This is a genomic window from Mesorhizobium sp. M0088 (assembly GCF_040322895.1).
GTDB lineage: Bacteria > Pseudomonadota > Alphaproteobacteria > Rhizobiales > Rhizobiaceae > Mesorhizobium.
In genome coordinates this window covers 1-55,580 of record NZ_JAMYUI010000004.1, presented here as the reverse complement: position 1 = coordinate 55,580, position 55,580 = coordinate 1, and the positions used below count along the sequence as shown (strand labels likewise).

Annotated in this window: 55 protein-coding genes and 1 tRNA gene; 24 read left to right on the top strand and 32 right to left on the bottom strand. The window is 63.4% G+C overall.

The window, feature by feature from the left end; all coding sequences use genetic code 11:
• Positions 1 to 81 precede the first annotated feature (81 nt).
• Positions 82 to 720, bottom strand: a complete 639-nt coding sequence (locus tag NKJ67_RS06110) for a LemA family protein (RefSeq protein WP_127269647.1) — start codon at positions 718 to 720, stop codon at positions 82 to 84.
• Between the two features lie 162 nt (positions 721 to 882).
• On the opposite strand from NKJ67_RS06110, the gene NKJ67_RS06105 reads away from it, so the two are divergent.
• From NKJ67_RS06105 to NKJ67_RS06080, 6 genes are all read left to right on the top strand, one after another.
• Positions 883 to 1,134 carry a hypothetical protein gene (locus NKJ67_RS06105; protein ID WP_127269645.1) on the top strand — a complete coding sequence of 84 codons (252 nt, stop codon included), beginning with the start codon at positions 883 to 885 and terminating at the stop codon, positions 1,132 to 1,134.
• Between the two features lie 13 nt (positions 1,135 to 1,147).
• On the top strand, positions 1,148 to 2,032 hold the full coding sequence (gene pdxY / locus NKJ67_RS06100; protein ID WP_127269643.1) for a pyridoxal kinase PdxY: 885 nt from the start codon (positions 1,148 to 1,150) through the stop codon (positions 2,030 to 2,032).
• On the top strand, positions 2,029 to 2,799 hold the full coding sequence (locus NKJ67_RS06095; protein ID WP_352580816.1) for a DUF429 domain-containing protein: 771 nt from the start codon (positions 2,029 to 2,031) through the stop codon (positions 2,797 to 2,799). The genes pdxY and NKJ67_RS06095 overlap by 4 nt, the downstream gene beginning before the upstream one ends.
• A 148-nt stretch (positions 2,800 to 2,947) precedes the next feature.
• Positions 2,948 to 3,592, top strand: coding sequence for a carbonic anhydrase (locus tag NKJ67_RS06090; RefSeq protein WP_023811712.1), 645 nt, complete (start codon positions 2,948 to 2,950; stop codon positions 3,590 to 3,592).
• Positions 3,589 to 4,023, top strand: a complete 435-nt coding sequence (locus tag NKJ67_RS06085) for a nuclear transport factor 2 family protein (protein WP_127269640.1) — start codon at positions 3,589 to 3,591, stop codon at positions 4,021 to 4,023. The genes NKJ67_RS06090 and NKJ67_RS06085 overlap by 4 nt, the downstream gene beginning before the upstream one ends.
• Before the next feature lie 95 nt (positions 4,024 to 4,118).
• The gene (locus NKJ67_RS06080) at positions 4,119 to 6,173 is read left to right on the top strand and encodes a M3 family metallopeptidase (RefSeq protein ID WP_352580815.1); all 2,055 of its coding nucleotides are present in this window, start codon (positions 4,119 to 4,121) and stop codon (positions 6,171 to 6,173) included.
• Between the two features lie 146 nt (positions 6,174 to 6,319).
• Here the strand turns inward: NKJ67_RS06080 and NKJ67_RS06075 are convergent, their stop codons facing one another.
• The 4 genes from NKJ67_RS06075 to NKJ67_RS06060 all read right to left on the bottom strand — a co-directional run bounded on the left by NKJ67_RS06075 (position 6,320) and on the right by NKJ67_RS06060 (position 10,921).
• Entirely contained in the window at positions 6,320 to 7,813 is a 1,494-nt protein-coding gene (locus tag NKJ67_RS06075; RefSeq protein ID WP_352580814.1) for a M81 family metallopeptidase, read from the bottom strand.
• Positions 7,814 to 7,837: 24 nt separating this feature from the next.
• Entirely contained in the window at positions 7,838 to 8,662 is an 825-nt protein-coding gene (locus tag NKJ67_RS06070; RefSeq protein WP_013528984.1) for a carbohydrate ABC transporter permease, read from the bottom strand.
• Positions 8,659 to 9,528 carry a carbohydrate ABC transporter permease gene (locus tag NKJ67_RS06065; protein WP_023811708.1) on the bottom strand — a complete coding sequence of 290 codons (870 nt, stop codon included), beginning with the start codon at positions 9,526 to 9,528 and terminating at the stop codon, positions 8,659 to 8,661. The genes NKJ67_RS06070 and NKJ67_RS06065 overlap by 4 nt, the downstream gene beginning before the upstream one ends.
• 160 nt (positions 9,529 to 9,688) lie before the next feature.
• Positions 9,689 to 10,921, bottom strand: a complete 1,233-nt coding sequence (locus NKJ67_RS06060) for an ABC transporter substrate-binding protein (protein ID WP_127397148.1) — start codon at positions 10,919 to 10,921, stop codon at positions 9,689 to 9,691.
• 178 nt (positions 10,922 to 11,099) lie between these two features.
• Between NKJ67_RS06060 and NKJ67_RS06055 the strand changes: the two genes are divergently transcribed.
• Genes NKJ67_RS06055 through NKJ67_RS06045 form a run of 3 tightly spaced genes read left to right on the top strand, consistent with a single transcriptional unit; the run spans position 11,100 to position 13,868 of the window.
• On the top strand, positions 11,100 to 11,906 hold the full coding sequence (locus NKJ67_RS06055; protein WP_352580813.1) for an SDR family oxidoreductase: 807 nt from the start codon (positions 11,100 to 11,102) through the stop codon (positions 11,904 to 11,906).
• A gap of 2 nt (positions 11,907 to 11,908) precedes the next feature.
• The gene (locus NKJ67_RS06050) at positions 11,909 to 12,976 is read left to right on the top strand and encodes an ABC transporter ATP-binding protein (protein ID WP_127329802.1); all 1,068 of its coding nucleotides are present in this window, start codon (positions 11,909 to 11,911) and stop codon (positions 12,974 to 12,976) included.
• Between the two features lie 10 nt (positions 12,977 to 12,986).
• Entirely contained in the window at positions 12,987 to 13,868 is an 882-nt protein-coding gene (locus NKJ67_RS06045) for a MurR/RpiR family transcriptional regulator (protein WP_352580812.1), read from the top strand.
• Positions 13,869 to 13,887: 19 nt separating this feature from the next.
• On the opposite strand, the gene NKJ67_RS06040 is transcribed toward NKJ67_RS06045, so the two are convergent.
• Both NKJ67_RS06040 and NKJ67_RS06035 read right to left on the bottom strand, forming a co-directional pair.
• Positions 13,888 to 14,205 (bottom strand): DUF167 family protein, encoded by a 318-nt coding sequence (locus tag NKJ67_RS06040; RefSeq protein WP_127322139.1) that lies wholly within the window; start codon positions 14,203 to 14,205, stop codon positions 13,888 to 13,890.
• Positions 14,206 to 14,218: 13 nt separating this feature from the next.
• Positions 14,219 to 14,509 carry a YggT family protein gene (locus NKJ67_RS06035; RefSeq protein WP_023811703.1) on the bottom strand — a complete coding sequence of 97 codons (291 nt, stop codon included), beginning with the start codon at positions 14,507 to 14,509 and terminating at the stop codon, positions 14,219 to 14,221.
• A gap of 256 nt (positions 14,510 to 14,765) precedes the next feature.
• Between NKJ67_RS06035 and NKJ67_RS06030 the strand changes: the two genes are divergently transcribed.
• Together NKJ67_RS06030 and NKJ67_RS06025 are read left to right on the top strand one after the other, a co-directional pair.
• Positions 14,766 to 14,841 (top strand) — tRNA-Ala (locus tag NKJ67_RS06030).
• Between the two features lie 207 nt (positions 14,842 to 15,048).
• Positions 15,049 to 15,561, top strand: a complete 513-nt coding sequence (locus tag NKJ67_RS06025) for an SUKH-3 domain-containing protein (protein WP_352580811.1) — start codon at positions 15,049 to 15,051, stop codon at positions 15,559 to 15,561.
• Between the two features lie 606 nt (positions 15,562 to 16,167).
• On the opposite strand, the gene NKJ67_RS06020 is transcribed toward NKJ67_RS06025, so the two are convergent.
• The 8 genes from NKJ67_RS06020 to NKJ67_RS05985 form a co-directional block, all read right to left on the bottom strand.
• Positions 16,168 to 16,572 (bottom strand): hypothetical protein, encoded by a 405-nt coding sequence (locus tag NKJ67_RS06020; RefSeq protein ID WP_352580810.1) that lies wholly within the window; start codon positions 16,570 to 16,572, stop codon positions 16,168 to 16,170.
• Positions 16,573 to 16,613: 41 nt separating this feature from the next.
• Positions 16,614 to 17,096 (bottom strand): hypothetical protein, encoded by a 483-nt coding sequence (locus tag NKJ67_RS06015; protein ID WP_352580809.1) that lies wholly within the window; start codon positions 17,094 to 17,096, stop codon positions 16,614 to 16,616.
• Between the two features lie 113 nt (positions 17,097 to 17,209).
• On the bottom strand, positions 17,210 to 17,533 hold the full coding sequence (locus NKJ67_RS06010) for a hypothetical protein (RefSeq protein WP_352580808.1): 324 nt from the start codon (positions 17,531 to 17,533) through the stop codon (positions 17,210 to 17,212).
• Positions 17,530 to 18,072: a hypothetical protein gene (locus NKJ67_RS06005; RefSeq protein ID WP_352580807.1), complete on the bottom strand. Its 543-nt coding sequence runs from the start codon at positions 18,070 to 18,072 to the stop codon at positions 17,530 to 17,532. The genes NKJ67_RS06010 and NKJ67_RS06005 overlap by 4 nt, the downstream gene beginning before the upstream one ends.
• A gap of 326 nt (positions 18,073 to 18,398) precedes the next feature.
• Positions 18,399 to 19,052 carry a hypothetical protein gene (locus tag NKJ67_RS06000; RefSeq protein WP_352580806.1) on the bottom strand — a complete coding sequence of 218 codons (654 nt, stop codon included), beginning with the start codon at positions 19,050 to 19,052 and terminating at the stop codon, positions 18,399 to 18,401.
• Positions 19,053 to 19,458: 406 nt separating this feature from the next.
• Positions 19,459 to 20,118 carry a recombinase family protein gene (locus NKJ67_RS05995; RefSeq protein WP_352580805.1) on the bottom strand — a complete coding sequence of 220 codons (660 nt, stop codon included), beginning with the start codon at positions 20,116 to 20,118 and terminating at the stop codon, positions 19,459 to 19,461.
• 294 nt (positions 20,119 to 20,412) lie between these two features.
• Positions 20,413 to 21,153: a hypothetical protein gene (locus NKJ67_RS05990; RefSeq protein WP_352580804.1), complete on the bottom strand. Its 741-nt coding sequence runs from the start codon at positions 21,151 to 21,153 to the stop codon at positions 20,413 to 20,415.
• 80 nt (positions 21,154 to 21,233) lie between these two features.
• Positions 21,234 to 22,592 carry a site-specific integrase gene (locus tag NKJ67_RS05985; RefSeq protein WP_352580803.1) on the bottom strand — a complete coding sequence of 453 codons (1,359 nt, stop codon included), beginning with the start codon at positions 22,590 to 22,592 and terminating at the stop codon, positions 21,234 to 21,236.
• 465 nt (positions 22,593 to 23,057) lie between these two features.
• Between NKJ67_RS05985 and NKJ67_RS05980 the strand changes: the two genes are divergently transcribed.
• The 5 genes from NKJ67_RS05980 (at position 23,058) to NKJ67_RS05960 (ending at position 26,317) form a co-directional block, all read left to right on the top strand.
• Positions 23,058 to 23,807 carry a helix-turn-helix domain-containing protein gene (locus NKJ67_RS05980; RefSeq protein ID WP_127268065.1) on the top strand — a complete coding sequence of 250 codons (750 nt, stop codon included), beginning with the start codon at positions 23,058 to 23,060 and terminating at the stop codon, positions 23,805 to 23,807.
• 530 nt (positions 23,808 to 24,337) lie between these two features.
• Positions 24,338 to 25,300 (top strand): SagB/ThcOx family dehydrogenase, encoded by a 963-nt coding sequence (locus NKJ67_RS05975; protein ID WP_236382936.1) that lies wholly within the window; start codon positions 24,338 to 24,340, stop codon positions 25,298 to 25,300.
• Positions 25,301 to 25,368: 68 nt separating this feature from the next.
• Entirely contained in the window at positions 25,369 to 25,623 is a 255-nt protein-coding gene (locus NKJ67_RS05970; protein WP_127268063.1) for a hypothetical protein, read from the top strand.
• A gap of 4 nt (positions 25,624 to 25,627) precedes the next feature.
• Positions 25,628 to 25,888 carry a hypothetical protein gene (locus tag NKJ67_RS05965; protein WP_127329798.1) on the top strand — a complete coding sequence of 87 codons (261 nt, stop codon included), beginning with the start codon at positions 25,628 to 25,630 and terminating at the stop codon, positions 25,886 to 25,888.
• Positions 25,889 to 25,996: 108 nt separating this feature from the next.
• Complete coding sequence (locus NKJ67_RS05960; protein WP_352580802.1) at positions 25,997 to 26,317, top strand: hypothetical protein; 321 nt, start codon at positions 25,997 to 25,999, stop codon at positions 26,315 to 26,317.
• A 149-nt stretch (positions 26,318 to 26,466) separates the two neighbouring features.
• Here NKJ67_RS05960 and NKJ67_RS05955 read toward each other — a convergent pair whose 3' ends face one another.
• From NKJ67_RS05955 to NKJ67_RS05940, 4 genes are all read right to left on the bottom strand, one after another.
• On the bottom strand, positions 26,467 to 27,426 hold the full coding sequence (locus tag NKJ67_RS05955) for a TonB family protein (RefSeq protein ID WP_352580801.1): 960 nt from the start codon (positions 27,424 to 27,426) through the stop codon (positions 26,467 to 26,469).
• A complete protein-coding gene (exbD, locus tag NKJ67_RS05950; protein ID WP_352580800.1) occupies positions 27,423 to 27,890 on the bottom strand; it encodes a TonB system transport protein ExbD in 468 nt (155 codons plus the stop codon). The genes NKJ67_RS05955 and exbD overlap by 4 nt, the downstream gene beginning before the upstream one ends.
• Before the next feature lie 4 nt (positions 27,891 to 27,894).
• Complete coding sequence (gene exbB / locus NKJ67_RS05945; protein ID WP_352580798.1) at positions 27,895 to 28,866, bottom strand: tonB-system energizer ExbB; 972 nt, start codon at positions 28,864 to 28,866, stop codon at positions 27,895 to 27,897.
• A gap of 65 nt (positions 28,867 to 28,931) precedes the next feature.
• Complete coding sequence (locus NKJ67_RS05940) at positions 28,932 to 29,723, bottom strand: ATP-binding cassette domain-containing protein (RefSeq protein WP_164762277.1); 792 nt, start codon at positions 29,721 to 29,723, stop codon at positions 28,932 to 28,934.
• A 181-nt stretch (positions 29,724 to 29,904) separates the two neighbouring features.
• On the opposite strand from NKJ67_RS05940, the gene NKJ67_RS05935 reads away from it, so the two are divergent.
• The 5 genes from NKJ67_RS05935 to NKJ67_RS05915 all read left to right on the top strand — a co-directional run bounded on the left by NKJ67_RS05935 (position 29,905) and on the right by NKJ67_RS05915 (position 37,567).
• A complete protein-coding gene (locus tag NKJ67_RS05935; RefSeq protein WP_352580797.1) occupies positions 29,905 to 32,124 on the top strand; it encodes a TonB-dependent siderophore receptor in 2,220 nt (739 codons plus the stop codon).
• Between the two features lie 25 nt (positions 32,125 to 32,149).
• The gene (locus tag NKJ67_RS05930; RefSeq protein ID WP_352580796.1) at positions 32,150 to 33,010 is read left to right on the top strand and encodes an ABC transporter substrate-binding protein; all 861 of its coding nucleotides are present in this window, start codon (positions 32,150 to 32,152) and stop codon (positions 33,008 to 33,010) included.
• Positions 33,007 to 35,010: a Fe(3+)-hydroxamate ABC transporter permease FhuB gene (fhuB, locus tag NKJ67_RS05925; protein WP_352580795.1), complete on the top strand. Its 2,004-nt coding sequence runs from the start codon at positions 33,007 to 33,009 to the stop codon at positions 35,008 to 35,010. The genes NKJ67_RS05930 and fhuB overlap by 4 nt, the downstream gene beginning before the upstream one ends.
• Positions 35,011 to 35,119: 109 nt before the next feature.
• Complete coding sequence (locus NKJ67_RS05920) at positions 35,120 to 36,844, top strand: ABC transporter ATP-binding protein (RefSeq protein WP_352580794.1); 1,725 nt, start codon at positions 35,120 to 35,122, stop codon at positions 36,842 to 36,844.
• A gap of 36 nt (positions 36,845 to 36,880) precedes the next feature.
• Complete coding sequence (locus NKJ67_RS05915) at positions 36,881 to 37,567, top strand: cysteine hydrolase family protein (RefSeq protein WP_352580793.1); 687 nt, start codon at positions 36,881 to 36,883, stop codon at positions 37,565 to 37,567.
• A 6-nt stretch (positions 37,568 to 37,573) separates the two neighbouring features.
• Here the strand turns inward: NKJ67_RS05915 and NKJ67_RS05910 are convergent, their stop codons facing one another.
• Both NKJ67_RS05910 and NKJ67_RS05905 read right to left on the bottom strand, forming a co-directional pair.
• Positions 37,574 to 38,515 (bottom strand): LLM class flavin-dependent oxidoreductase, encoded by a 942-nt coding sequence (locus NKJ67_RS05910; protein WP_352580792.1) that lies wholly within the window; start codon positions 38,513 to 38,515, stop codon positions 37,574 to 37,576.
• 108 nt (positions 38,516 to 38,623) lie between these two features.
• Positions 38,624 to 38,779 carry a hypothetical protein gene (locus NKJ67_RS05905; RefSeq protein WP_127269069.1) on the bottom strand — a complete coding sequence of 52 codons (156 nt, stop codon included), beginning with the start codon at positions 38,777 to 38,779 and terminating at the stop codon, positions 38,624 to 38,626.
• A gap of 289 nt (positions 38,780 to 39,068) precedes the next feature.
• On the opposite strand from NKJ67_RS05905, the gene NKJ67_RS05900 reads away from it, so the two are divergent.
• A complete protein-coding gene (locus NKJ67_RS05900) occupies positions 39,069 to 39,836 on the top strand; it encodes an SDR family NAD(P)-dependent oxidoreductase (protein ID WP_352580791.1) in 768 nt (255 codons plus the stop codon).
• A gap of 96 nt (positions 39,837 to 39,932) precedes the next feature.
• On the opposite strand, the gene NKJ67_RS05895 is transcribed toward NKJ67_RS05900, so the two are convergent.
• The 7 genes from NKJ67_RS05895 to NKJ67_RS05865 form a co-directional block, all read right to left on the bottom strand.
• Positions 39,933 to 40,877, bottom strand: coding sequence for an ABC transporter permease (locus NKJ67_RS05895; RefSeq protein WP_128289966.1), 945 nt, complete (start codon positions 40,875 to 40,877; stop codon positions 39,933 to 39,935).
• Positions 40,874 to 41,929, bottom strand: coding sequence for an ABC transporter permease (locus NKJ67_RS05890; protein WP_127323093.1), 1,056 nt, complete (start codon positions 41,927 to 41,929; stop codon positions 40,874 to 40,876). The genes NKJ67_RS05895 and NKJ67_RS05890 overlap by 4 nt, the downstream gene beginning before the upstream one ends.
• A 224-nt stretch (positions 41,930 to 42,153) precedes the next feature.
• Positions 42,154 to 43,665 carry an ABC transporter ATP-binding protein gene (locus NKJ67_RS05885; protein WP_352580790.1) on the bottom strand — a complete coding sequence of 504 codons (1,512 nt, stop codon included), beginning with the start codon at positions 43,663 to 43,665 and terminating at the stop codon, positions 42,154 to 42,156.
• A 251-nt stretch (positions 43,666 to 43,916) separates the two neighbouring features.
• The gene (locus NKJ67_RS05880) at positions 43,917 to 44,948 is read right to left on the bottom strand and encodes a BMP family protein (protein WP_127808760.1); all 1,032 of its coding nucleotides are present in this window, start codon (positions 44,946 to 44,948) and stop codon (positions 43,917 to 43,919) included.
• A 154-nt stretch (positions 44,949 to 45,102) separates the two neighbouring features.
• Complete coding sequence (gene pcaF, locus NKJ67_RS05875; RefSeq protein WP_127808759.1) at positions 45,103 to 46,308, bottom strand: 3-oxoadipyl-CoA thiolase; 1,206 nt, start codon at positions 46,306 to 46,308, stop codon at positions 45,103 to 45,105.
• Between the two features lies 1 nt (position 46,309).
• Positions 46,310 to 47,107 (bottom strand): CoA-transferase subunit beta, encoded by a 798-nt coding sequence (locus NKJ67_RS05870; protein WP_127383211.1) that lies wholly within the window; start codon positions 47,105 to 47,107, stop codon positions 46,310 to 46,312.
• Positions 47,104 to 47,961 carry a CoA transferase subunit A gene (locus tag NKJ67_RS05865; RefSeq protein ID WP_292679956.1) on the bottom strand — a complete coding sequence of 286 codons (858 nt, stop codon included), beginning with the start codon at positions 47,959 to 47,961 and terminating at the stop codon, positions 47,104 to 47,106. The genes NKJ67_RS05870 and NKJ67_RS05865 overlap by 4 nt, the downstream gene beginning before the upstream one ends.
• A gap of 122 nt (positions 47,962 to 48,083) precedes the next feature.
• On the opposite strand from NKJ67_RS05865, the gene NKJ67_RS05860 reads away from it, so the two are divergent.
• Positions 48,084 to 48,854: an IclR family transcriptional regulator domain-containing protein gene (locus NKJ67_RS05860; protein WP_352580789.1), complete on the top strand. Its 771-nt coding sequence runs from the start codon at positions 48,084 to 48,086 to the stop codon at positions 48,852 to 48,854.
• A gap of 222 nt (positions 48,855 to 49,076) precedes the next feature.
• On the opposite strand, the gene NKJ67_RS05855 is transcribed toward NKJ67_RS05860, so the two are convergent.
• Genes NKJ67_RS05855 through NKJ67_RS05840 form a run of 4 tightly spaced genes read right to left on the bottom strand, consistent with a single transcriptional unit; the run spans position 49,077 to position 54,220 of the window.
• Entirely contained in the window at positions 49,077 to 50,378 is a 1,302-nt protein-coding gene (locus NKJ67_RS05855; protein ID WP_352580788.1) for an NAD(P)/FAD-dependent oxidoreductase, read from the bottom strand.
• A 2-nt stretch (positions 50,379 to 50,380) separates the two neighbouring features.
• Positions 50,381 to 51,760 (bottom strand): glutamine synthetase family protein, encoded by a 1,380-nt coding sequence (locus NKJ67_RS05850; protein WP_352580926.1) that lies wholly within the window; start codon positions 51,758 to 51,760, stop codon positions 50,381 to 50,383.
• Between the two features lie 5 nt (positions 51,761 to 51,765).
• Positions 51,766 to 53,049: a nucleotide disphospho-sugar-binding domain-containing protein gene (locus NKJ67_RS05845; RefSeq protein WP_352580787.1), complete on the bottom strand. Its 1,284-nt coding sequence runs from the start codon at positions 53,047 to 53,049 to the stop codon at positions 51,766 to 51,768.
• 10 nt (positions 53,050 to 53,059) lie between these two features.
• Complete coding sequence (locus tag NKJ67_RS05840) at positions 53,060 to 54,220, bottom strand: GntR family transcriptional regulator (RefSeq protein ID WP_352580786.1); 1,161 nt, start codon at positions 54,218 to 54,220, stop codon at positions 53,060 to 53,062.
• An 18-nt stretch (positions 54,221 to 54,238) separates the two neighbouring features.
• Here NKJ67_RS05840 and NKJ67_RS05835 point away from each other — a divergent pair, with 18 nt between their 5' ends.
• Positions 54,239 to 55,303, top strand: a complete 1,065-nt coding sequence (locus tag NKJ67_RS05835; protein WP_352580785.1) for a polyamine ABC transporter substrate-binding protein — start codon at positions 54,239 to 54,241, stop codon at positions 55,301 to 55,303.
• The last annotated feature ends 277 nt before the right edge of the window (positions 55,304 to 55,580 follow it).

Below are 55,580 nucleotides of genomic sequence, written 5' to 3'. Positions count from 1 at the left end.
CGGTTCCGGTAGGACAGAGGGGGGTGTTTGCACGCCAGCAGCCCGTCATTTCGCGGGATTTATTCCGATGACAGTCGACGTTCACCCGCCCTGCTTCGTGCCGAAATCGACCTTCGGCGGCTGCATCTTGTCTTCGGCGACAGTGAAATTGGCAAAGGGCTCATTGCCGCGGAACCAGAAGGTCGCCCACAGCACCGAGGGGAAGGTCCTCAGCGTCAGATTGTAGTCCCTGACCGCCTGGATGTAGTCGCGCCGCGACACCGCGATGCGGTTTTCGGTGCCTTCGAGCTGGGCTTGCAGCGCCAGGAAATTCTGATTGGCCTTGAGGTCGGGATAGGCCTCCGAGACCGCGATCAGCCGCGACAGCGCGCTGGTCAGCCCCGCCTGGGCATCCTGAAACTTCTTGAGGGCTTCGGGATCCTTCAGCGTTTCCGGTGTTACCGTGATCTGCGTTGCCTTGGCGCGCGCCTCGACCACCGCGTCGAGCGTATCCTTTTCGTGCGAGGCATAACCCTTCACCGTCTCGACCAGGTTGGGGATGAGGTCGGCGCGGCGCTGATACTGGTTCAGCACCTCGCTCCACGCCGCCCTGGCGTTTTCTTCCGCTGTGGGGATGGTGTTGTAGCCGCAGCCGGCAAGCAGCGGCAGCACGATCGCCATCATCAGGAAGGCGGGCAGCGTGCGGAAAATGGACGGCGAGGCAAGGCGCTGGGCAAACATGATGGGGTCCCTCGGTAGAAGTTGCACGCGAAGCATTACCACAATCAGCGCGCAAGAAAACCGCCCGGGCCGGCAGCCCCTCGCCTGCCATGCCCGATGCCGCTGCAAGGGTCTGTGATTGGCCGTACGAACGCGATAAGGTCCACAAAACGGGACATCATCATGGCGGAGCGCCAGGACAGCGAGAAGGAATCGCGCCGTATCCTCGAGCGCATCGCGCACGAGACGAATCCGGCGGGCGACTCGTTTGCGGGGCGGGCCGCGAAAGGCATGCGCGATCACGTCACCGCGGCCGATGCCGATCGCGCCGATCCGATCGAAGTCTGGGGCACCCGCTTTGGCCGCACGCTGGGCCTGCTGCTGGCGCTGGGCCTGATGGTCTGGCTCGTGCTTTACGTCATCCGGGGCAGTTAGGAATCAAACGAAAATGAGCGCCGAACAAACCGACGCGCCGCGTGCGGTCATCGTCATTTCCAGCCATGTCGCGCGCGGCTCGGTCGGCAACCGTGCCGCCGTCTTTGCGCTGGAGACCCTGGGGTTCCCGGTCTGGGCGGTGCCGACCGTCATCCTGCCCTGGCATCCCGGCCATGGACGGGCAACACGGATCGTACCGCCGCTCGACCAGTTCAAGGCGCTGATGGCCGATCTCGAGCGGGCGCCATGGCTGGGTGAAGTCGGCGCCGTGTTGTCCGGCTATCTCGGCGAGGCCGGCCAGGCCGAGGCCGTCGCCTCGCTGGTCGCCGCGGTGAAGGCAAGGACACCCGGCGCCGTCTATATCTGCGATCCGGTGATGGGTGATTCGGGCGGCCTCTACGTGCCCGAGCCGACAGCCATCGCCATGCGCGACCGGCTGATGCCGATCGCCGACATAGCCACCCCCAACCGCTACGAACTGGAATGGATGGCCGGCGCCGCGTTGCCCGACCTGAAATCGGCGATCGCGGCAGCGCTCCACGCCGGACCATCGACCATGCTGGTCACCTCTGCGCCGTCGATGATGACGGGCGGCACCGGCAATCTGCTGCTCGATAGCAGCCAGGCGCTGCTCGCCGAACATCGCCTGATCGACAAGCCGCCGAATGGCCTGGGCGATCTGACGGCGGCCGTCTATCTGGCACGTATCCTGTCCGGCCAGCCGCCGGTCAAGGCGCTGCAATCGACGACGGCGGCGGTCTACGAGATCCTGGCGCGCACCGCCAAGCGCGGCGGCGACGAACTGCAGCTCGAAACCGATGCGCAGAGCCTGTCGCATCCGATGGCGATGGTCCAGCTTCGCCACCTCACGCATCCGGGGCGGGGCCGCCGGGCGTGACGTCGACTGAGGCCGTGCTTGTCGGCGTCGACGGCTGCAAGGCCGGCTGGATCGCCGTCCGGTGCGCTTTTGGCATGGCACCGTCGGTCGGTGTCTTTGCAACCTTCACTGCCCTGCTCGCATCCCTTCCCGAAGACGCTGTCATCGCTGTCGACATGCCGATCGGCCTACCCGACTTTTCGGGCAAGGGCGGGCGCGGCCCCGAAGCGCTGGTGCGGCCACTGCTCGGGGCACGCCAATCCAGCGTCTTCTCGATCCCCTCCCGCGCCGCGCTCTATGCGGAGACCAATGATTTCACCACCATCGAAGCCTGGTATGCCGCGCACATCAGGGCAAGCGAGGTGGCCCTGACCACATCCGACCCGCCGCGCGGAGTCTCGATCCAGGCGTTCGGCATTTTTGCCAAGATCCGCGAGATCGACGCCCTGCTGATCGCGCGACCCGATCTGCGCGGCCGTGTGTTCGAATCGCATCCGGAAGTCGCTTTCTGCCGCCTGAACGGCGATCAGGCCATGCAACTGCCGAAGAAGATCAAGGGCAGCATCAATCCGGCCGGCATGGCGGAACGCAAGGCTCTGCTTTGCCGGCATGGCTATGACACGGCCTTTCTCGACCAGCCGCCACCGCGCGGCGCCGCCGCCGACGATTTCCTCGACGCGGCCGCGATGACGCTGATCGCCGGTCGCATCGCCAGCGGTGAGGCACGGCCGCTGCCCGACCCGCCGGGCCGCGACAGCTTTGGCATTCCTGTCGCCATCTGGGCGTAACGCTGTTGGCCAAGGTTGCGCTCGATGCATGGCATTTCTAGCCAGCCCTCATAATTCTGCATTGCTCGCGACCGGCTTTTGCCGCTAGAGCCTCTCTAGACCGCAACGAGCTGCCGCATCCAACCCGGAAAGGCTCCAGACGCCGCCCATGTCCCATCTCCCTGAACATCTTCTCGCCGGCTACCGCAATTTCATGAATGGCCGCTATCTCACAGAGAGCGGGCGCTATCGCGATCTCGCTCGGGAAGGCCAGGCGCCGGAGACGATGATCGTCGCCTGCTGCGATTCGCGTTCGGCGCCCGAGGCGATCTTCGATGCCGGGCCCGGCGAACTCTTCGTGCTGCGCAATGTCGGCAATCTGGTGCCGCCCTATGCTCCCGACGGCGAGTTCCATTCGACCTCGGCGGCGCTTGAATTCGCCGTACAGAGCCTCAAGGTCAAGAACATCGTCGTCATGGGCCATGGCCGCTGCGGCGGCATCCGTGCAGCGCTCGACACCAATTCCGCGCCGCTTTCGCCGGGCGACTTCATCGGCAAGTGGATGAGCCTGATCGCGCCGGCGGCCGAAACCGTCTCCTCCAGCACCTTCATGACCGCGTCGGAGCGCCAGACCGCGCTGGAGCGCATCTCGATCCGCTATTCCATCGCCAACCTCAGAACCTTTCCCTGCGTCTCGATTCTCGAGGGCAAGGGGCGACTGTCGCTGCATGGGGCCTGGTTCGATATCTCGACCGGCGAACTCTGGACGATGAACAAGGAAACCGGCGATTTCGAACGGCCGGAGCTGGGATGAACACAGCGGCGCGCAAGGTGGTAAACATCAGGTCGGCCGCTTTGACGGCGGCCGCGCTGCTGATAGCGATTATTGCCGCCCGCGCCGATGATCGTGCCCTCATCAGCCGCTGGTATTCGGCGCTGCTGGTCGCCGACCGCACCGAACTGTCCGACCTGCTCGCCGATGATGTCCGCATCAAGCTGGACGACCTCGGCATCGTGCAAAGCAAGCAGGAATTCATCGCCTCGATGGACGAATGGAAAGGTGCGGTTGCGGGCGCAGCGATCCGGCATCGGATCGAAAAGAGCGAAGGCGGGGTCACCACCGTGGTCGCCTGCTACGACTTTCCCAACAATGACAAGCTCATGCATGAGACTTTCGCGGTGACCGACGACCGCATCACCGCCAGTTCGCAAGCGGCAATCGCCGAGACGTGCGACGGCTTCTGACGCCATCCTGAGGGCCGAGCCGTTGCGCCTTGCGAGGCCTCGCCCTACATCGGGGACGACCAAACCTCTCCCCGTCAACGATCGAAAGACTGTCCATGCCTTCCACGAAAGCCGTCGACCTCGCCGCCCATCCGCTGACCGCGTGGCAAGGGCCGCTCGGCCTGCCCGATTTCACGCGCATTGGCGATGGCGACTTTTCCCCGGTCTTCGACGCGGCGCTGAAGGCGCACGAGGCCGAGATCGAGGCGATCGCCGGCAACAAGGATGCGCCGACCATCGAGAACACGCTTGCCGCGCTGGAACTCGGCGGCGAAGCGCTCGATCGCGTCTCGTCGATCTTCTGGTGCCGCGCCGGCGCCTACACCAACGAGACGATCCAAGCGCTGGAGCGCGACATCTCGCCGAAAATGTCCAGGCATTTCTCGGCGATTTCGATGAATGAGCGGCTGTTTGCCCGCATCGACGATCTCTACCAGCGCCGCGAGAGCCTGAAGCTCGACGCAGAGACCCTGCGGGTCCTGGAAAAGACCTGGAAGGGTTTTGTCCGCTCCGGCGCCAAACTCGATGCCGACGGCAAGAAGCGGCTGGCCAAGATCAGCGAGGAATTGTCCTCGCTCGGTACCAGCTTCGGCCAGAATGTGCTGGCCGACGAGAGCGACTGGGCACTGTTCCTCGATGAGGCCGACCTTGCCGGCCTGCCGGACTTCGTGAAAAGCTCGATGGCCGAAGCCGCCGAGATACGCGGCCAGAAGGGCCGCTACGCCGTCACCCTGTCGCGCTCGATCTACGAGCCGTTCTCGACCTTCTCCGAGCGCCGCGATCTGCGCGAGATCGCCTTCCGCGCCTTCACCATGCGCGGCCAGAATGGCGGCGCCACCGACAACACGAACGTGGTGCGCGACATGCTGCGCCTGCGCGCCGAGAAGGCAAAGCTGCTCGGCTACGCCTCCTTCGCCGCGCTGAAGCTCGACGACACCATGGCCAAGACACCGAAGGCCGTGCACGCGCTGCTCGACCCGGTGTGGGAAAAGGCGCTTGAGAAGGCAGCAAGCGACCAGATCGAATTGCAACGGTTGGCGACGGAGGCCGGCAGCAACGAAAAATTCGCTGCCTGGGACTGGCGTTTCTACCAGGAGAAACTGCGCGCGGAAAAATTCGCCTTCGACGAGGCGGAACTGAAGCCCTATTTGCAGCTCGACCGCATCATCGACGCTTGCTTCGATGTGGCGACACGGCTGTTCGGCATCACCTTCGAGGAGAAGAAGGGCATCGCTGCCTGGCACCCCGACGCCCGCGTCTTCGTGGTGAAAAATGCCGACGGCAGCGAGCGCGGCCTGTTCCTCGCCGATTATTTCGCCCGGCCCTCGAAGCGCTCCGGCGCCTGGATGAGCGCGCTGCAGTCCGGCTACAGGTTCGGCCACGGTGCGAGCCCGGTCATCTACAACATCATGAACTTCGCCAAGCCGCCGGCCGGCGAGCCCGCGCTGCTGTCGGTCGACGAGGCGAAGACGCTGTTCCACGAGTTCGGCCACGCGCTGCACGGCATGCTGACCGACGTCACCTGGCCGTCGGTAGCCGGCACCTCGGTCAGCCGCGACTTCGTCGAATTGCCCTCGCAGCTCTACGAGCACTGGCTGACCGTGCCGGCGGTGCTGGAAAAACACGCGCTGCACGTCAAGACCGGCAAGCCGATGCCCAAGGCGCTGCTCGACAAGATGCTGGCCGCGCGGACTTTTGGCGCTGGCTTTGCAACAGTAGAGTTCACCGCATCCGCGCTGATGGACATGGCTTATCACGCACGGCCGGATGCGCCTGAAGTACCACTTCGTTTCGAAACCGAAACGCTTGCAGAGCTGCACATGCCGGACACCATAGCCATGCGTCACCGCACCCCGCATTTCGGCCACGTCTTCTCCGGCGACGGCTATTCGGCCGGCTATTATTCCTACATGTGGTCGGAAGTGCTCGATGCGGACGCTTTCGCCGCCTTCGAGGAGACCGGCGACCCCTTCAACCCGGCGCTCGCCGAACGGCTGCGCAAGAACATCTACGCCGCCGGCGGTTCGAAGGATCCGGAAGAACTCTACACCGCCTTCCGCGGCAAGATGCCGTCGCCCGAAGCGATGATGGTGAAGCGGGGATTGGTGTAGCACCGGATAATCTCCCCCCTCGAGGGGAAATGGCCGCGAAGCGGCCAGAGGGGGTCGGTTCGACCGGGCTCGGCCTGTTGCGGCAGAAGAAGGTTGGCGCATTATGTCAGGCGACCCGCTCTGTCGCCTTCAGCGACATCTCCCCCTCAAGGGGGGAGATTGCCAGCATCCTTCCAAGGATCCGTCACCCTTGGCCACACCGGCCGCGTCAGCTTGGTATAATTCGTCACCGCCGGATTGCTGGGATACGAGCTCGGCGCCGAGACATAGATGATCTCGGCGGCGATCGGCTCGAAGCCGGCGTAGAAATGATTGGTCGACTTGATCAGCAGTATGTCCTTGGCCATCGGATCGACGCCGATGTTGGAAAAGATATCCGGCTCGAAGGTCTGCGTGCGATTGGTGTTGAGGATGATGTCGACCTCGGTGCCTTCGAAGCGGACCAGCGCCGTCGGCCCCAGCGTCACCCGGCTTGGCCCGAAACTCTGCCAACCCTCCGCAACCGCTTTCAGCACGCGCACGCGCGCGTCGATCGGCTCGCCGGCCTGCGGCCCGGCCTTGCCGCCGAAGCGCAGGTCGATGACCGCGCCCTCGCCCGCCGCCAGGCAGAAGGTGACCGCGATCGGATCCCAGATCGTCGCCACGGCGAACTTGTCCAGGCCACGCGCCAGCATCTGGCGCAGCACGAAGGTGCCGTCGCCGGGCACACCGCCGCCGGGATTGTCCCAGATATCGGCGATGACCACCGGCTTGCCGGGATTCTCGCCGCGCACGGCCAGCGCCCGGTCGATGCCGTTGGCGGCGCTCAGCATGGTCATCGCCGTCTTTTCGCGCAGCGCGTAGAGTTCCCGCCCCAGCCGCTCCGCCAGCGCGTCACCCTTGGCCTTGTCATTGTCGGTGACGACCAGGATGCGCGTGCCCATTTCGGCCACGTCGGCCGCCATGAAGCCATGGATGACCGAGACCGACAGCACGCCGTCCTTGCCGTGCAGAGCCTTGATGCGGTCGACGAAGGAGCGCATCGGCTCGCGGCTGGTCGGCAGCACCTGGATCATGCGGCAATCGAAACTCGAGATGACCGGCTTGATCTCGCCCCTCGCCGCCGCAAGCCCAAGCTCGACGACGTGTTCGCCGCGCTCATAGAAATCGGTGTGCGGAAATTCGAGGAAGTAGGCGAGGATGTCGGAGGCCGCCACGCGCTTCGGTGTCAGATGGCTGTGCGGATCGAGTTCCACGGCGATCACCACCTCCGGCCCGACCATTGCGCGAACCCGTTCGAGCAGGTCGCCTTCGCAGTCGTCATAGCCTTGCGCCACCATGGCGCCATGCAGGCCGAGGATGACAGCATCGACCGGCAGCGCGGCCTCGATCTGGCCAAGGATCTCGTCGCGCAGAGCCTCATAGGTCTGCCGCTGCACCAGGCCGCCCGGCTCCGCCCAGGTGGCGGTGCCCTCGATGACATCGAGGCCTTCGGCCGCTGCCCGCCGGCGCAGCGCCACCATCGGCGAGGAGCACAGCGTCGGCGTGTCCGGATGTTTGCCGGGCCCGGCATAGAAGGCCATCTCGAACGAGGCCCTATCGGTCGGCACCGGCGAGAAGGTGTTGGTTTCCGTCGCCAGCGAGGCGGTGAAAATGCGCATGAAAGCTCCGTCCGTGAATAGGCGTTATTTGACCGCCCCGAGCGCCAGCCCGCGAACGAGGTAGCGCTGCAGCCAGATGAACAGGATGGCCACCGGCAAGGTCGCCAGCAGCGTCGCGGCCATGACGTGGTGCCATTCGATGGTGTAGCGGCCGGCGACCAGCGAAAACACCTGGATCGGCAGCGTATAGCTTTCCTGGCTGCGCAGCATGGTGAGCGCCACGACGAATTCGTTCCAGGCATTGATGAAGGTGAAGATCGCGGTCACCGCGATCGCCGGCAGGCAGAGCGGCAGGAACACCTTGCGCAAGGTCAGCCAGCGGCCGGCGCCCTCCATCCAGGCGGCTTCCTCGAGATCGCGCGGAATGGTGTCGAAATAGCTCTGCAGCATCCACACCGTGAAGGCGACGTTGAAGGCCATGTAGATGAAGCCGAGCGCCGTCGTGCTCTCGACCAAGCCCCAAGCCGCCATCAGCCGGAACAGGCCAAGCACCAGCACGATCGGCGAGATCATCTGCGAAATCAGCAGGAACTGGCGCAAGGCGCCGTAGCCGGCAAAGCGGAAGCGCGACATCGCATAGGCCGCCGGAACCGAGATCAGGATGGCGCCGACGGTGGCGATCACAGACACGTAGAGCGAATTGAGCAGCGCTTGGCCAAAGCCGGTCGCCACCCACATGTCGGAAAAATTCGACCAGCGGAATTCGCTCGGCCACCAGGTCGGCGACAGCACTTCCTGCCTCGGCTTGACCGCGGTCAGGAACATCACCGCGAAGGGAAAGAGCGTCACCACGATCAGCGGCGCCAGCAGCAGCCAGGCGATGATGGAGCGTTTCAGCTTGCTCGTCATGTGCGTTGCTCCCGCATCGCCAGCCGCACATAGATCATGGTGAAGACCAGCAATATGGCGAACATCACCAGCGACACCGCCGATGCTTCGCCCAGCTTGCCGATGCGGAAGGCCAGCTTGTAGAGATGGGTGACCAGGATATCGGTCGAGTTGGCCGGGCCGCCCTGCGTCATCACCCAGATGATCGGGAAGGAATTGAAGACGTAGATGGTGTTGAGCACGATGGCGATGTTGATGAACGGTTTCAGGAGCGGAAAGGTGATTTCGCGGAACTGCTGCAGCGGCGTCGCCCCTTCGAGCGCCGCCGCCTCGTAGAGATCGTCCGGAATCGACGACAGCCCGCCGAGAAAGATCGTCGTCGTGAACGGCACCGTCACCAGGATACCGATCAGCACCTGCATCGGGAAAGCGGTCTCGGCGCTCGCCAGCCATTGGATGTTGTGATCGATGAGCCCGAGGCCGATCAGCGCCGAATTGAGCATGCCGCTTTCGCCGCTCAGCGCCCAGCGCCAGACCACCGCGGTCATGGTCAGCGACACCGCCCAGGGCAGCATGATGATGACGCGGGCGATGCCGCGGCCATAGAAATCGGTGTTGAGGATCATCGCCACCGGGATCGACAAGAGAAGCGCACCGCCGACCACCATCACCGTCCATTGGCCGGTGCGCCAGAGCGCGGCCGTGAAATCGGGATCGGCAGCGAGTGCCGCGAAATTGGCGAAGTCGTTGAAGTCGCGAAGCTGGCCGAAGCGGCTGACCTCATGCGTCGAGATCTGGATCAGGTCCCAGACCGGCCAGAAGATGACCACCGCCGCCAGAAACAGGCTGGGCAAGGTCAGGAGATAGGGCAAGAAACGATTTTGCATCTGCTGGCCTGCAACCTCGGCGTGCTGGATCAGAAGGTTCTGCTTATGCGAATTTCGGATCCGCCGCACCGGGCCGGGAACCTAGGTGTGGCGCGCCCCGCCTGAGTCTGGGGCGCGCCACGGGCGCAGGGAGATACGCCTTATTTCTTCAGCACGGCCCCTATTTCTTCAGCACGGTGTTGGCCTTGGCGGCCGCGTCCTTCAAGCCTGCCTCGGGGTCGCCGCCGAGATAGATCTTCTGCATGGCGTCCGACGTGATCTGGGCGACTTCTTCCCAGCCCGGAATGACCGGCGCGAAGCGGGCGTCGGGCAGCAGCGCGGTGAACGCCGCCAGATCGGCATTGTTGACGTAGTAGTCCATCTTGGCCTCTTCCTTGTTCACCGGCAGGAAGCCTTCGCCTTGCGTGAACTTGGCGCGCTGCTCCGTGGTGAACAGGAAATCGAGCAGCTTCCAGGCTTCGTCCTTGTTCTTGGAGTTCTTGAACATGATGATGGAATCGGTCACGCCATAGGTGCCGCGCGCGCCGGTCGGGCCGGCGGGGATGGCTGCCACGCCGTATTTCAGGTTCGGCGCCTCGTCCTTGATCTGGTTGGACAGGAAGGGTGCGGTGATCATCATGCCGACCTTGCCCTGCTTGAACAGGTTCTGCACGTCTTCGCGGTTGTTGGAGGTGACGCCGGGTTCGGTCAGGCCTTCGTCGATCATCGACTTGTAGAGCTTGGCCGCTTCAAGCGCACCTGGCGTGCTCAGGCCCGAAGTGCCGTCCTTGTTGAGGATCTCGGTGCCCTGCGACCACATCGCATAATAGTAATAGACGTCGGTCTCGATCTCCTTGCCCTGCAGGCCGAAGCCGAACGTGCCCGACCCCAGCGCCTTGATCTTGCGCGCATCTTCCTGCAGCTCGGTCCAGGTTGCCGGCGGCTTGGCGATGCCGGCTTTCTCGAACAGCTCCTTGTTGTAGTACATGGCGCGGGCCGAGGCCGCGATCGGCAGGCCATAGGTCTTGCCGTCCATGATCGAGGGCGACAGGAAGGTGTCGATGAAGCGGTCCTTGAAGTCGGGCTTGATGTAGCCGTCGAGCGGCTCGGCGACATCCTGCTGGACGAAGTCGATCAGCCAGCGCGTGCCGATGATCGACAGATCGGCATTGGTGCCGGCGGTGATGTCGGTGGTCAGCTTCTGCAGCAGCACATCCCACGGCACCACTTCGAACTTGACGGTGATGCCGGGGTTCGCCGCCTCGAATTCCTTCTTGACGTCGGCGAAATAGGGAGCAGTCTTGGCGCTGTACTCGGCCACGGTGACCCGCACCTCGCCCGCATCCGCCTGCGCCGCAATTGCCAGCATGCTCATTCCGGCCATCAGGCCGACAGTCCATTTTGCAAGGCTCATTTGATCTCTCCCATTGATTTTGCGCCTGCGCGCCTCTTCGTGCCGGAACAGAAGATTATGTGACTTTCCTACATTATCGATGATTTGAAGGCTTGCAAGCGGATTATTCTGTTGCTTAATTACATTTACAGGCCTAGGCCTTATGCGATCTGTCAGAGCTCCCGGAGGATGACGCACGGTGGTTTCGCAATCCGAGTTCGAGGGCAGGGCCGAGTTCGAAGGCAGGGCCGAGTTCGAGGGCAAGACCGTCGTGGTGACGGGGGCCGGCGGCGGCCTCGGCACGGCCATCGTGGCGCTGATGGCGCAAAGAGGCGCCAGGGTCGTCGGTTGCGATCAGTCGAGCGAGGCGCTGAACAGTCCGCACCTTGCCTCCCGCCATGTCTTCGATCTTCTCGACAAGGCATCGATAGCGACGGCGATCGGCGCGATCCTCGACCGGGATGGTGTGCCCGACATTCTCGTCAACAATGCCGGCTGGACGCGTGCCGAGACGATTTCGGCGCTCGATCCCGACAGAATAGAGCAGGAACTCGATCTCAACCTGACTGGCGTGATGAATTTCGCCGACCCGCTGGTCAAGGCCATGGCTGGCCGCGGCTCGGGCAGCGTCGTCTTCATCTCCTCGGTCAACGCCATCGCGCATTTCGGCAATCCGGCCTATGCCGCGGCCAAGGCCGGCATCAACGCCTATGCAAAGGCGATCGCCGTCGAGCTCGGCCGCAGCGGCCTGCGCGCCAATGTCGTCTGCCCCGGATCGATCCGCACCGCCGCCTGGGACCACCGCCTTGCCAAGGATCCCGAAATCCTCGGCAAATTGCAGCGGCTCTATCCGCTCGGCCGCATCGTCAACGCCGCGGAAGTGGCGGAAGCCGTCGCCTTCCTTGCGTCCGATCGCGCATCGGGAATAACAGGCGTGGTGATGCCCGTGGACGCGGGACTGACCGCCGGCTGCCTGCCCTTCATCGACGACATATTGGGAGCGTGACAATGACCGATGTCGAGTTTCGCGATCTGTCGAAATCCTTCGGCCAGCACAAGATCCTCGAGAACATCAGCCTCGATATCAAGAGCGGCGAGTTCGTCGTCCTCGTCGGCCCGTCCGGCTGCGGCAAGTCGACCTTGCTGCGCATGCTGGCCGGCCTGGAGACGATCACCTCCGGCGACCTGTTGATCGGCGGCGTGCGCGCCAACGCGCTGCCGCCGCAGCAGCGCAACATCGCCATGGTGTTCCAGTCCTATGCGCTGTTTCCGCATCTGAAGGCAGCTGACAATATCGGCTTTGGCCCGAAGATCCGCGGCGAGACGCGCACGGTGATCGATGAGAAGGTCAAGAAAGCGTCCGGCGTCCTCAATCTCTTCTCCTATCTCGACCGCTATCCCCGCCAGCTGTCGGGCGGCCAGCGCCAGCGCGTCGCCATGGGCCGCGCCATCGTGCGCGAGCCGTCGGTGTTCCTGTTCGACGAGCCGCTGTCCAACCTCGACGCGCAATTGCGCGTGCAGATGCGCGTCGAGATCAAGGCGCTGCACCAGCGGCTGAAATCGACGATCGTCTACGTCACCCACGACCAGATCGAGGCCATGACGATGGCCGACCGCATCGTCGTGATGGACCGCGGCAGAATCCAGCAGGTCGGGGCGCCGCTGGAACTCTATGACAGGCCTGCCAACAAGTTCGTCGCCTCCTTCCTCGGCTCGCCGTCGATGAGCTTTGTGTCCGGTTCGCTCAAGACGGCGCTTGAGAAAACCTGGTTCGAATCGGCCGGTGGCGGGCGGCTTGCGCTTGCCGGCAAACAGGTGCCGGCGGACAGCGCGGTGGAGGCTGGCATCCGGCCCGAGCATTTTATCGTCGGCGAAGCTGTCGACGCGATGGCGATCAGGGTGGATGTCGTCGAGCCCACCGGTTCCGAAACACATGTCTATGGCGCTATCGGTGCTGATACGGTACGCGCCGTGTTCCGCGACAGGGTGCCGGTCAGGCCGGGAGACCTGCTGCCGGTCTCGGTCGACCCCGGCAACATCCATCTGTTCGACAAGGCAACGGGCCTGCCTCTATGAGAATAGCAGCATGAAGACGCCGGCCGACATCATCACGCGCCTGCAGCTGATGTCGCAGGACGGAACGAAGTCGGATCGCAAGCTGGCCGGCTTCGTGCTGGCAGACCTCGATTTCGTTTCCAAAGCGGCGATTTCGGAAATTGCCTTGCGCGTCGGTGTCAGCGAGCCGACGGTGACGCGGTTCTGCCGCAACCTCGGCTGCGAGGGGTTGCGCGACTTCAAATTCTATCTGGCGCAAGCCATCGCCATCGGCGGCCAGTATCTGTCGCCGGAGCCGTTGAGCCGCGATGCCCGCGAACAGCGCATCGCTTCCGCCATCACCGAAGCGGCGATATCGGCCATCCAGCGCGCCAGCGAAAACCTCGACATGACGACGCTGGTCGCCATCGCCGCACGCATCGCTGTTTCCGGTAATGTGCTGTGCATCGGCTCCGGTGGCATTTCGTCCATGATGGCGACCGAAATGCAGAACCGGCTGTTCAGGCTTGGCGTGTCGGTGCTGGCGCAGATCGACGGACAGTTGCAACGCATGTACGCCGCCGTTGCCACCCCCGACACCACGCTGATCGCCTTCTCCGTCTCCGGCTATGCCAGATCGGTCATCGATGCGGTGCAGGTCGCCCAGCAATATGGCGCCACCACGATCGCCATCACCCCGCCGGACTCCGCACTCGCCAAGGTCGCCGACACGGTCATCCATTTCCAGTCGCTCGAGGACGGCAATATCTACAAGCCGACATCGTCTCGCTATGCGCTGCTGTCGATCGTCGACATGATCGTCACCTCGGTCGCCGAGACACGCGGACCAAGGGTTTTGGAGAATCTGCGCCGCATCAAGCAGAGCGTGAACACATTGAAAGTCGACGATCCGCGTTTGCCATTGGGCGATTGAGCCCCTGCGGCCAAGGACATCAGGACTGGCGGCCGAGCGCCTCGATGCTTTTCGCCAATTTCGCCGGATCGCCTTCAATGCGCACGGTCTTCAGTCGCGCGGTGCCGCCGGCGACAACCGAGACAGCGGACCCGGGCACGCCCAGAGCCTTGGCCAGCAGCTTTTCGAGCGCATGATTGGCGGCGCCGTTTTCCGGCACGGCGCGGACACGCGCTTTCAGATGGCTTCGCCCGTCCGCCGTGGTCTCGAAGCCTTCGAGCCTGTCCAGCGCAGCCTTTGGCGTCAGCCGGACAAACAGCTCGGCGCCGTTTTCGCGCAGGCGAAACGGCGTGCTCATAAGGCTATCCTGCTCACAGGATCAGAGGCGCCACCGTGGTGAGCAGAAACTGCCGCAGGAAGAACAGGATCAGAAGCAGGATGATCGGCGAGATGTCGATGCCGCCAAGGTCCGGCATGAAGCGGCGGATCGGCCGCAACGCCGGCTCGGTCAGCCGGTAGAGCATGTTGCCGATGGAACCGACGAACTGGTTCTTCGAATTGACGACGTTGAAGGCGTAGAGCCAGGAAAAGATCGCCGAGGCGATGATGATCCACCAGTAGAGGTCAAGCGCCATGACGATTGTTTGAATGAGGGCGAGCATGCCGGTCTCCAATTGTTGCCGACATGTAGCCATTGCACGCGAAACCGGCAAGGGCCGCCTTTCTGTGGAGCGCCAATACCGGCCCGGTCGGACTGTAGGGCATGTCGCCGACACCCCAACGAAGGCGCGAATACACAAAACCGGCAAGGGCCGCTTTCCGCCGGCGCCAGCTCGACGCTTGACGGCACTGGATTTCGGCAAACCTCCGCCTTGACAGGAAACCGCGGCGCCCGATAAATGCGCCCATCCGCTGGACGGGGCTGTAGCTCAGCTGGGAGAGCGCGTCGTTCGCAATGACGAGGTCAGGAGTTCGATCCTCCTCAGCTCCACCAGCGGAATTTAGAAGGCATATCTCCCAGTAAAATCAACAAGATAGCCGAAATGGCCTTTTTAGTTTGGCCCACGCGTTTGGCCCACGTTTCAGGCCACATCTCCGGTCCATCGTCGCCGGTGTGTGCCCTTCGCCATTGTTCCGATCATCCCGAACGACCAAGTTCTACCCCATTGCAGACCTTGCAACTACCAACCATAAATTCAGAATGACAACTCTACCGACCACTGTTTTGCCGATCTTTGCCGCCGCCGGATGGTTTCCTGAGCGCAAGGTGCCTGTGCCCCCAGCGGTCCCGGCTAATCATCCGGTGGCTGCCATCCTCAGCGAGTTCGATGGCCTCAATGTCGGCAAGCTCGGCCCCGGGATGGAATGCGCCCGGAGCGATGTCAGCTTTGGCTGGCCTCCAGACGAAGGCTACGACGAAATTTCCGAAATTGGAGCCCTGCTTCAGACAGAGCTGGCTTGCTTTGCCACAGCTCACAACAATCACCAAAGCCTGTATATCGATGGAAGGGGCCGAGTATTTGTGGTGTCCCCGATTATGAGCGGCATCAGCTTAATGGGACGCACTTTTGGCGAAGCGATGGAGCGCGCCCTACTAGGCCGAAAGGCGTCACCCCTGCTTCTGCCATCACATGATAGAGTATCTTGGTATGGAGAGGTGCTTCTGCGTGGAAACCCTCAAATCATGAACATTGAGGAACTGGAGACGGGATAGGACGTCCGACTGCTTCCACCCAATTCGGCCGTTGCAGCAACACCCTCAGATGGTCGCGGGGAAACCTCAGCGCCACTCAGCGCAGCCTCTACGGGGCGGGCTCAATGAACCTAACAGGCAACGTTGCGGCGATCTCCTCAGCCATCCCCGGCAAGAGCCGTTCGAGGGCCTGACGGGTCCGCAAGTAGGACTGTGGTCGCCATGATGGCTGACCGCTGCGCGTTCCTGACCTGTACTGAATGATCCATTGGATTTGGTTGCGACATTCGATGATCCGGGTCGCCTTGGCCTCGCTGAAGTCCCATCTCAGGACTACGCGGGAATAGTTGTCTGCTTCCTCGCAAGCCGGATTAAGGGCGCGTGGGGTTCTGCTTCTGCTCACTGTCTGAATTGCCTTCCTGTTGCTGTGGTGTTGATGGTTTCCGGGGCTGCCGGGGCTGCGCTGAACGCGGTGAAGCAATCCGGGCGCACAATGTGCCTCCAGACCAAAGCGCCGCTGCGCGCAGGGTGTTTGAGTGGGGTAGAGCCCGAAGGGGGCTTTGAGCTTGGGGCAATGGTTCACCGGGGATGGCGACCTGACCCCCTTCGGGAATGGTGGTCCTGCTATTATATGCCTAGGTCGAGACGCATCTTGGCAGCGGCCTGAGCATGTCGGGTGAGCAATGCCCAATCCCCACGCACAACGGCCCGCCTAAACTCTGACAACTCGGCTTCGTCGATATGTTCTGACCAGCTTTCGAGGGTCAGCCCGACCGGCGCTAGGACGCTCCGTACAAGCCGCTGGGTAAACGCGGCCTCGACCACTTGGGCCTCCAACTGGTCCACGCCCGCCGCTTCAAAGTCGATCACGCCTGTTTCCGCGAAGGTGTCCACCACGGCCTGCTGAACCTCAACCGGCTGCGCTTCCGCCCAGCGGTTCAACGCCCTGTCAGCACCATCAGAAAGCTCTTGGTGCGTTGTCTCGGCTTTCTGTTCCGGTGTCAGATCGTCATCCCCCTGCTCAACCGCCACCTCCGGGGTTTCCCCCGAAGGCTGTTCTGGGGCGACTGAGCTTACCGGAAAGACCCGTAGCCGTAGGGCGCAACGGCCAGCTCGACCGCCGCCGCATAATCCTTGGCGCTGATCTCGCCCGCCTCGACCATCTGGCGGGCCTGCTTAGGTCCAAGCTGAATGCCTCCGATGGTCACCGGAAGGCTGTCGACAAGGGCGCGGGGCGGGATGGCGAAGGCACTGTTCGACGGGTCGGCTTTGGCGTTGATCTGCTCCACCGTCGTCTTGCCGTTGCTGATCGAGACCCTCTGGCTGAGTTGGCCGCGTTGCTGGGCCTGATACCATTGGTTGCCGGCTAACGAGACCTCCGTCGCGGCAGCGACCTGGGCCTTCACGCGATCCTCTTTCTCGGTGTAGTTGGCCACCGCTGCGGCGTGGCGCATCCTGTCGATATGTTCCGCCCGCTGGGCTGGGCTCATGTTCATGATCGCCTGCTCTGCTGCGGTCGGCGCGGCTGTGGGCTTGTGGCTGGCGTTCTCGTTCATCTGGGCTTCGCTGTATCTGGACATCTGGTCGTGTGTTCCTTTCAAAGGTGATGGTTCCCACAGCGGACTGCTGCGAGGTTTGGGTGCTGGTGGTGGTGATGGTGCTGAAGGCCTCAGCGGCGCGGCTGGAGCCCGTAGCTATGGACTGGTGGTGCTGGAGTGTGGTCGGCCCCTGAAGGCGCTACGGCAGGCCTTAGGGTGGCCGTGCGGGGGCGCAAGTACAGGTCGGCCATCCGCCGCATCATGTTCCCGCCTTCAAGCTCGCGATAGCCGTAGACCGCGTAGCATCGCCCGGCGACGATCAATGCATCGGGGATGCCGCAAAGCCGGTCGAGTTCGGATGGCTCCCCTTCCTCCATCTTCTCCAAGGCTCTGATGATAGCGAGGGCCTGATCTCGGGTCGGCCAATCTGCAAGGGCAGGAAGGAACTGGCTCATTGGCCTTCCCTGTGGTGCTGGAGCCACGGCGTCTTGGCGTGAGCCTTGGCGGTCCCGAAGCGAAAGAGGTGGTTGAGGTGTTGACCCCCATCACGCTCGTCGTCGTACCGGCCAAAGTCGCGGTCAGCGTCCCACCTCGGTCCAATCCAAGCCAGTGACTTGCGGATTAGGTCGAACTGGTCACGCTTGACCTGACCCAGCCGCTTCCATGCGAACTGCGCGTAGTGGATGGCGATGCCCTTCTCACGCCGCTTCTCACGTCGATCCGCGGCCGCCTTGATGGACTGGGTGCGCGCCTGTTTGGTCCTGAGAGAGAGCTTGGTGTCGGGGACGTTGCGATAGCCGGGGGCGTTGACGAGGTGCTGTTTCCAGTCAGTGCGGTCGCCTTGGGATGCCCTGAGGGCTGTCTTGGCCTGCCGCTTGGCGGTGACGGTGGCTATGGCAAGGGCGTCGTCGGGGTCGTGGTCCTGATCGTCTGGTGTGGTCTCTCGCTCATGCAGGAATAAGGCCCTGTCGAACGGTCGTGTGTCGTCGGTCATGTCATGCAGTTTCCTCTCGGGATTGTTGTCCGGTTGTCGCTTGGAAAAGGGGAGGCTGGCAGGGTCATTTTCAGCCGATGTAACGTCATGTGTAATAGGTACCTTGTAACGACACTTAAGATTCGCCCTGAGGGTTCACCTTGAGCTGGAGACATCCTGAGACCACCAGAAGAAAGAGGCGGAAGCCTCCCCCCAGCAGCCCACCTTCAGATTGACTTCTGGCCATCGCTCTAAGGTGTCAGACCACGGAGCTGAGGTGTTAATCAGAAGGTAGCCTCAAGGCTGAGACATCAGAGGGAGGGACTTCCGTCCGCTCCTGTGTCTGATCAACACGCTATGTCGACCATATCGGGCTCATGCGACACCTTGAGGTGACCCTTAAGTGTGACCCTGATCCGAGCATGGGCTTTGCTGATCTGGCCAGTTCGATTGCCGACATAGTGAGAGACCATCCGAGTGGACGCTCCCGTGATCCTGCTCATGTCAGCCTGAGCGACATTCGGGAAATGGTCGAGAAGCCATCTGACCTGACCCTCAGGGTCTAACTTGTGTCTGCGACCGACCATGAACTCGCCAAGCGCCACCTGAGCGGCCACCGCCACCGGACTGGACGTGATGTCGGTCTTGATTGTCTGGACAGCGTCCGCCCATCGCTGGTCGATCCATGCCTGTCCCTTGGGTGATATGACATCGAATGGACGTCCGACGATGGAGAAGACACGCTTCCCCAACCCTGACCTGACTGACTTCATGGTCAGCCGCCGCCGCGTGACGTGCTTCCTTTCGGCGAAAGAGGCATGCTTGGGAGTTTGGTCTTCAGTCTCGTGCTGGAGAATGCCGAGCCGAGACAGGACATCGCGGACCTGTTTGCGGCCGACGCCTTTGGTCTCGCCGTACTCGGTGAAGGTGATCCATGAGCCTATCGGTGCCTGGACGACTTCACCGGTGGTGCTGTCGATGGTCTCTGAGGTGTACTCCAAGTGGTCCTTTCTGGGGTCGGTTCCTGTTGGCTGTCGCTTCCGCAAATTGTCCCCTCAGGCTGCCTTGCGGTGCCGTTGGGGTCGACTTGAGGTGAGGGGTTGGTGCGGCTGTCGCCACGAAAGAGGCCGACGCGCAGACGAGCGCGTGAGGATTTCGGCTTCATAGTGCTAGTGTGTACCCTATCGGGTCGCGGGCCATTTTGGCTCGGTATAGCTAGTGGTGTCCCCATGGGATTTGGGGCCGTTTCGGTTGGTAGTGCCACGGTTCTCCCCATTAGTGGTCGCTAACGGACCCGCTCTATAAAGCTGGTGGTGTCCCTATTCGGTTTCGTAGTGCTACTGTTGTCCCTATTCGGCTTCATAGTGCTAGTGCAGTCCCTATGGCTTCCTTGCGCCACTGTTCACCCTAACCGGCTGCACCCCGATCCAAAGTCCGCTTGACCTGCATGGCCGTCCAAGCACCGCCTCGGGGCGTCTTAACACCCGCATCGTGCAGCGCCGCTGCAATGTCCCTCAGCGTCTTGCCAGCGTCCCTCAGCGGCTTCACCACATCCATCACCCGCCGCGCATCGGCATCCGCAGTCGCCTTCAAAGAGGCTATGCGTCCATCCAGCGACCCTGCCCTGTATCCGCCTAGTTTGACGCCCCGCGCCTTCGCAGACGCCAGTGCTGCCTTGGTCCGCTCTGATATGAACGTCCGTTCTTGCTCTGCCAGCGCCGCATATATGTGAAGCTGGAAGGGGTCGGCGTTCGGCATAGTCGCCACCCGTATCGCTGCCCGCTTCATGGCCCCCGCGATAAACTCGACATCACGGCTAAGTCTGTCCAGCTTGGAAACCAGAACCTCAGCCCCCAGCCGCTTCGCCAGCGCCAACGCCTTCGCCAACTCGGGGCGACTGTCGACCTTCCCCGACATCACATCCATGAACTCCCCGACAATCTCCCACGGCACATCCGAGAAGGCGTTCAGGAAGATGTCGATGTCACGCCGCTGCGCCTCAAGCCCAAGGCCGCTCTTGCCCTGCTCTGCGGTGCTAACTCGGGTGTAGATGACATAGCGCTTCATGGCCGTTCCTCTTGTGTGGAACCACGTCTATGCGGCCTTGTATCACAAGTCAATGGACGTTGCGCTTGATACAGACCATGCGCCCGCCCCGTCCAATCTCATCATGGGTGAAGCCTCAGCCGCAGCACTCGAGGCGACTGGGCGCAGCCTCCACGAGGCAAAGCGGTGCCGTCCAGAAGTCCTGAAGGTCGCCTGTGGTGGAACTGAAGGGGGCACGGGGGTGATCCCGCGCTGCACTATGTCTGATGGGTCGGGCGGATTTTTCCTTCTGACATTTCCGACCTTACTGCCGCTTTAGAACGGTATCTCGTCATCCAGTTCCCTGTGCTTCCGCTCCGGGGGTAGGCCGAAATCCGGTGCGGGAAGGGCGCGAGGCTTTGGCGGCAGTGATTTTGGCTGTGGCGGGGGGCCAAGCCTCTCAGTCTCAGCGTCTTCCGCAACCCTGTCGGCACCGAGCAAGCTGGTGATCGTGGCAATTGCGTTAGGGGCGTCGGAAAGAAACGAGGTCGTTCCAAATAATGTCGCGCTGACAATAGCCAAAATGGCCATGACTTTGCCGAACCCAACGCGTGGCTGTGACAGTTCGACCGAAAGTTCATTCAACTTGTCCAGCAACCCCTTGCGCTGCCCCTCGGGCAAATCGCTGTTGACGATGATGTCGCGCAACTTCGTAATTTGCTGTTCGATGCGCCCTCGGGTCTTGTTCGCGAGACGGACAGAGTATTCATCGGGTTTGCCAGCACCCCGCAGCCGAAACCGGGTGGCCACGCCTGCCGCCTTCAGGAGGAAGCTTTGAAAGCCATCATACGGCTCATCCAAGTTCCAAGGAAACTCAAGCCCGTCAACACCACACTCTGCGGCAGCAGCAGCCACCATACTCATGTACTGAAGCCTGATTAGCTGATCAAAATTGGGCGTCGTTTCACTCGTGATGAAACTGTTGAGGTTGCGCCGGCAGATTTCCTCGAAAGCAACGAACTTCTGCCCCAACTCGACTGGAAGAGACGCGTAGTCCTCCGGCGAAACAAGGTCCAATTCAGCCTCCTACCCCAACGTCACGTATATGTATTTGCATGGTGGGCGTTATTCCAGTCCCAATCCAAACCATCGACAGCTTAAGCGCGCTTCGGCAACTTCACGGCCTCGACACAGGCCCTGTTCTGCTCCTCCGATGCACCCTTCGTATAAGTGCCGAAGGTGATGTCCTTCTCACCCGGCACATGCCCTACAATGTCCTTGATTGTCTCCTTAGCGTGGCCAGCGTGGCGTGCCTGGGTGATGAACCAGCGCCTCGCGGAATGGAAGTTCACCGCGCTTCTGCGCTTCCCGTCGCGCACGTCATCTACCTTCAGGGCCTTGCGGTAGCGATTGAAGCGCTTCCCGAAGGTGTCGCCGGGGTCCCGCTCGCCGGCCAACTCCTGGAAGAGCCAATCCTTCGGTTTCTTGTCCTTGGTGCGCCGCTCAACGATGCCCTTCAAGTCGGGGTGTATCGGGACCTTCCTGGCGGCACTCCGGGTCTTGCCCTGCTGGATGTCGAACACATCGTCGTGGGCCTCCTCAACCCACAGCGTCACGACCTCCGCAAGCCGCATCCCCGAGAGGCATGAGATGCGCAGGGCGTCCTCGATCTGCTGCCGGAACTCAGTCCCCACCTCCTGCGGATAATCGCCATAGAGGAGCGTCTGCAATTCCTGCTCGGCGAACGCCCGCTCCCCGCTGTTCCTGTCCCCGCGCTCCACCCGCCGCTTGTTGTCAGGGAGCGTCTGGCCCAGCCACGGACTATCGACCGCCTTGCCATCCATGACCTTGCCTTCAACGTGGCCGCGCAGCGTGAGGTAATCCCAATAGCCCCGGAGCGCAGTCATGTGCTTCTTCGCGGTCCTGCGGTCCATCGGCTCAATGATCGCGGTGACGTACCGACCCACGGCCCTGCGGTTGATGTCGGGCAGCTTCAGAGCCTCTTTATCGCACCACCGTGCAAACCGCCTCACCAGCCCGCGCCGCTCGCCCGTGGTCTTGTCGGCGAGCCCTATGGCCTTCAGGTACGCTTCAACATGCTCGTCAACAGGCACCTTGCCGGTGAAGGCGTCCTCAAACTCTTTCCGCTCGTTCCCGCGAAGTCGGTCGCTCTCATCCTCCGCAAGTCCCATGGCGAAGTCCAACTGGCTGTGGTCATCGGTGGCCTTGAGGTCGGCCAGAGCTTCACGCCAGACCGTGCCGCGCTCTCGTGCTGACATCGTTGCAGGGCTGATCACCTTGCCCGCTGCGATGTCCCTGAAGCGGCTACGGATGTCACGCTCCACTTGGTCCCGGCGCTCCATTGCCACCCGCATGTCGCTGGTCTGGAGGCTTTCCCGGTAATGGGTCTTGCCGCCGAAGTGGCTTCGCAGGGCCACCGGAACCCCGATCTTGAACCACCATATCCGGCGCTTCAACTCGAGATGACGTCTGGCACTATTTCGCTGTTTCGGCATAGAAAACCCCCGGTTTGGCCCACGCATTTGGCCCACGTTCCGGGGGTCTATGGCACTGATTTACAAGGATTTCAACGACATAAGTGTCGCAGGCGTCGATCCTCCTCAGCTCCACCAGCGGAATAATTCTCCACGCTCCGCGCCAGATGCCCATCTCTGCGCCGTATGCAGTCCGCGACGCTCGTCCCGGCTTGCCCCCGCGGTTGGCATTTGCTGTGCCGGCGCGCCTTAAAAGGCCGCGCTACATCGCCTATTTCGCGATATCCGGCAAAACTTTTGTCAATTGGACTTATGGCGGAAGAGCTCGCTGATTGTTTCCGTTTTTTTTGGAAACCACCCCACTAAATTGACGTTACCAAATCAGTTTTTTCTGTGCGTTGTGACCAGGGCGTTTCGGCGGGGGCGACCGGAGACGCTATATCGATTTCGAGTCGAAATGAAAAATCCGCCTGCGGAAGCAAAGACGTGTCAATTCGCGACAATCTCGCTGCAAACCTTAGACGGCTGTGCAAGGACCATGCCTCCGTAAGTGCGGTATGCCGTGAGCTGCGCATCAATCGCACGCAGTTCGAACGCTATCTGCAAGGGCAGACCGTTCCCAACAAAGCTACCGCCAAGCTGATATGCGATTACTTTCGGATCGACGAAGCCGAACTGTACCAGGATCCCGGCGCACCCGAGCCGGCGATGCGTGGCCTGCCGCCGGTTTCCGAGAGCCTGTTCAACCAGATGATCCGCCCTCCCAGTCCTTCGATCGCGGGCGGCACCTATTTCACCTATTTCTCGATCCCGGGCCGCCTCGACCTCCTGATGCGCTCGGTGACCTTCGTGCGGCGCGAAGCCGAACTGGTCACCTTCCGAAGGGTCACCGGATGGTCGGAGCGCCGGGGATCGACCTGGGCACGAGCGCGCGGCAATCACTATGGCGTGGCGATCTCGCGGCTGAACTGGATCTATTTCAGCGGCATCAATCGCCGCCAGACCGGGGAGCCGTCGCTGATCTCCGTGCAATGGGCTCCCATCTCCGAACCGGTGCTGATGGGCAAGGCCATGCTTCTGACGGAGGCCGGCCCGGCATTCGTGTCCGTCATCATGCGGCGCGACATTGCCAACATCCACCCAAGGGATGCCATCAGCATGGCGCATGTCATCAATCTCGACGATCCGGGCGTCGATCAACTGGTTGTCAGCCTCACCCGGGACGGGTTGGGCTAACCCCTCGGATCGCCGTGTCTTACGCCAAATAAGAATAAGCGTACGCCAATTAAGCGTATGCCAACGATTGTCTACTCTGTATCTGAATAAAATCGATATTTTACACTTTAATGCCAGGAAAGATAATCCACGGGTCCGTCTTAGGATCGTGGTTTTACTATAATTTTAACAAACCATTAACTCTTCCGACCTTACCTTTCTTCACGCGGATCCCGTTCCGGGGGTCTTTCAACGGATCCCAAATTGGGGTCAGGAAAGGGATGAAAATGGCCAAGAAAGTGACCAATGCTCCGAAGCTGACGATTGCCGCCGGCACGCAGACCGTCTTCTTTTCGCAGGGCATGCACTACAACAAGCGCTGAAGCCGTTCTGCGCCGACGAGCGTCTTGCTTGTCGGCGCCTCGGCTCCACAGATGGCAATCAGCTTCATGAAAATGCGCTCTTCGAAAACGCTTGTTTTCTACCCCGGACCGAACAAGGTCACGGCATGCAACTTCCTGACCAGGAGCGTGTTTGAATGCAGTCCTGAGATGGTCGGCCTTCTCGCTTCGTGGGACAAATGGGCATCGACGGCGGACATTGCCCGCGCCCATGGATGGTCGAAGTCCGAGTTGAAGGCTGTCGTTCCCCAGTTGCTCGATTTCTCCGCGCTGGTCACAGCCGGATCGCCTCTGGCCGAGCAGGAGGAACAGTTTTCAGGACAATGGAGTTGGGGGCTTCCGACGGCGCTGATGCATTTCTGTGTCCAGGACAGCGAATACATGACCATCGAGCAAGCGGAAGAGCGGCAGATAGAACGCGCCGGCCATACGCCGCAGCCGAACCTCATGCTCAAGAATTCCGCAGGCGCCATCCAGCTGCCGAATGCACTGGAAGACAATGAACTTCTCAGCTTGATGGCGCGGCGCCGCACCAACCGCACGGCGGCTCAGCCCACCATCACGGCCAAACAGCTTTCCGATTGCCTGTTCGCAGGGCTCGGCATCATCGGCGAGACCGCCAATTGCGTTGGCACCCTGCCGCTCGGCATGACCCCTTCAGGCGGCGCGCGAAATCCCTATGAGGCCTATGTGGTCGCGCTCGGCGTCGATGGCCTCGAACCCGGTGTCTATCACTATTCCGCCGCGGATCACGACCTTGGCAGGATTTCCGCAAACCATCTGCCGAAAATCTCCGAACTGGTCGGCGGACAGGAGTGGGCCGACGCCATGCCGTGCCTTGTCCTGCTTTGCGCCAAGCTAGATCGCACGATGTGGAAATATGAGGACGCCAACGCCTATCGTGTCGTGCTGATCGAGGCCGGCCATATCGGCCAGAACATCATGCTGGCAGCGACCAATCATGGCCTGTCGGCATGTCCGACAGCCGCGCTCAGCCATTCCGCCATCAAGCGGCTGCTTGGTCTCGACAGTTTCACCGACGCACCGATCTATGCCTTGACCCTCTCGACGCCGGAAAGAGATCCGTCCACGGCGGGCCAGTCCATCAATTAGCCGACCAACTATGTGCATCACAGCCAGTAACGCGTTCCCTAGGGTATAACCAGAGACAGGAGCAGCACGTGCCAAATCAATCCTTACGCCAGTCGGAAATCGATAGCCTTCAATATATTTCGTCGATGACCAATGAGCTCGTGCAGATGGCCGAAGCAAGCCGTTTTCCGATGATCTCCTATCTGCTGGGCATGGCCTATGCAGAGGCCTTCGACGTTCTTCGCGGCGCACGGCCGGCCAGGCATGCGCAGCTCAGCGGCAACCCGCTGCACCCCAAGGCGCAGGCAAAGGACACTCGGGCCGCCCAGCCACGGAGAGCGTAGCGACATGCAATCGTCAGCGGCATGCGCGGTGGCCGGCTCGACCTCCCGGCCAAACCGCTGGGAGACGCTGTGCGCGTTGCAAAGCCTGCTGCCGTTGCTGAAGAAGGCCGCGACGGACCTGCGCCGCGCCGACATGGTCTACTGGTTCGAGCAGGCCGATGCCGAGGTCGCCAACATCATCAGGGGCCACCCCTCCGATGCAACCGCAATCCCGGCCCTGATTGCATCCTGCCCGCAGGACCGGCATCCGGTCGCTCAAGCTTGATGCCAAACGCGACGCGTTCATTGGCGCCGCTGAAAATGCTCTGATCACCAGTTTTTCAATTTCAGACCGGAACCTATTGCGCGTCTGGAATGCCCAGGGGACCTGCACATGAACATGATAGCCAACATCAGAAGCGTCGATGCCAGGGAAAGCGTTTTCAGCCGGCTCGACGTCTTGATCGCCAGGCGGCCGCCATCGCCTGACGCCGCGCGGGTCGAGGCCCGCCAACTCGTCTCGATGGCGATTGCCGACAGCTGCCAGGCCGACAGTCTCTGGGGTACAGTGGACGCTTTCCACGCCCATTTCGACTTCATGATGCAGACCATCGAGATCAACGGCGCCGATGACCCAGGCCTCGGGCCCTTGCGCACGAAATGCCATTTCTATCTCGAACAGGTCGAGGCCCTGAGCCTGTCACTGACCTATTGACTGGCTGGCCGATCAAGTTCGGCTCTAGAGCAATTCCAGGAAAAGTGTGAAACGGTTTTCCCGGGAAAACGCATAGCGTTTTCCCTTGGGAATTGCGTCAAAACAAAGAGTTAGAGCAGATCGCCGTTTCCGTGAAACGGTGAAATGCTCTAGTTGCGCAGGCTGAACACGAACGGCGCTGTTCGGCTCAGACGCGAGCCGAGTTCCGGTGGCGGTTTCGGCACCGTGGCGCCTTGCAGCACGGCGAGCGCCGCACGGTCCAGATCCGCATCCCCGGAGGAACGAGAGAGCCTGGCGGACAGGACCCGGCCGGACGAGTCGACCGTGAAGGCGACATACGGCCTGCCTTCCACGCCTCGGGCCTTGGCAGAGCTGGGATAGCGCGTGTGCCGCTTGATCCAGGCGCCCAGACGGGAGTCCCATTTGCTGGAGTCGCCGGAGCGCGACGTCGATTCCGCCGCCTTCGGCGCCGCGGTCCTGGTCGCGGGCCGTGCGTCGGCGCTGGCGACGGTTGCCGTCTTCGGCGGAGCCGCCTTCTCCTTCTTAAGCCGCGGCTTGGGCTTCTCGACAGGCTTCTTCGCCTTGGCCGCGGCCGGTTTCTTGTCTTTGACAATTTCGACAGGTTTCGGCTGCGGCAAGGGAATGACGACGTCTGGCGTGACAGCCTCGACAACATCCGGGACGGCCTCATCCGGCGGCGGCTGATCGACCTGTTCGGCCGTTTCGGCCTGGGTGGGTTCGGCCTGGGTGGGTTCTGTCTCGTCGGGCGCGACCGCTTCCGGCGGCTCGACAACCGGCTCCGTCTTTTCGACCGGTTCTTCAGGTGTCGGTTCGGTCGTCGGTGTCGGTTCGGTCTGGTCTGGCGTCACCGCGTCCAGCGCGGCGACCTGTTCTTCCACGGCCGGCATCACCACCATCGGTGCCATCTCGATCATCTGCGCGGGGGGTGGACCGCCATCCGCTTCGGTGACCATTGTGAGGTTCTGCACTGCATAGGCGACCGCGACATGGGCTCCAAGGACCAGCGCGGCAGCACCGGCCCACAAGCCAAGGTCGCGCCAACCGAAGCGCGACAGCTGGACCGAGGGCACGGCGACCGCTTGCGTCATGGCGCCGCCGCACCAGTGGCTGCGGGCGCCGGGGCATTGGACGCGGGAGCCGTCTCCAGGCCGACCAGCGCGATCTTCAGATAGCCGGCACCGCGCAATAGGTTCATCGCCTCCATCAGGTCGCCATAGGCGACCGCCTTGTCGGCGCGCAGGAAGATGCGCGTCTGCCTGTCGCCTTTTGTCTTGCTGTCCAGCGTCGCGGCGAAGGCCGGGCGCGGCACGCTGTCATTGCCGATCGCCAGCGTCAGATCGTCCTTCAGCGTCAGGAACAGCGGCGTTTCGGGCCGTGGCGCCGGCGTTGCGGTCGAGCCCGGCAGGTCGACATTGACATCCACCGTCGCCAGCGGCGCCGCGACCATGAAGATGATCAAGAGCACCAGGATCACATCGATGAACGGGGTGACGTTGATCTCGTGGCTTTCCTCGAGATCGTCATCCATGGTCTGTCGGATTCTGCTTGCCATGGCGCTACTCCGCCGCCAGCGCCGTTGCCGGCGCGACGGTGCGGAAGTCGAGGTCGCGGCTGACCAGCCGTTCGACGCCCGCCGAGGCATCGGCGAGGATCTGCCGATAGCCGGCTATCGAGCGTGCAAAGACGTTGTAGATGACGACGGCCGGTATGGCCGCGACCAGGCCCATCGCGGTGGCCAGCAGCGCTTCGGCGATGCCCGGCGCGACCACAGCGAGATTGGTGGTCTGCGCCTGCGAGATGCCGATGAAGGCGTTCATGATGCCCCAGACAGTGCCGAACAGGCCGACGAAGGGCGCGGTCGAGCCGATCGTCGCCAGCACGCCGGTGCCGCGCGACATGCGCCGCGCCGCCGCCGCCTCGATGCGCGACAGGCGCGACGTGACCCGTTCCTTGAGGCCGTCGCCCGAGACATGATCGAGCGCACCGGCCGAGAGTGCGGTCTCCTCCTCGGCCGCCCGCACCAGCAGCGCGCCAGGACCGCCGCTGCGGTCAAGGGTACGGCTGGCCTGCTTCAGCGTGGCGGCCTCGCCGATCGCCCGCACGGCGCGACGGATGCGCAGCTTGCCGCCGAAAAGCTCCAGCGACTTGGCCAGCCATATCGTCCAGGTGACGAGGGAGGCAAAGGCCAGCCCGATCATCACCGCCTTGACGACAATGTCGGCCGCCATGAACATGCCCCATGGCGACAGGTCATGCGGCAAGGTCAACTCCATCGCCGTCGAAGGTCCGGCCTCAGACGGCGCGCCCGTGTTCGGCTGGGTGCCTGGCTGCGAAGGCGCCATCGTGGCGGGCGGAGCGACTGCCGGTGCGGAGGGTGCGGGTGCAATCGGCGCTGGGGCTGCGGGAGCAGCCGGGGTGGGGGCTTCGACCGCCGGCGCGGCACCGGCGGGTTGCTCCTGGGCCATCGCGCTGCCGGCCGACAGGATGACGGATGCGACCAACGCCGCCAACAAACCAGTTCTCGACAACAGCTTCTTCCTTGTTCTCACAGCGGCCTGCCGCCTTCTATTTCCCGCCGCCGCATCAGATATTGTCACTGCACATAGCCAACAGGCTGGCCGGTGACGGGGTGCGCGAACACGCCCATCTCCACACCGAAAATGCCTTTCAGCACATCGCTGCGCATGATTTCGCCTGGTGTGCCGCGCGTCAGCAGCTTGCCGTCCTTGAGCGCGATCAGTTCGTCGCAGTAGCGCGCCGCCATGTTGGGATCGTGCAGCACGACGACGACGCATAGGTCGCGTTTGCGGCTGAGCTCCTTGACCAGCCCGAGCACCTCGACCTGATGGGCGATGTCGAGTGCCGAAATCGGCTCGTCGAGCAGCATGACGCCGGCGTTCTGCGCCACCAGCATGGCGAGCCAGGCGCGTTGGCGCTCGCCGCCCGACAATTCGTCCACCAGCCGGTCGGCAAAACCCTCCATATCGGTCAGGGCCAGCGCCTCCTCGACATGCTGCCTGTCCTCGGCGCGGAAACGGCCAAGCGCGCCATGCCAGGGATAGCGCCCGAGCGTCGCCAGTTCGCGCACGGTCAGGCCGGTCGCCGCGGGCGTCGTCTGCGGCAGGTAGGCAAGCGCGCGGGCAAATTCGCGGGCACCCCATTGCGGCAACGGACGTCTGGCGAAAGTGATGGCGCCTGAACTCGCCGGCTGCTGGCGCGCCATGAGCTTGATAAGCGTCGACTTGCCCGAACCATTGTGGCCGATCAGCCCATAGACGCGCGAGCGCTCCAGTTCGAGCGAGACCGGACCGAGCAGCGTCCGCTCGCCGACGGCAAAGCGCACCGCGTCGATATGGAAGGCAGTCTGGGCATCAATTCCAGCCATGCTCATGGCTTTTCTCCAGTGCGGCCGCCCGCATTTCCAGATTCCGGCATTTCGACGGGTCGTGCCCGGTTGACTATGAAACATGACCTTACTAGTCAACATTGAAGATGACTGCAACGATCAACAAATCGTCGCGACCGGCAATATCGGCACGAAAATTTGGAAACAGGGGGCGCAAAGGATGATTTCAGGACATGGACCGATTTGGCGGAACCGGATAGCGCGCAAGCGCCTGCTGATCGCAACGGTGTCGCTGCCGGCCCTGCTTGGCTGCGGCCATGCACTGGCCCAGGAGACGGTCACCACCACCCTAGACCCGATCAAAGTCCAGGAACGTGTCGAAAGCGCTTTCGGGCCGGTCAAGGGCTACGTTGCCACAAAGGGCTCCACCGGCACCAAGACCGACACGCCGCTGATCGAGACGCCGCAATCGATATCGGTCATCACCAGGGACCATATGGAAGCGCAGGCCGTCGACAGCCTGAACAGCGCGTTGCGCTACACACCCGGCGCCACCGGCAATCTCTACGGCACCGACAATCGCGGCCTCGGCCTGCAGTTGCGCGGCATTTCGAACGCCAGCGGCGTCTTCTACAGGGACGGGCTGCAGCTCAAGGAGAGCAATTTCACCCTGTTCACCGCACTCGATTCCTATGGCGCGGAACGCTACGAGGTGCTGCGCGGACCGGCGTCGGTACTTTATGGCCAGGCAAGCCCGGGCGGCATCATCAACTATGTCAGCAAGCGGCCAACCGAGGAAAACCTGCGCGAGGTCGAATTCGGTGGTGGCAGCTTCAACCGGTATGAAGGCAAGTTCGACTTCAGCGGTGCCGTGAACGCCGACAAGTCGCTGCTGTTTCGCCTCACCGGCGCCGCTCACATGGGCGACACGCAGACCGACTTCGTCAAGGACGACCGCATCTTCATCGCGCCGGCGATCACCTGGCAGCCCGATGCCGACACCAGCCTGACCATCCTCGCCAACTATCAGCGCGATCGCTCGGGCTGGGCGATGCAGTATCTGCCTGCCTACGGCACGGTCATACCGGGCAAGGACGGCAAGTACCTGCCGAACAGCATGTTCGTCGGCGAACCCGGCTTCGACTCCTACAACAACGACCAGGCCTCGATCGGCTACGAATTCGATCACCGTTTCAACGAAACCTGGCAGGTTCGACAGCATGCCCGCTACGTCCACCTTACCCACACCGAGGAAGGCGTCTTTGGTGGCGGACTGACGGACTCGAACGGCCTGGAACCTTCAAGCGGCGACTACTACCGTTATGCAGATGCCGGCGGCACCAAACTCAGCGGCGTCACCATCGACAACCAGGCACAAGCCGATTTCGACACCGGGCCGCTTGCCCACACGCTGCTCGTCGGCCTCGACTACAAACGCTACACTTACCGCGACTATGCCTCGGAAGGGACCGTCGAGGACGGTTTCAACATCTTCGATCCGGTTTACGGGTACCCGATCACCGATCTGACGCCCTACACCGATACCGACACCACCCAGCAGCAAGTCGGCCTCTACGCGCAGGATCAGGTCAAGCTCGGCAACTGGCGGCTGACCCTTGGCGGCCGCCAGGATTGGTCGGACGCCAAGGTCTACGACAATCTGGCCGGCGGCTACATTCCCGAGCAGAAGGACAACGCCTTCACCAGCCGGGCGGGGCTCGTCTATCTCGCCGACAACGGGCTTGCGCCCTATGTCAGCTACTCCGAATCGTTCCAGCCCGTGGCCGGCGCCGACAGCGACGGCAATCTGTTCGTGCCCGAGACCGGCAGGCAGTACGAGATCGGGCTGAAATACCAGCCGACCGGCTGGAACTCCTTCATTACGGCATCGGTTTTCGACCTGACCCGGCAGAATGTCGTGCGTTCCGGTAATGAGGGCTCACCCAACGATCTGTTCCAGACCGGTGAGATCCGTTCGCGCGGCGTGGAACTGGAAGCCGTGGCGAGCCTGGATGCGGGCCTCGATCTGAGAGCGGCCTACACCTACCTCGACACGAAGATCACCAGGGCGACCGCTGTCGAAGACGTCAACGGCGTCTGGGTCAGCAACGAGGGCAACACGCCCTTCGGCGTGCCAGCCCATTCCGCATCGCTCTGGGCCAATTACACCTTCATGGGCGGCAAGCTCGAAGGTCTCGGCCTCGGCGCCGGTGTCCGCTATGTCGGCTCGACCTATGGCGACGACGCCAACAGCTTCAAGGTCCCATCGGTCGTGCTTGCCGACGCGGCGGTGCATTACGCCTGGCAGAACGCCACGCTCAGCCTCAATGCCAGCAATCTGTTCGACAAACGCTATGTCGCCTCCTGTTTCTCTTCGGGCTTCGGCTGCTTCTACGGCGAAGGCCGCAGGATCAACGGTTCGGTGAAATACACATGGTAAAAGCAATGTGGCGGGCCGGCCCAAAATGGCGGCGCTGACACGGCGCCAGTATCTTGCCGGCCTCGCCGCGACCGGCCTCGCTTTGCCGGGCGGCATGGCACGCGCGGCACCTGCCCGCGTCGTCTGCCTGGAATGGACATCGGCCGAACTGGTGGTCTCGCTCGGCCTGTCGCCGCTCGCCGTCGGCGACACCAGGGGTTATGGCGACTGGGTGCAGGGCCCGGCGCTGCCGCAGGCCACCATCGACCTGGGATCGCGCAGCGAGCCCAATCTCGAACTGCTTCGGGAACTGCGGCCCGACCTGATCGTCGGCGCCTATGGCTATGGCTTGGACGAGAACAGCTTCACCAGATTGGCGCCGACCTTCAACGTGCCGTTCTACAGCGGCAAGGCTCCACCTTACGCGCAGGCGCAACAGGTGACGCTGCAGCTTGGCGACATGCTTGGCCGCAGGACGGAAGCAGAAAACCTTGTCGGGCGCACCGAAGCCTCGATCGCCCAAGCGCGTGCCAGGCTGGAGCGGGCGGTGCAAAAACCGGTCTGCGTCGTCAGCATGTTCGACGATCGCCATGTCCGCGTCTACGGCGCCGGCAGCCTGCTGCAGGATGTCCTCGACCGGCTCGGCCTCGTCAACGCCTGGACCGGCGCCACCAATGAATGGGGTTTTTCGACGGTCGGCATCGAGGAACTGGTCGCCGTAGGCGAGGCGCAACTGATCTCGCTCGATCCGATCCCACCGCACGTCAGGATCAGGATTGCCCGCAGCTCGCTCTGGGCCAATCTGCCCTGCGTCCGGAACGGCCAGGTGCGGACCATTCCGCCGGTCTGGCCGTTCGGCGGTCTCACTGCTGCCGCGCGTTTCACCGAATTCGTGGCAGCGGCATGATCGCTCAGGCAATGTCCCTGCCGCGACAGCGCGACGGCATCGGCGCGCTCATCCTGCTGGTGGCCGTGCCCGCGGGCCTGGCACTGATGCTGACCATCTTCGATCTCATCAACCTTTTCCCGACGCACTTGTGGTGGCATGCGCTCACCGCTCCCGACACATCCGATCCAGCGCAGTTGCTGTATCGCTATGCCTTCCTGCCGCGTGTCGCCGTCAGCATGCTAGCCGGCGCGGCACTTGGTCTCGCCGGTGTCGTCATGCAGCATGTGCTGCGCAACCCGCTGGCCGAGCCGACCACGATCGGCACCAATGCCGGAGCGAGCCTCGCATTGGCGGCCGCCACCCTCTACGCCCCATGGTTGCTGGAAGGTGGCCGCGAAGGCGTGGCGCTGGCTGGCGGCGCGCTCGCCACATCAGCCGTTTTCGCACTGGCGCGCGGGCGCAGCTTTTCGCCAGTGTCGATCATCATCGCCGGCCTCGTCGTCAGCCTCACTTTCGGCTCGGCCGGCGCGCTGCTGATGGCGCTCAACCGCGAATACACCGAGGAGCTGTTCATCTGGCAGAGCGGCTCGCTGGTGCAGAATGGCGACGCGGCGGTCCTTGTTCTGGCGCCATGGCTGCTGGCCGGCATCTGCGCCGCGCTCCTGCTCTGGCGACCGCTACGCCTGCTCGACCTCAGCGACGACGGCGCGACATCGCTCGGCACCCGGCCGGCCGTCATCCGCCTTGCCGGCATGACAGTCGCCGTCTCGCTTAGCGCGCTGGTCGTCGCCGAGGTGGGCGTCATCGGTTTCGTGGCGCTCGCCGCCCCGGCGCTGGCGCGGCTGGCCGGAGCGCGCACGCTTGGCCGCCGTCTGGTCTGGTCGCCGCTGGTCGGCGGTGCCCTGCTCTGGCTCACCGACCGCCTGGTGCAGCATCTGCCGTTCACCGGCGAAATCCCCGCCGGCACCGCGACCGCTTTGCTCGGCGCGCCGCTGCTGCTGTTCCTGTTGCCGCGAATGCGAACCACCCCCGAAAGGCAGGCCGACATGGTGTCGTCGATACGCCTGCCGACAAACGGCCTGCCGTTGATCGCGGGCCTGCTGGCGCTCATCCTCGCGGTTGTCCTCGCCATCGGCTTTGGCCGTGGCGCAGGCGGTTGGCACTGGATCGCATCCGCGGATTTGACCGAGCTGCTTGCCCTGCGCGCGCCTCGCGTCGTCGTCGCCCTGTCGGCGGGCGTCCTGCTCGCCATCGCCGGCACGCTGATGCAGCGCATGACCGGCAACCCGATGGCCGCACCCGAAGTGCTGGGCATTTCCGGCGGCGCCTCTTTCGGCGTGCTGGCGCTGCTGCTGCTCAGCGACAGCTTCGACCGCTCAACAATGCTCGGCGCGGCCTTGGCGGGCGCCTTGCTGGCGCTGACGATCGTCGTGCTGGTGGGGCGACGCAATGCCCTGTCGCCGGAACGGCTGCTGCTTGCCGGCGTCGCCGTTGCGACGGTCGCGTCCGCCTTCGCCGCGCTGCTTCTGGCCAGCGGCGATCCGCGCATGGACTTCCTGCTCGCCTGGCTGTCGGGATCGACCTATCGCGCAACGCCAACGGATGCCTTCACCGCCGCAACGGTCGCGGTCACCGTCCTCGCGCTGGCGCCGCTGACCGCGCGCTGGCTCGATATACTGCCGCTCGGCGAAACCGCCGCGCGTGGCCTTGGCCTGCGACTGGGACGCGTTCGCGCCACATTGCTTGCGCTCACCGCATTGGCCACCGCAACCGCGACATTGGTCATCGGCCCGCTGAGCTTCGTCGGCCTGATGGCGCCGCACCTCGCACGCATGCTCGGCTTCCGCCGCGCCGTGCCGCAGCTTCTGGCCTCGGCCATGACAGGCGGGCTGATCCTCGTTGCCGCCGACTGGGCAGGGCGGACGCTGATCTTTCCCTGGCAAGTGCCGGCCGGCCTCATCGCCGCCTTCGTCGGCGGCCCCTATTTCATGGCGCTGATGTGGAAAGGCAGGCAATGAAGTCCGTCCTGGCATATTGCCGCCCTTGCGCTGCCGATTGTAAGCAGCGCCCACGGATGACGGCCGGCGCGCTCACCGCGCCCGTCAAGACAGCTTGCGGTTCACCTCGATGATCAGACGTTTCCTTTCCTACTACGCGCCCTGGAAGGGGCTGTTCGCGCTCGACTTCTCCTGCGCGGTGCTGGCCGGCCTGCTTGAACTCGGCTTTCCCATGGCGGTCCGCACCTTCGTCGACCAGCTGCTGCCGCAGCAGGACTGGACCTTGATCATCATCGCGTCTGCCGGGCTGCTGGTGATCTATCTGCTCAACACGGTGCTGATGGCGGTCGTCACCTATTGGGGCCACATGCTCGGCATCAACATCGAGACCGAGATGCGGCGCAAGAGCTTCGATCATCTGCAGAAACTCTCGTTCCGCTTCTACGACAACCACAAGACCGGCCATCTCGTCGGCCGTGTCACCAAGGACCTCGAGGAGATCGGCGAGATCGCCCATCACGGCCCCGAGGACCTGTTCATCGCCATCATGACCTTCGCCGGCGCCTTCGTGCTGATGTTCACGGTCAACATGCATCTGGCGCTGATCACGGCGGTGATCGTACCGCTGATCGCCTGGGTGACGATGCGCTACGGCGACCGCATGGAGCGCAACTGGCAGGCGCTGTACCGGCGCGTCGGCGATTTCAACGTCCGCATCGAAGAGAATGTCGGCGGCATGCGCGTCGTCCAGGCCTTCGCCAATGAGGAGCATGAGCGCACGCTGTTCGCGCATGACAACCAGCGCTACCGCCAGACCAAGCTCGACGCCTACCGCATCATGTCGGCCAGCAATTCGCTGAACTATATGGGCATAAGGCTGATCCAGCTCGTGGTCATGATCGCCGGCAGCTATCTCGTCATCACGGGAGGCCTCAGCAATGGCGGCTTCGTCGGCTTCCTGCTTCTGGTCGGCGTCTTCGTACGGCCGATCGAGAAGATCAACTCGGTGATCGAGACCTACCCCAAGGGTATTGCCGGCTTCCGCCGCTACACCGAATTGCTCGACACCGAACCCGACATCGCCGACCGGCCAGGTGCCGTGACCGTAAGCGGCCTCAAGGGCGATATCGAATATCGCGGCGTGAGCTTTGGCTATGGCGACGGCAAGCCGGTGCTCAGGGGTATCGATCTCACCATTCACGCCGGCGAAACCATCGCCTTCGTCGGCCCGTCGGGCGCCGGCAAGACCACCATCTGTTCGCTGCTGCCGCGTTTCTATGAGGTCAGCGCCGGCGGGATCAGCATCGACGGCATCGATATCAGGAACATGACGCTCGCTTCGCTGCGCGGCCAGATCGGCATCGTCCAGCAGGATGTCTTCCTGTTCGGGGGCTCGATCCGCGAAAACATCGCCTATGGCCGTCTCGGCGCCTCCGACGAGGCTATCGCCGATGCCGCGCGGCGGGCGCAGCTCGACGGCATGATATCGGGCCTGCCGGCCGGCTATGACACGATCATCGGCGAGCGCGGCGTAAAATTGTCCGGCGGCCAGAAGCAGCGGCTGGCGATCGCCCGCATGTTCCTGAAGAACCCGCCGATCCTTATCCTCGACGAGGCGACGTCGGCGCTCGACACCGAGACCGAGCGCGAAATCCAGAAGTCGTTGGCCGAACTTGCCGAGGGCCGAACCACGCTGGTCATCGCACACCGGCTGGCAACGATCCGCGGCGCCGACCGCATCGTCGTCGTCTCGGAGTCGGGCGTCGTCGAACAGGGTTCGCACAGCGAACTGCTCCGCGCCGGCGGCATCTATCGGCGCCTGCACGACGCGCAGCATCTGGTGTCGTCGCGCTGATCCACTATGGTGGCGGCCCAAAGCAGGGAGCCCCGGATGATCAAGGCAACGCCCTTCGATTTCCCCTATGACGGCGCGCTGGTGGCCGAAAACACCGCACTGGTCGTCATCGACCTGCAGCAGGATTTCCTGTCGACGACAGGCTACTTCGCCAGGCAGGGCTATGACCCGTCGCCCCTAAGGGCGATCCTGCCGACGGTGAGCCGGCTGATCGCTGCCGCGCGCAAGGCCGGCGTCAGGGTCATCCACACCAGGCAGGGCTATCGGGCCGACATGGCCGATATGACGCCTTACGAAAAATGGCGCCGCAAGCGCGCCGGTCTCGACGGCACCGATATCCTGCTGCGCTCGGGCACGGGGTTCCAGATCGTTCCGGAGATCGACGTGGCGCCGCAGGACATCATTGTCGACAAGACCTGCAACAGCGCCTTCATTTATACGGATTTCGAGCTAGTGCTCCGCGCGCAAGGCATCACGCATCTCATGTTTTCCGGATGCACCACGGATGTCTGCGTCCACACCACGCTGCGCGAGGCCTGCGACCGCAATTTCCAATGCCTGACGATTTCGGACGCCTGCGCCAGCGGCGACCAAAAGGTGCATGAGGCAGCGCTTCACATGGTGACGGTTGAGGACGGCGTCTTCGGAGTGCTGGCGGATGCAGCCGCCGTCATTGAAGGCCTGTCGCGGCTTGGCGACAGGCCCGAGGCAACAAAAGGCTGAAGAACTTCAGCCCGTTGCCCGCGTCTCCAATCCTGCACGAGACGCATATGCCCCAGGCTGGAATGCCTCGTGTTCGCGACGCGCCAGCGAATTGCGCAGCAGAGCGATCGTTTCCCGGCCGAGTATTGCGATCTCGCGTGGCGTGTCGACGCCGACAATCATGAATTCATCGATCCCAAGGGCTGCATACGCAAGCAGCGACAGGGCGGCCTGGGCTGGCGGCCCGGCAACATCGACCGCCTTGTGGCCGGAGGCGGAAACACCTTGGTGAATCCCGACCGGAAGCGCGAAGCGCAGCTTGCCGGCCCGGCCATGTTCGGCGGCGGAGCGGCGCACCCGCTCCATCAATTGCCGGATCTCGTCGATCGAGCCGGGCGCCAATTCAAAGACATCGGCATGCCGGCCGGCAACTTTGAGTGCCGTTCCGGACTGCCCGCCCATGCGGATGACCAGGTCGGCGCCGTGCGGTCCCTTGCGCGGCACATAGCCGCCCTTGATGCTGTAGAACGTTCCTTCGTGGTCGAAGGGCCGGTCGTTCGACCACAGCCGCTTCAGCAGCACCAGATATTCGTCGATGCGCTGCCAGATGACGGTGTGCCCGACCGGCCGTGTTTCGGCGTCGGCGTCGCTCAGCGGCTCGCTGATCATTCTCAGCGCCAGGCGCCCACCGCTTTTCCTGTCGATCGACGCCAGTTGGCGGGCCGCCACGGTCGGTTCGACCACGCCCGCCCAATGGGTGAGCACGACTTCCAGTGACGAGGTGCGATCGAGCACCTGGGCCGCAAGATCCATGTTGGTCAGCAGTCCGGCCGAATCGTCGATGACGATCTTGCGGAAGCCGCCATCCTCGATCAGCCCGAGCTTGGTCGCGGTCTCGGCAAAGTCGTAGAAAAAGGGAACCGCGGCATCGGCGGTCTTACCGGGAATATGCGTGAACTCGATCGGCATTGCCATGTCCTCCGTGGTGTCGGGCGCGCGAAAGCACGCCGAGGATTCGGTTCATTCAACTCCGATTGCCTGAAAGCGGTGGCAGCTAAGCCCGGTCGATCTGAAGACTCAGGGAATAAGGCCCAGCACAACGGCCCCGGTGAACACGAACGCAAGGGCAAAGACGAGATAGGCGAAAGCCCCGGCATAGGCCGGGCGAAAGGCCTGGGCATTGGCCGACCGCTGATCACTGCGATCCGTCTGGGCGTTCTGGATATAGGACATATCGACCTCCGTCTCGGCGGTTAATCTATAAAACTTGTAGACTTTGTCGATTGCTATTTTTTGGCCAAAGATAGAATAATTTTCTCCTATGGTGCTGGAAATTGGTAGACACTTGCTTAGAGGGAGCACTCCAACGGCCGATCCATATGGAGCGTCCGTTTTCGCTTCTGCGTCCGAATGGACCTATGGCCTTGCTTTCGCTGCGCTCAATTCGTGGATTGGCCGCCCGGCGCCGGCGCGGTAGCATCGCCCACCAGCAAAGCGAAATCGCCACACAGGGGGCAGAAAAATGGGCACAAGACTGGCCGGCAAGGTCGCCATCATTTCGGGAGGAGCGACGGGAATGGGTGGAGCGGCTTCGGAGCTGTTCGCCGCCGAAGGCGCCAAGGTGGCGATCATCGACCGCAACGGCGAGGCGGCCGCCGCAACCGCGGCGACAATCAGGGCGCGCGGCCATCTCGCCGAGCATTTTGTCGCCGACGTCTCCGACGAGGCACAGGTCGAAGCGGCCGTGAAGGGTGCTATCGAAAAACTCGGACCGGTCACCGTGCTGTTCAACCACGCCGGCACCATCGTGATAAAGCCCTTCCTGGAGACCACGGTGCAGGAATGGGATTGGCTGCATGCCGTCAATGTGCGCTCGATGTTCCTGATGACGCGCGCCGTTTTGCCCGGCATGATTGCGGCCGGCGGCGGCTCGATCGTCTGTACTTCGTCGATCTCGGCGGTGGCGGCGACTCCCAACGAAGTGCTCTACGACACCACCAAGGGCGCCTGCCACATGTTCGCCCGCGCCATCGCCGTCGAGTTCCGCGACCGCAACATCCGCTGCAACGCCGTCTGCCCCGGCTTCATCCGCACACCGCACGGCCTGCGCGAGGTCGCCGACCTCGGCAGGCTCGGCGTCGACGTCTCCGACGCGGCACTGGCCGCGCAGCAGGGCCGCATCGGCGAGCCGGAAGAGGTGGCGAGGGCAGCGCTCTACCTGGCCAGCGACGAGTCGAGCTTCGTCAACGGCACGCATCTGTTCGTCGACAACGGTTTTACGGCGATCTGAGGCTTTCCAGGGACAGGTTCTTCGTCCCAGGGACAGCTTGTCGCCCTTCCTCTACCCCGTCGATCGGGGGAGAGGAAAGGCACCAGTCCTGCTCGTCTACCGTTCTTCCCGTCGAAACGGCTTGAGCAGCGCCGACGGTGCCGTCGCGTTGCGCGACATCACCGCCATGGCGACGATGGTGAAGATGAACGGCAGCATCAGGAACGCCTCGTAGGGGATGTGGCCGAGCCCGCTGGCCTGCATGCGCAGCTGCAGCGCATCGACGAAGGCGAACAGCAGCGCCGCCCCCGCCGAGCGCCACGGATCCCAGCGGCCAAACACGACCAGCGCGATCGCCACCCAGCCACGCCCCGAGACGACGCCGAAGGTGAAGGCGTTGAACTGCGCCATCGACAGGAAGGCGCCGGCCAGCCCCATCAGCGCACCGCCGAGGATGACCGCCTGGAAGCGCGTGGCAATGACGCTGACCCCCGCTGAATCCGCGGCGCGCGGGTTTTCGCCGACCATGCGCACCGACAGGCCCCATGGCGTGCGGTAGAGCACGAAGGCGGCGAGCGGAATGGCCAGGATCGCCATGTAGACCAGCGCGAACTGGTTGAACACCGCCGTCCCGAGCACCGGGATGTCCGACAGAAGCGGGATCGGCAGTGTCTGAAACCCCTTGATGTTGGGCGGCACCGACTGCTGGCCGAAGATCAGCCGGTAGAGGAAATAGGCGAGGCCCGACGAGAACAGCGTCACGCCGATGCCGCAGACATGCTGGCTGAGGCCGAGCGCCACGGTGAACAGCGCATGCAGCGCGCCCATCAGCATGCCGGTCAGCACCGCAGCCAGCACGCCGAGCCACAGGCTGCCGCTGAGGCTGGCGGCGGTGAAGCCGGTCATCGCCGACAACAGCATGATGCCTTCGATGCCGAGATTGAGCACGCCAGCCCGCTCCGAGAACATTTCGCCGAGCGTCGCGAAAGCCAGCGGCGTGGCAATGCGGATGATCGCGGCCAGGAAGCCGACCTGGAAGATCTGTTCGAACACCGCGCTCATCGGGCAACTCCGACGCGACGGATGCGATAGGCGGTGAACAGCAGCGCCACCAGCATGGCAAGCAATGCGGTGCCCTGGATGACGTCACTGAGGAAGGCCGGAACGCCGGTCGCCCGCGACATCGCCTCGGCGCCGGTCATCACGGCGGCAAGGAAGATCGCCGCCGGCACCACGCCGAGCGGATTGAGCCGCGCCAGCATGGCAACGACGATGCCCGAATAGCCGTAACCCGGCGAGATGTCGCTCATCACCTGGAAATGCACGCCGCCGACCTCGCCGACGCCGGCCAACCCTGCCAGCGCGCCGGACAGCAGCGCCGTTGAGATCAGCACGCGCTCGACATGGATGCCGCCATAGCGCGCCGCTTCCGGGTTTTCGCCGGTGACCCTGATGCGGAAGCCGAGCGTCGTGCGCACGATCAGGAACCAGATCAGCGGCGCCGCGATCAGCGCCGCGACGACGCCGAGATGCAGTCTTGTGCCTTCGAGCAGCACCGGGAAATTGGCCGAATCCTCGATCGGCGGCGAGATCGGATAGCCGCTGAAGGAATCCTTCCACGGTCCTTCGATCAGCGCCATCAAGGCGTAATAGATGACCGAGTTGAGCAGCAGCGAACTGACGACATCGTCGACCTTGAATTTTACTCTGAGCGTCGCCGGCACCAGCGCGACTGCGGCTCCCGCCGCGGCTCCGGCCACCGCCATCAAGACCATGGCGAGCGGCCCCGGCATTGGAATGGCGCCGACAAAGCAGCTGGCCACCGCCCCGGCCAGCAATTGCCCCTCGGCGCCGATGTTCCAGAATTTGGCCCGGAAGGCGACCGCGACCGCCAGTCCGGTGAAGATCATCGGTGTTGCACGCACCATCGTTTCGGTGATCGCATAGCTGTCGCCCAGCGACGCCGTGAACATCACGCCATAAGCTTCGAGCACGCCGGCGCCGGCCAGCGCGATGAGGCCGCTGCATAGGATGAGCGTCCCGCCGATCGCCAGCAATGGCAGAGCGAGGTTGAACCAGGCAGGTGTGCTTGTGCGGGCTTCCAGGCGGAACATTAGGCGGCACCCTCTGTTCTGTCTGTCGAACAAGAATTCTGACGAAGAGGGACTCCCACCCCTAGCCCCTCCCCACAAGGGGGAGGGGAACTCTCGCAGGCGCCGACCACGACAAAACAGCAGAAGTCCGGGCTCGGAAGCTGTGTGAGCGGCGCGCGGCAGCATCCCCCTCCCCCTTGTGGGGAGGGGTTAGGGGTGGGGGTCAGCGCCGCCGGAAGGTCCATCTAGGCTCTTCCCTCCGCCCCGGTCATCATCAGGCCGAGCCGCGCGATCGTCGCATCGGCGCTGTCGAGCGTGCCGACGATGCGGCCTTCATACATCACCGCGATGCGGTCGCAGAGCACCAGCAGCTCTTCGAGATCCTCGCCAATGACGATGATGCCGCAGCCCTTGGCCCGCATGTCGAGAAACTTTTCATGGATGAAGCGGGCGGCACCGATGTCAAGCCCGCGCGTCGGCTGCGAGACAACAAGCACCTTCGGATCGAAGGCAAGCTCGCGTGCCAACAATGCCTTCTGCAGATTGCCGCCGGACAATGCGCCGGCCCGGGTCATCGGCCCAGGGCACCTGATATCATAGGCCTTGATCTGCGCCTCGGCAAAGGCGCGGATCGCATCCGGCTTGAGCAGGCCCTTGCTGCTGAACGCCGCGGTGCCGATGCGAGGCAGCACCATCGAATCGGCGAGTGGCAGATTGGTCACCAGCCCTGTGGTCATGCGGTCTTCCGGGATACGTCCGAGCCCGAGCGCCTGCACCTCGCGCGGCGAAAACCGCGAGACCTTTTGGCCGGCAATCGTCATCCGTCCGGCATCGGGCGCCCGCACGCCGGAGATCACCTCCGCCAGCGCCCGCTGGCCATTGCCCGACACCCCGGCAATGCCGAGGATTTCGCCGGCACGGACGGCAAGCGATACGTCGCGCAGCGGCGTGCCGGAATGATGCGAGGTGGAAATGCCGTCGAGTGTCAGCACATCAGCACCTGGCGTCGATGGCCCCCGCGCCGGCGGCACGATCTCATGGCCACACATCAGTGTTGCCATCTCCGAGGATGTCGTGTTGGCGGGGTCATCGACGCGGCCGGCAACGCGGCCATGCCGCAGCACCGTGCAGCGATGCGTCAGCGCCCGCACCTCGTTGAGCTTGTGCGAGATGAAGATGATGCCGAGACCTTGCGCCGCCATAGAACGCAACGCCGAAAACAGCCCGTCGACCTCGCTTGGCGCCAGCACCGCTGTCGGCTCGTCGAGGATCAGCAGCCTGGCGCCACGAAACAGAGCCTTGACGATTTCGAGCCGCTGCTGCTCGCCCACCGACAGCGCCGAGACCGGCAGGTTCGGGTCAAGCATCAGCCCATGCTGGCGGCCGATCTCGGCCAGCCGCGCCAGCCCGCCGGCGCGGTCGATCCGTCCTGTCTTGCCGGGGATGCCGATCAAAAGGTTTTCCAGCACAGTCAGCCGCGGCGCGAGGTGAAAATGCTGGTGCACCATGCCGATGCCGGCGGCCAGCGCATCGGCGGAACTGGTGATCCGCACCGGCTTGCCCTGGATGAGGATTTCCCCAGCATCGGGCGCATAGGCGCCGAACAGCACATTCATCAGCGTCGTCTTGCCGGCGCCGTTCTCACCCAGCAACCCCAGGATTTCGCCGGGCGCGACGCTGAGATCGACGGCCTCGTTCGCCTTGACGGCGCCGAAGCTCTTGGTGATGCCGCGCATTTCGATGAGGGGGGCGGGCAAGGGCAAGGATGCTCCTGATCGGAGTTGGCTTTGCGGTTCAGCTTTGATTGAGAGGGATGCGCCGCACCCCCCTCTGGCCTGCCGGCCATCTCCCCCTCAAGGGGGGAGATCGGATGTCATTTCGGCTTTCGCCAATTTTCTACGCCGAAGCAGGAGTGCCGCCGACAAAGCCGCCAATCTCCCCCCTTGAGGGGGAGATGTCCGGCAGGACAGAGGGGGGGCGCCTAGCACCAACCCCAAAAGCCAGAGCGTCAATCCGAAACCGGCGTATTCTCGTCCACATCCACCCGGAAATTGCCTTCGAGGATCTCGGCCTTCTTCTTTTCGACCAGCTCCTTCACATCAGCCGGCAGCGTCTTGTCGAACTTGTGGTAGGGCGCCAGATGCGAGCCACCCTTGGCCATGCGCGAGAAGTCGCCATAGTCCTGCGCGGTGAAGACGCCGGCCCTGACCAGTTTGATCGCCTGCTCGACCGTCGGATACATGTCCCAGACCGGGCCGGTGATGACCGTGTCGGGGCCGAGGCTCGACTGGTCGGACATGTTGGAGATGGCGAGGATCTTCTTGTCCACCGCCGCTTCGATGACGCCAAAGCGCTCGGCATAGATGACGTCGACACCGGCGTCGATCTGCGCGACAGCCGCTTCCTTGGCCTTGGGCGGATCGAAGAAGGAACCGATGAAGGCGACCTTCTTCTTGATGTTGGGATTGACCTCCCTGGCGCCGGCGAAGAAGGCGTTGACCAGCCGGTTGACTTCCGGAATGCCCATCGCCGCGACGGCGCCGATCGTGCCCGACTTCGACATCTTGCCGGCGATCAATCCGGAGAGATAGGCCGGCTCGTGGATCCAGTTGTCGAAGACGCCGAAATTGGGTTCCGCCGGGCCGGCGCCGGAGCCGAACAGCCAGGCGGTCTTCGGGAATTGCTTGGCTGTGCGGCGCGATTCACGCTCGGCGGCAAAGGCATCGCCCAGCACCAGCTCATAACCGCCTTGCGCATATTCGCGCATGACGCGGCTGAAATCGGCGGTCTGCACCTTCTCGGACCATTTGTATTCGATGCCGAGTTCCTTCTCGGCCCTCTGCAAGGCGACATGTATCTGGTTGTCCCATGGCTCCTCGATCGGCGTGGCGAAGATCGCCGCCACCTTCAGCTTCTTGTCCGCCGCGAAGGCGGCGCCCGGCAGCATCGCAGCCGCCAAACCAAGCGCGCCCAGCTCCAGCACATTGCGTCGCGAAAGCCCTTCGCGTTTTATCTGCGATTTATTGTTCCGGTTTTCCATTGCATTCCCCTCTGTTCGACAGCCGTGTCGAGCCGGCTGTTCGTGAAAATGTCAGACGGGGAAGTATGGAACGACGCCAGACTTTTGTCCACGTGGTCAAATTTGAACCGCGCACCGGATTCTTGATCTTAGCCGGCCAAGCAAGGGCCGCCGATCAAACCCGTTCCAGCGCGATCGCGATGCCCTGGCCTACACCGATGCACATCGTGGCAAGCGCATAACGGCCGCCACGTTCGCGCAGCTCCAGCGCCGCCGTGCCGGAGATGCGGGCACCCGACATGCCCAGGGGATGGCCAAGCGCGATGGCGCCGCCATTCGGGTTGACGTGTTCCGCATCCTCGGCAATGCCAAGCTGGCGCAGCACGGCTATGCCTTGCGAGGCAAAGGCTTCGTTGAGCTCGATGACATCGAACTGTTGCGGGGTCAGCCCAAGCCGCGCGCAGAGTTTTTGCGTCGCCGGCGCCGGGCCGATGCCCATGATGCGCGGCGCCACACCTACGGCGGCCCCGCCGAGAATGCGGGCGATCGGGGTCAGGCCATATGTCTTCACCGCCGCCTCGGAAGCGACGATCAGCGCCGCCGCCCCGTCATTGACGCCGGAGGCATTGCCGGCCGTGACTGTGCCGCCCTGGCGGAACGGCGTCGGCAGCTTGGCCAGCGCCTCGACCGTTGAGCCAGCGCGGGGGTGTTCATCCTTGCTGACAATGATCGCATCGCCCTTGCGCTGCGGGATGGTCACTGAGGTGATCTCCTTCGCCAGCCTTCCATTGGCTTGGGCCGCGACCGCCTTCTCCTGGCTGCGCACGGCAAAGGCGTCCTGGTCCGCGCGAGAGATGGCGAACTCCTCCGCTACGTTCTCGCCGGTCTCCGGCATCGAATCGACACCGTACTGCTTCTTCATCAGCGGGTTGACGAAGCGCCAGCCGATGGTGGTGTCGTAAATCTCGGCATTGCGCGAGAACGCCGTGTCGGCCTTGGGCATGACGAAGGGCGCCCGGCTCATCGATTCGACGCCTCCCGCGACCATCAGCTCCGCCTCGCCGGCCTTGATGGCTCTGGCTGCGATGGTCAGCGCATCCATGCCGGAGCCGCAAAGGCGATTGACCGTCGAGCCGGGAATCTCTTTCGGCAGACCTGCCAGCAGCAGCGCCATGCGCGCCACGTTGCGGTTGTCCTCGCCGGCCTGGTTGGCACAGCCATAGACGACGTCGTCGACAGCCTGCCAGTCGATGCCGGGATTACGCTCGGCCAGCGCCCTCAGCGGTATCGCGCCAAGATCGTCTGATCGTACCGAAGACAGCGAACCGCCGAAGCGGCCGATCGGTGTGCGGATGTAGTCGCAGATATAGGCCTCGGCCATGTCATGCAGCCTTTGCTTTTCCGGTTCCCTCATGCGCCGCCTTGGTGCGGGCCTGCAGGTCGCGCAATGTCTTGAGTTCGAGTTCGCTTGGCGCCGGTGTTTCGTCAAGCGCCTCCGCGAACTTAACCGCCCAGCCACAGGTGTCCTTCACCTGCTGGCGCGTGACGCCGGGATGCAGCGACACGACCGTGAATTCCTTGCTCACCGGATCCGGCTTCCAGATGGCGAGATCGGTGATCAGCAGCGTCGGGCCGGCGGTGTCGATGCCAAGCCGTTTTCGATGGTCACCACCCTCGCCATGGCCGAAGGAGGTGAAGAAGTCGATCTTCTCGACCATGCCGCGCTTGGTCTGCGCCATGGTGATGTAGATCTCCTTGGACGACGTCGCGATCTCCGGCGCGCCGCCGCCGCCCGGCAGCCGGGTCTTGGGATGGAAATAGTCGCCGATAACCGTGGTGTTGATGTTGCCGAATTTGTCGAGCTGCGCCGCACCGAGGAAGCCGATCGAGATGCGGCCGCCCTGCAGCCAGTAGCGGAACATCTCAGGCACCGCGACGGTGGTGATAGCGGTCTCGCACAATTCGCCGTCGCCGATCGACAGCGGCAGCACGTCAGGCGCGGTGCCGATCGTGCCGCTCTCGTAAATCAGGGTGATGTCAGGCGCATGCGTCAGCCGCGCCACATTGCAGGCGGCCGATGGCGCGCCGATGCCGACGAAGCAGACATCGTCGTTGCGCAGCGCGCGGCTGGCGGCGATGGTCATCATCTCGTTGGGGGTGAATCCCGGATTGTCGCTCATGCCGCTTTCCTCAAATGCTCGACCCGGGCCGCGAAATCGTCGGCGCTCTTCTCGATCACGTAGGCCTGCATCCACGCCTGGAATTTCTCGCGGTCGGCGGCGATCTCGTCCCATTCGAGATAGGCCGCATTGTCGCGCGCATAGTAGCCGTGCGCGTAGGACGGATGCGAGCCGCCGGGCACGACCGATATCGCCGCGATCGTCCAGCGCGGCAGCACGGTCAGATTGGGGTGCAGATCGTCGAAATTGTCGACGACTTCCTCGACGGTCACCACAGCGCGTTTGGCCGCCAGCACCGCTTCCTTCTGAATGCCGATGATGCCCTCGACCAGCACATTGCCTTTCCTGTCGGCCTTCTGGGCATGGATGAAGGTGACGTCAGGCCGGATCGAAGGGACAGCGGCCAGCACCTCGCCGGTGAACGGACAGGTCACCGACTTGATGTTCGGGTTGACCGCCGCGAGGCCAGCACCGCGATAGCCGCGAAACACCGCGCAGGGCAGGCCGGCAGCACCCGCTTCATAGGCATTGGCCATGCCGGCATGGCTGTGCTCCTCGATTTCGAGTGAGCGCGGAAAGCCGTTCTCGATGGCATCGCGGGCGCGCCGCAGCAGGCCGACGCCGGGATTGCCGACATAGGAGAAGACAATCTTTTTCGCCATGCCCATGCCGATCATCTGGTCGTAGATCAGGTCCGGCGTCATGCGGATCAGGGTCAGGTCGCGAAAACCCTGGCGGATCGCCTCATGCGCCGCCGCCGTCGGGATCAGATGGGTGAAGCCCTCGAAGGCGACGGAGTCGCCATCTTTCAAATTCTCGGCCACGGCCTGTTTGAGCGGCAGGAACTTGACCATCGCATCGGCTCCGGGTTTTCAGAAAGTTCGTATTGCGAACATATGTTTTATATGCGATACTTTCTACGCTGAGCGAGGGCGAGGAGTCAATCCTGACGCCAATGCCGCTCCGCGGAGACAAGATGGACGAAGCGGCTGTTTCCCGTGATCATGTCGGCTCGCTCGAGCGCGGCCTCGCCGTCATGGAGATCCTGGCCCGCCATCCCTCGGGCATGACGCTGACAGAAATGGCGGAGGAAGCGGGCCTCACCCGCGCCGGCGCCCGCCGCTTCCTGCTGACACTCACCGCCACCGGCTATGCAACACAGGCCGGCCGCGTGTTCTCGCTGTCGCCGCGCCTGCTGACGGTTGCCCGCACCTGGCTCGGCGGCGCCTCGCTATGGGCCTTCGCCGCGCCCATCATGCGCTCTGTGGCAGCACAACTGAACGAGGCCTGCTCGGCGGCGATCCTGTCGGGCCACGATGTCGTCTATGTCGCCCGCATTCCCGGCCGTCGCATCCTCAGCGTGTCGCTCGACGTCGGCACCAGGCTGCCAGCCTATTGCACCTCGATGGGGCGCATCCTGCTGGCCGGGCTGACATCAAGGGAATTGGACGCATTCCTCGGTCAGGCGACCATCGAGAGACGGACACCGAAGACGATCACCGACATCAGGCTGCTGGCCGGCGCCATCGGCAAGGCGAAGGCCGACGGCTTTGCCATCGTCGATGAGGAACTGGAGCTCGGCCTGCGCTCGATCGCCGTGCCGATCCGCGACCGGGCGGAGCGCACGGTGGCGGCCATCAACGTCTCGACGCAATCGGCGCGGTTTTCGGTGGCGGAGATGGAGCGGGAGATACTGCCGGTGCTGGTTGAGGCCAGGCAGCGCATCGAGGATTTTTTTGTCGTCTAATCAATCGCCCGAAACCTCTTCAAACGCCAGCGCCGCCCCTTCATTGCCCTGCCGGGCATTTCTCCCCGTATAGTGACGGGGAGAAAGTAGCTGGCGCAACGCCATCGCCTTTCCTGCAACATTGGCGATACCGGCGACAACAGCGTCCCTCGCCCCGTTGACGGGGAGAGGATGCCGGGCAGGCAGGTGAGGGGCAGTGCTAACGTCGACAATTGCCTCTGATCAATGCTTGATGCGATCCCGCATCGCGTACCACAACATCCCCAGCACATAGAGCGGCCCACGCAGCGCCGTGCCGCCCGGGAACGGCATCGGCGTCAGCGTCGAGAACAAGTCAAGCCGCGAGGCATCGCCAGTGATCGCTTCGGCCAGCAGCTTGCCGGACAGCGTCGACAGGATGACGCCCTTGCCGGAATAGCCGTGCGCGAAATAGACCTCGCCATAGTGCCCGACATGCGGCAGCCGCGACGTCGTCACCGACACCAGCCCGCCCCAGGCATGATCGATGCGGCAGCCCTGAAGTTGCGGAAAGGTCTTTTCCATATGCGGCCGCACGAAGCCGGCGATATCGGCCGGCGGTGACGGCGTGTAACGCTCGCCGCCACCGAACAGCAGGCGTCCATCCGCCGACATCCGGTAGTAGTTGACGACGAAGCGGGTGTCGGACACCGCGACATTGGCCGGGATGACATTGCGCTTGCCCTCCAGCGGCTCGGTGGCGACGATGTAGTTGCCGACCGGCATGATGCGGCTGTTGACGCGCGGCTCCAGCCCATTGAGCAGCGCATCCCCCGCCAACACGACATGTCTGGCCCGAACCGATCCCTTTGCCGTCGAGACCCGGATCGAAGGCTCACGCTCCAGCTTCACCGCCACCGAGTTCTCGTGGATCGTGACGCCGGCCGCAACTGCCGCACGGGCAAGGCCGAGCGTGTAGTTCAGCGGATGCATGTGGCCGCCGAGCGGCTCGTACATCGCGCCATGATAGGACGTGTCGACCTTGGCTCGGGCTTCAGCCGCCGACAGGATTTCCGCATGCGGAAATTTCATCATCGTGGCCAGACACTCGGCCTCTTCCTCGAGATCCCTGAGGTCGGAACCGTTGACCGCGCCGACCAGATGACCGGTCAGCCTGAGATCGCAATCGATGGCATGGCGCTCGATGATGTCGAGCACCAGCCCGCGCGCCTCGAAGGCAAGATCGAACAGCACCTTTGCCCGCTCCGGCCCGTAGAGCTTGACCAGGCCCTTGGCGCCCTTGCGCAAACCTGGGATCATCTGGCCGCCATTGCGGCCCGATGCGCCCCAGCCGATCTTGCCGCCTTCGAGCAGCACCACCTTCAACCCGCGCTCGGCGGCGTGAAGGGCGGCCGACAGGCCGGTGCAGCCGCCGCCGACGACAACCAGGTCGGTGTCGACGTCGCCGACCAGCGCCGGATGGTCCGGCGCCGGATTGGCGGTGGCGACATAATAGGATTTGGCGATGTCGAGGCCCGAATTGAAACCCGTTGAACTGGAAGCCATGATCACACCTTCAGCAGAAGGTGGTCGCGTTCCCAGCTCGTCACCACGCCCTGGAACAGATCGAGCTCGACGCTCTTGACGCGCAGATAGGTCTGGAAGAAATCCTCGCCGAGCAGTTCCCGCACCGGCTCACATGCCTCGAAACGATCGAGCGCCTCCTCCATCGTTTTCGGCAGCGTGCTCTTGATCTTGTAGGCATTGCCCGACGCTTCGGCCGAGCGCGCCAGTTTCTGTTCGACGCCGAGATAGCCGGCGAGAAGCGAGCCGGCGATCGCCAGGTAAGGATTGGAATCCGCACCCGGCAGCCGGTTCTCCACCCGCCGCGCGGAGCGGCCGCCGGCCGGCACGCGCAGGCCGCAGGAGCGGTTGTCATGCGACCATTCGATGTTGGCCGGCGCGCTGTGGTTCGGCCTGATGCGACGGTACGAATTCACATTGGGCGCAAACAGCGGCATGATTTCGGGGACATATTTCTGCAGGCCGCCGATGAAGTGGCCGAACATTGCGGTGTCGGCATCGTCGCTGCCGGCAAACAGGGTCCTGCCAGCCTCGTCGATGACCGACATGTGCAGATGCATCGAGCTTCCGGCCTGTGCGGCGATCGGCTTGGCCATGAAGGTGGCGTGCATTCCGCTTTGCTGCGCGGCCTGGCGCGTCAGCCGCTTGAACAGCAGCACCTTGTCGGCCAGCGGCAGCGCATCGCCATGCAGGAAGTTGATCTCAAGCTGCGCCGTACCCGATTCATGGATCAGCGTGTCGAGCGGCAGGCCGGCCGCCGCCGCATAGTCATAGACGCGGCGGATCACCGGCTCGAACTCCTCGAGCGCGGCCATGTCATAGGGATGCTGCACACCCTCGGCACGGCCATTGGCGCCGATCGGAGCGGTCAGCGGCTGGTCCGGATCGGGATTGGGCGCGGTCAGATAGAATTCGAGCTCCGGCGCCACCACCGCCCGCCAGCCGCGCCTGGCGTAGAGGTCGAGCACGGCGCGCAGCACATGGCGCGGCGAGGCCATCCAGGGCCGGTCGTCCATATGGAAGGCATCGGCGAAGACATAGGCCTTGCCGGGAGTGGCACCCGGCGCCAGGCACAGCGTCGAGACATCGGGCACCATGCGCATGTCCGGGTCCGAATAGGCAAAACCCTCGTCGATCGAGCCGGAGTAGCGGCCGTCGATGCTGACCAGGAAAGCGCTGCTCGGCAGATAGAGCGCGCGATCTTCCAGCGCCTGGAGGAATTTGGCCGTCGGCAAGGCCTTGCCGCGCAGGACGCCGTTCATGTCGGGCACCAGGCACTCGACTTCGTTGATCCCGTGCCGGGCCAGCCAGGCCTTGGCGTCGTTGCCGCTGGAGAGCGAGATATTCGTGTTGTTGTCAGGCATTTCGTTCATGTCCGTATCAGGGAGAGTATGGCTTGGGCGGCCACATCCGTTCCGGGTTTCTGCGCCATTTGGGCTGCGTTGTCCTTCAGGCGGGTGCGCATGGCATCGTCGGCCAGCAGGCCGAGAATGGCTCTCTCCAACACTCCTTCGGTCCAGGCGTCGCGGCCGATATGGTCACCGACGCCGGTTTCTCCGGCGCGGCGCGCATTGTCGTGTCCGTCCCAGCAATAGGGCATGATCAGTGACGGCACGCCGAAGCGCAGCGCTTCGCAAAAGCTGTTGTTGCCGCCGTGATGGATGAACAGGTCTGACTTCGCCACCACCGAGGGCTGCGGAAACCAGGCGTCGAGATAGACATTGTCCGGCACCGCACGGTAGGCGTCGCGCAGGCCGCCGGCATTGACAATAAAGCGCGCCGGCAGCCTGTCGAAGACGACCAGCATGCGCTCGATCAGGCCGACATCCATGGCGCCGAGGCTGCCGAAGCTGACATAGACTAGCGGCCCCTTGTTGCGCGGAAACACCGGCACTTCGAACGGCCCTTCCGAGCGCACGCAGCCTTCGAGATAGACGAAGCGCGTGGGATCGAGCGGCTCGGCCCGCTCACGACGCACGATCGAAGGCGTCAGCAGCAAATTGAGGTCGGGCGACGCCTCGAGGAACAGGCCCTTCGGCAGCGACGCCAGGCCGGCATCCATGCGAAAGCGATTGAAGCGGTCATGTGCGGGCGCGCAAGCCGCCAGATACCTTGCCTCGAAAGCCGCGCGTTGCGGGTCGTCGGCGCCAAGCCCCGACAGATAGGGCGGCACATTGGCATCCGGCAGCTCGGTCTCGGCGCAGGAGACGACACGCACCCAGGGACAGCCGGCGGCTGATATCGCCGGGAACATGATGACATTGTCGAGCACCACCGCGTCCGGCTTCAGCCGCGCCAGCAATTGGCGCAGCGGCGCCTCGGCATTGACCGCAGTGTCGACGATGGCCTGCCAGGTCGGCGCGACATAGGTTTCCAGCTGGTCGATCGGGCTCAGCCGGAAATGCGGCAGGTGCCGGCGCACGAAGGCCTGCCAATAGCTCTGGCGTTCGCTGTCGCTCAGCGGCTCGTCGGTCGGCAGCTGGTATTCCTGGAAACCATAGTCGGCAAAGACGCCGGAAAAGCCGGCATGGCAAATGAAGACGGGCCGGGCGCCCTTGGCACGCAATGCCTGCGCGATGCCGACGCAATTCAACGCCGCGCCGAAACTGGCTTCGGGAAACAGCGCGATGGTCGGGCTGGCTTTACGCGTCAATTATTCCTCGTCATTCCGGCCGGCTGATCATGCCGAACAGGGCGGGCGCCCCGCGACTGGCCGCTTGCGGTCGCTGGTTGCGGGAAAGCCGCAGGTGGATGCGAAGCAGATCGGCCGCCACCTCATACTGCAGGCTTTCAAGATGGTCGAGTATAACAAGGTGTTCGCGCAGCGATTGCCGCAAGCGGAAGACGTTGACGCCGGTATAGATGCCCGGCAGCCGGCGCAGCCTGAGGTGATCCGCCAGCGCATCGGCAACGAAGCGGTTGGCGCAGCCTTCGGCGAGCATGCCGTGAAAATCGATGTCCAGCCGCTGGAACTCGCGTGTGTCGAATGCGGCGTCCGGCAGCGCCACCAGCGCTTCCATAGCCTGGCGCAACGTCGCCGCCCGCGCGCCGTCCAGCCGGAAGCCCGGCGTCAGGATGGCCGCGGGTTCCAGCAGCAAGCGGAACTCATAGCTGTCGCCTTGCGCCTCTGGATCGTCGGGCGTGCGCCGAAACAGCCAGGACTGGCCAGGCGCTCGGTCCAACAAATTCTCTTCGGTCAGTTTGTTAAGTGCTTTTAGTACCGTCTTGCGCTCGGCACTGTAGCGCCGTATCAGCCCCGCGACGGTCACCGTCTGGTCCAGCCGACGCGCCGACCGGTCGCGCAGGATCGCCTCGGCCAACTCGTCCTCCTCGGCGGCGGGCAGTTCCGTGGCGACTGAAGCCTGCGCGGTGAGGTCGATGGCCAGGTGATAACCGGAATCTGCCTCCCAGCGCACGACACCCCGTTCAGCGAGCAGGCCGAGAGCCGCCCGCACCGGGGTGCGCGAGACATTGCACAACGAAGCGATCTGCTGCTCCGGCAAGCGTGCGCCGGGCTCAAAACCGCGCTGCCGCGCCACATCCAGGATGCGCTGCGCCAGATCGAGGTGGTTGGTGCGAGGTCGTCGGGCTGCGGCTTGCATGACTGGTCTCGTGGAAAACGACATGACCGCATTGATCTGACCGATCGCCCGCACGGACGCAATCGGCCAGATTCCACGATCGCTTAGCAAATTATGGATTGACGTACTTTTTTCTGCAATAGTACTGTCAGGGCAATCGGCGAGAAAAAGACCGAGGGAACGGGATCGAGGCAGCGGCAAGGGTCGCAGGCGTTGGTCCGGCGAATGCAATTCGACGATCAACCGAAATGGGAGTCTGTCATGACCGCTACCAGCCTGCGGCGCCGTGCGCTGAAAACATCTTCGATCGCACTTGGCCTGGCCTTGGCGCTGTCCGCGCCGGCGACGGCTGCCGACCTCGTCATTTCCAACTGGGACGGCTACATGGCGCCTGACGCCATGGCCGCCTTCAAGACCGCCACCGGCGTGTCGGGCGAAGTGGTGGTGCACGCCACCAATGAAGAGATCATGGGCAAGCTCATCGCCGCCGGCGGCAAGGGCTATGACGTGGTCTTCGTTTCTTCGCCCTTCGCCGAGGTGCTGAACAAGCTCGGCCTGACCGAGCCGATCGACCACGCCAAGATACCGAACCTCACCAATCTCTATCCCGAGGCAACCAAGCTGCCGCACGATGCCGGCAATGCATTCTCGGTGCCATACACCTGGGGCACCACCGGCCTCTGCTATCGCTCGGACCTGATGAAGGTCGCACCGACCAGCTGGAGCGACCTGCTCGCGCCTTCCGACGAATTGAAGGGCAAGACCACCATGCTGGCGACCGACCGCTGGCTGCTGGCCGCCGGCCAGCTCGACAAGGGCTATTCGGTCAACGAAACCGACCCGGCCAAGATGTCTGAGGTCAAGGATCTGCTGATCTCGGCCAAGAAGACCCTGCTCGCCTATGACGACACCACCTTCTATTCCAAGCTGGTGTCCGGCGAGGCGCTGATGGTGCAGGCCTGGGACGGCTGGTGCAATTACGGCATCGCCGAAAAGCCCGAGATCAAATACGTCATTCCCAAGGAAGGCTCCGACCTCTGGGTTGACACGATGGTGGTGATGAAGGCCTCCGCCAACAAGGATGCCGCCTTCCAGTTCATCAACTTCATGCTCGACGCCAAGAACCACGCCTGGGCGGCGCAGAACATCGACTACAAGGTGCCGAACAAGCCAGCCATGGAAAGCCTGCCGGCCGATTTCCTGGCCAAATTCCCCAACATGGCGATGCCGGTGGCCGATCTCGTCAAGTTCGAGCAGTTGCGTGACGTCGGCGACGCCCAGCGCGACTATTCGAAGATCGTCAGCGAGATCAAGGCGGCGCAGTAGGCGGCGCGCCACTTCGGTAGCTGGAATCAAGCTTGCGTTCCTTCGCGCCCCCCTCTGGCCTGCCGGCCATCTCCCCCTCAAGGGGGGAGATTGGCTGGGTTGTGGCCTGTCGCCAATCTCCAGCGCAGCACCCCCTCATCCGGCCGCTTCGCGGCCACCTTCTCCCCGCTGGGGAGAAGAGGAAGGCGTTAGCGCCAACGGCCTCCTCTCCCCTCGGGGAGAGGTCGGATTGCCCCGAATTGCCCTTCGCAATTCGGTTGGCAATCCGGGTGAGGGG

Excerpts from the sequence above, each read along its gene's own strand:
- NKJ67_RS05890 (WP_127323093.1), bottom strand. The coding sequence starts at position 41,929 with ATGTTCCGCCTGGAAGCCCGCACAAGCACACCTGCCTGGTTCAACCTC.
- NKJ67_RS06005 (WP_352580807.1), bottom strand. The coding sequence starts at position 18,072 with ATGACCGACGACACACGACCGTTCGACAGGGCCTTATTCCTGCATGAG.
- NKJ67_RS06065 (WP_023811708.1), bottom strand. The coding sequence starts at position 9,528 with ATGCAAAATCGTTTCTTGCCCTATCTCCTGACCTTGCCCAGCCTGTTT.
- pcaF (WP_127808759.1), bottom strand. The coding sequence starts at position 46,308 with ATGGCCGAGGCCTATATCTGCGACTACATCCGCACACCGATCGGCCGC.
- NKJ67_RS05975 (WP_236382936.1), top strand. The coding sequence starts at position 24,338 with ATGGTCGGCCTTCTCGCTTCGTGGGACAAATGGGCATCGACGGCGGAC.
- NKJ67_RS06085 (WP_127269640.1), top strand. The coding sequence starts at position 3,589 with ATGAACACAGCGGCGCGCAAGGTGGTAAACATCAGGTCGGCCGCTTTG.
- fhuB (WP_352580795.1), top strand. The coding sequence starts at position 33,007 with ATGATCGCTCAGGCAATGTCCCTGCCGCGACAGCGCGACGGCATCGGC.
- NKJ67_RS05985 (WP_352580803.1), bottom strand. The coding sequence starts at position 22,592 with ATGCCGAAACAGCGAAATAGTGCCAGACGTCATCTCGAGTTGAAGCGC.
- NKJ67_RS05880 (WP_127808760.1), bottom strand. The coding sequence starts at position 44,948 with ATGGAAAACCGGAACAATAAATCGCAGATAAAACGCGAAGGGCTTTCG.
- NKJ67_RS06035 (WP_023811703.1), bottom strand. The coding sequence starts at position 14,509 with ATGCTCGCCCTCATTCAAACAATCGTCATGGCGCTTGACCTCTACTGG.
- NKJ67_RS05915 (WP_352580793.1), top strand. The coding sequence starts at position 36,881 with ATGATCAAGGCAACGCCCTTCGATTTCCCCTATGACGGCGCGCTGGTG.
- NKJ67_RS06075 (WP_352580814.1), bottom strand. The coding sequence starts at position 7,813 with ATGCGCATTTTCACCGCCTCGCTGGCGACGGAAACCAACACCTTCTCG.
- NKJ67_RS05855 (WP_352580788.1), bottom strand. The coding sequence starts at position 50,378 with ATGGCTTCCAGTTCAACGGGTTTCAATTCGGGCCTCGACATCGCCAAA.
- NKJ67_RS05910 (WP_352580792.1), bottom strand. The coding sequence starts at position 38,515 with ATGCCGATCGAGTTCACGCATATTCCCGGTAAGACCGCCGATGCCGCG.
- NKJ67_RS06040 (WP_127322139.1), bottom strand. The coding sequence starts at position 14,205 with ATGAGCACGCCGTTTCGCCTGCGCGAAAACGGCGCCGAGCTGTTTGTC.
- NKJ67_RS06060 (WP_127397148.1), bottom strand. The coding sequence starts at position 10,921 with ATGAGCCTTGCAAAATGGACTGTCGGCCTGATGGCCGGAATGAGCATG.
- NKJ67_RS06010 (WP_352580808.1), bottom strand. The coding sequence starts at position 17,533 with ATGAGCCAGTTCCTTCCTGCCCTTGCAGATTGGCCGACCCGAGATCAG.
- NKJ67_RS05865 (WP_292679956.1), bottom strand. The coding sequence starts at position 47,961 with ATGGTCAAGTTCCTGCCGCTCAAACAGGCCGTGGCCGAGAATTTGAAA.
- NKJ67_RS05955 (WP_352580801.1), bottom strand. The coding sequence starts at position 27,426 with ATGACGCAAGCGGTCGCCGTGCCCTCGGTCCAGCTGTCGCGCTTCGGT.
- NKJ67_RS06025 (WP_352580811.1), top strand. The coding sequence starts at position 15,049 with ATGACAACTCTACCGACCACTGTTTTGCCGATCTTTGCCGCCGCCGGA.
- NKJ67_RS05920 (WP_352580794.1), top strand. The coding sequence starts at position 35,120 with ATGATCAGACGTTTCCTTTCCTACTACGCGCCCTGGAAGGGGCTGTTC.
- NKJ67_RS06105 (WP_127269645.1), top strand. The coding sequence starts at position 883 with ATGGCGGAGCGCCAGGACAGCGAGAAGGAATCGCGCCGTATCCTCGAG.
- NKJ67_RS06080 (WP_352580815.1), top strand. The coding sequence starts at position 4,119 with ATGCCTTCCACGAAAGCCGTCGACCTCGCCGCCCATCCGCTGACCGCG.
- NKJ67_RS05930 (WP_352580796.1), top strand. The coding sequence starts at position 32,150 with ATGGCGGCGCTGACACGGCGCCAGTATCTTGCCGGCCTCGCCGCGACC.
- NKJ67_RS05870 (WP_127383211.1), bottom strand. The coding sequence starts at position 47,107 with ATGAGCGACAATCCGGGATTCACCCCCAACGAGATGATGACCATCGCC.
- NKJ67_RS05850 (WP_352580926.1), bottom strand. The coding sequence starts at position 51,760 with ATGCCTGACAACAACACGAATATCTCGCTCTCCAGCGGCAACGACGCC.
- NKJ67_RS05905 (WP_127269069.1), bottom strand. The coding sequence starts at position 38,779 with ATGTCCTATATCCAGAACGCCCAGACGGATCGCAGTGATCAGCGGTCG.
- exbD (WP_352580800.1), bottom strand. The coding sequence starts at position 27,890 with ATGGCAAGCAGAATCCGACAGACCATGGATGACGATCTCGAGGAAAGC.
- NKJ67_RS05900 (WP_352580791.1), top strand. The coding sequence starts at position 39,069 with ATGGGCACAAGACTGGCCGGCAAGGTCGCCATCATTTCGGGAGGAGCG.
- NKJ67_RS05860 (WP_352580789.1), top strand. The coding sequence starts at position 48,084 with ATGGACGAAGCGGCTGTTTCCCGTGATCATGTCGGCTCGCTCGAGCGC.
- NKJ67_RS06090 (WP_023811712.1), top strand. The coding sequence starts at position 2,948 with ATGTCCCATCTCCCTGAACATCTTCTCGCCGGCTACCGCAATTTCATG.
- NKJ67_RS05995 (WP_352580805.1), bottom strand. The coding sequence starts at position 20,118 with ATGAAGCGCTATGTCATCTACACCCGAGTTAGCACCGCAGAGCAGGGC.
- NKJ67_RS05960 (WP_352580802.1), top strand. The coding sequence starts at position 25,997 with ATGAACATGATAGCCAACATCAGAAGCGTCGATGCCAGGGAAAGCGTT.
- NKJ67_RS06070 (WP_013528984.1), bottom strand. The coding sequence starts at position 8,662 with ATGACGAGCAAGCTGAAACGCTCCATCATCGCCTGGCTGCTGCTGGCG.
- NKJ67_RS06110 (WP_127269647.1), bottom strand. The coding sequence starts at position 720 with ATGTTTGCCCAGCGCCTTGCCTCGCCGTCCATTTTCCGCACGCTGCCC.
- NKJ67_RS05895 (WP_128289966.1), bottom strand. The coding sequence starts at position 40,877 with ATGAGCGCGGTGTTCGAACAGATCTTCCAGGTCGGCTTCCTGGCCGCG.
- NKJ67_RS06045 (WP_352580812.1), top strand. The coding sequence starts at position 12,987 with ATGAAGACGCCGGCCGACATCATCACGCGCCTGCAGCTGATGTCGCAG.
- NKJ67_RS06050 (WP_127329802.1), top strand. The coding sequence starts at position 11,909 with ATGACCGATGTCGAGTTTCGCGATCTGTCGAAATCCTTCGGCCAGCAC.
- NKJ67_RS06015 (WP_352580809.1), bottom strand. The coding sequence starts at position 17,096 with ATGAACGAGAACGCCAGCCACAAGCCCACAGCCGCGCCGACCGCAGCA.
- NKJ67_RS05965 (WP_127329798.1), top strand. The coding sequence starts at position 25,628 with ATGCAATCGTCAGCGGCATGCGCGGTGGCCGGCTCGACCTCCCGGCCA.
- pdxY (WP_127269643.1), top strand. The coding sequence starts at position 1,148 with ATGAGCGCCGAACAAACCGACGCGCCGCGTGCGGTCATCGTCATTTCC.
- NKJ67_RS05940 (WP_164762277.1), bottom strand. The coding sequence starts at position 29,723 with ATGGCTGGAATTGATGCCCAGACTGCCTTCCATATCGACGCGGTGCGC.
- NKJ67_RS05935 (WP_352580797.1), top strand. The coding sequence starts at position 29,905 with ATGATTTCAGGACATGGACCGATTTGGCGGAACCGGATAGCGCGCAAG.
- NKJ67_RS05835 (WP_352580785.1), top strand. The coding sequence starts at position 54,239 with ATGACCGCTACCAGCCTGCGGCGCCGTGCGCTGAAAACATCTTCGATC.